General features: G+C 68.3%; 53 protein-coding genes, 1 tRNA gene and 1 pseudogene (1 of these 55 running past the window's edge). 25 read left to right on the top strand and 30 right to left on the bottom strand.

The features are described from left to right. Positions 1–393: 393 nt before the first annotated feature. Entirely contained in the window at positions 394–1,125 is a 732-nt protein-coding gene (locus ACFYRH_RS34350) for a hypothetical protein (protein WP_387783946.1), read from the top strand. On the opposite strand, the gene ACFYRH_RS34345 is transcribed toward ACFYRH_RS34350, so the two are convergent. The 7 genes from ACFYRH_RS34345 to ACFYRH_RS34315 all read right to left on the bottom strand — a co-directional run bounded on the left by ACFYRH_RS34345 (position 1,095) and on the right by ACFYRH_RS34315 (position 7,050). Further along, positions 1,095–1,685, bottom strand: a complete 591-nt coding sequence (locus ACFYRH_RS34345) for a GNAT family N-acetyltransferase (protein WP_387783944.1) — start codon at positions 1,683–1,685, stop codon at positions 1,095–1,097. The two genes, ACFYRH_RS34350 and ACFYRH_RS34345, sit on opposite strands and share 31 nt — an antisense overlap. A gap of 29 nt (positions 1,686–1,714) precedes the next feature. Continuing rightward, positions 1,715–2,116, bottom strand: a complete 402-nt coding sequence (locus ACFYRH_RS34340; RefSeq protein WP_387783942.1) for a DUF5130 family protein — start codon at positions 2,114–2,116, stop codon at positions 1,715–1,717. Further along, positions 2,103–2,393 carry a hypothetical protein gene (locus ACFYRH_RS34335; RefSeq protein ID WP_387783940.1) on the bottom strand — a complete coding sequence of 97 codons (291 nt, stop codon included), beginning with the start codon at positions 2,391–2,393 and terminating at the stop codon, positions 2,103–2,105. The genes ACFYRH_RS34340 and ACFYRH_RS34335 overlap by 14 nt, the downstream gene beginning before the upstream one ends. A gap of 158 nt (positions 2,394–2,551) precedes the next feature. Next, positions 2,552–3,055 carry a hypothetical protein gene (locus ACFYRH_RS34330; RefSeq protein WP_387783939.1) on the bottom strand — a complete coding sequence of 168 codons (504 nt, stop codon included), beginning with the start codon at positions 3,053–3,055 and terminating at the stop codon, positions 2,552–2,554. Between the two features lie 81 nt (positions 3,056–3,136). Next, positions 3,137–3,712, bottom strand: coding sequence for a lytic polysaccharide monooxygenase (locus ACFYRH_RS34325; protein WP_387783937.1), 576 nt, complete (start codon positions 3,710–3,712; stop codon positions 3,137–3,139). 151 nt (positions 3,713–3,863) lie between these two features. Beyond that, positions 3,864–5,981 (bottom strand): 4-alpha-glucanotransferase, encoded by a 2,118-nt coding sequence (malQ, locus tag ACFYRH_RS34320; protein WP_387783935.1) that lies wholly within the window; start codon positions 5,979–5,981, stop codon positions 3,864–3,866. A gap of 52 nt (positions 5,982–6,033) precedes the next feature. Continuing rightward, the gene (locus ACFYRH_RS34315; protein WP_387783933.1) at positions 6,034–7,050 is read right to left on the bottom strand and encodes a hypothetical protein; all 1,017 of its coding nucleotides are present in this window, start codon (positions 7,048–7,050) and stop codon (positions 6,034–6,036) included. A gap of 44 nt (positions 7,051–7,094) precedes the next feature. On the opposite strand from ACFYRH_RS34315, the gene ACFYRH_RS34310 reads away from it, so the two are divergent. Continuing rightward, positions 7,095–7,874, top strand: coding sequence for a mechanosensitive ion channel family protein (locus ACFYRH_RS34310; RefSeq protein WP_387783931.1), 780 nt, complete (start codon positions 7,095–7,097; stop codon positions 7,872–7,874). A gap of 175 nt (positions 7,875–8,049) precedes the next feature. Here ACFYRH_RS34310 and ACFYRH_RS34305 read toward each other — a convergent pair whose 3' ends face one another. Genes ACFYRH_RS34305 through ACFYRH_RS34290 form a run of 4 tightly spaced genes read right to left on the bottom strand, consistent with a single transcriptional unit; the run spans position 8,050 to position 9,776 of the window. Beyond that, on the bottom strand, positions 8,050–8,478 hold the full coding sequence (locus ACFYRH_RS34305; RefSeq protein ID WP_387783929.1) for an OsmC family protein: 429 nt from the start codon (positions 8,476–8,478) through the stop codon (positions 8,050–8,052). Positions 8,479–8,505: 27 nt separating this feature from the next. Further along, the gene (locus tag ACFYRH_RS34300; RefSeq protein ID WP_387783927.1) at positions 8,506–8,925 is read right to left on the bottom strand and encodes a globin; all 420 of its coding nucleotides are present in this window, start codon (positions 8,923–8,925) and stop codon (positions 8,506–8,508) included. A 15-nt stretch (positions 8,926–8,940) separates the two neighbouring features. Then, on the bottom strand, positions 8,941–9,342 hold the full coding sequence (locus ACFYRH_RS34295; protein ID WP_387783925.1) for an acyl-CoA thioesterase: 402 nt from the start codon (positions 9,340–9,342) through the stop codon (positions 8,941–8,943). Between the two features lie 14 nt (positions 9,343–9,356). Then, positions 9,357–9,776 carry an acyl-CoA thioesterase gene (locus tag ACFYRH_RS34290; RefSeq protein ID WP_387783923.1) on the bottom strand — a complete coding sequence of 140 codons (420 nt, stop codon included), beginning with the start codon at positions 9,774–9,776 and terminating at the stop codon, positions 9,357–9,359. 129 nt (positions 9,777–9,905) lie between these two features. Between ACFYRH_RS34290 and fabG the strand changes: the two genes are divergently transcribed. Both fabG and ACFYRH_RS34280 read left to right on the top strand, forming a co-directional pair. Beyond that, complete coding sequence (gene fabG / locus ACFYRH_RS34285; RefSeq protein WP_387783922.1) at positions 9,906–10,661, top strand: 3-oxoacyl-ACP reductase FabG; 756 nt, start codon at positions 9,906–9,908, stop codon at positions 10,659–10,661. A gap of 12 nt (positions 10,662–10,673) precedes the next feature. Further along, positions 10,674–11,129 (top strand): MaoC family dehydratase, encoded by a 456-nt coding sequence (locus ACFYRH_RS34280; protein ID WP_387783920.1) that lies wholly within the window; start codon positions 10,674–10,676, stop codon positions 11,127–11,129. Between the two features lie 7 nt (positions 11,130–11,136). On the opposite strand, the gene ACFYRH_RS34275 is transcribed toward ACFYRH_RS34280, so the two are convergent. Both ACFYRH_RS34275 and ACFYRH_RS34270 read right to left on the bottom strand, forming a co-directional pair. Further along, positions 11,137–12,021 (bottom strand): GNAT family N-acetyltransferase, encoded by an 885-nt coding sequence (locus tag ACFYRH_RS34275; RefSeq protein ID WP_387783918.1) that lies wholly within the window; start codon positions 12,019–12,021, stop codon positions 11,137–11,139. A gap of 92 nt (positions 12,022–12,113) precedes the next feature. Then, positions 12,114–13,016, bottom strand: coding sequence for a GNAT family N-acetyltransferase (locus ACFYRH_RS34270; RefSeq protein ID WP_387783917.1), 903 nt, complete (start codon positions 13,014–13,016; stop codon positions 12,114–12,116). Positions 13,017–13,264: 248 nt separating this feature from the next. Here ACFYRH_RS34270 and ACFYRH_RS34265 point away from each other — a divergent pair, with 248 nt between their 5' ends. Next, positions 13,265–13,795 (top strand): hypothetical protein, encoded by a 531-nt coding sequence (locus ACFYRH_RS34265; RefSeq protein ID WP_387783915.1) that lies wholly within the window; start codon positions 13,265–13,267, stop codon positions 13,793–13,795. On the opposite strand, the gene ACFYRH_RS34260 is transcribed toward ACFYRH_RS34265, so the two are convergent. Continuing rightward, positions 13,786–14,757 (bottom strand): helix-turn-helix transcriptional regulator, encoded by a 972-nt coding sequence (locus ACFYRH_RS34260; protein ID WP_387783913.1) that lies wholly within the window; start codon positions 14,755–14,757, stop codon positions 13,786–13,788. The genes ACFYRH_RS34265 and ACFYRH_RS34260 overlap by 10 nt on opposite strands. A gap of 54 nt (positions 14,758–14,811) precedes the next feature. Here ACFYRH_RS34260 and ACFYRH_RS34255 point away from each other — a divergent pair, with 54 nt between their 5' ends. Then, entirely contained in the window at positions 14,812–15,387 is a 576-nt protein-coding gene (locus ACFYRH_RS34255; RefSeq protein ID WP_387783912.1) for a TIGR03086 family metal-binding protein, read from the top strand. Here ACFYRH_RS34255 and ACFYRH_RS34250 read toward each other — a convergent pair. The 3 genes from ACFYRH_RS34250 to ACFYRH_RS34240 are packed head-to-tail and all read right to left on the bottom strand — an operon-like array spanning position 15,384 to position 18,508. Next, positions 15,384–16,130 (bottom strand): SDR family oxidoreductase, encoded by a 747-nt coding sequence (locus ACFYRH_RS34250; protein WP_387783910.1) that lies wholly within the window; start codon positions 16,128–16,130, stop codon positions 15,384–15,386. The two genes, ACFYRH_RS34255 and ACFYRH_RS34250, sit on opposite strands and share 4 nt — an antisense overlap. Further along, complete coding sequence (locus ACFYRH_RS34245; protein ID WP_387783909.1) at positions 16,130–17,350, bottom strand: acetyl-CoA C-acetyltransferase; 1,221 nt, start codon at positions 17,348–17,350, stop codon at positions 16,130–16,132. Before ACFYRH_RS34245 ends, ACFYRH_RS34250 begins: the two co-directional genes overlap by 1 nt. Before the next feature lie 12 nt (positions 17,351–17,362). Then, positions 17,363–18,508: an acyl-CoA dehydrogenase family protein gene (locus ACFYRH_RS34240; RefSeq protein WP_387783907.1), complete on the bottom strand. Its 1,146-nt coding sequence runs from the start codon at positions 18,506–18,508 to the stop codon at positions 17,363–17,365. 74 nt (positions 18,509–18,582) lie between these two features. Here ACFYRH_RS34240 and ACFYRH_RS34235 point away from each other — a divergent pair, with 74 nt between their 5' ends. Further along, a complete protein-coding gene (locus ACFYRH_RS34235) occupies positions 18,583–19,182 on the top strand; it encodes a TetR/AcrR family transcriptional regulator (RefSeq protein WP_387783905.1) in 600 nt (199 codons plus the stop codon). A gap of 57 nt (positions 19,183–19,239) precedes the next feature. On the opposite strand, the gene ACFYRH_RS34230 is transcribed toward ACFYRH_RS34235, so the two are convergent. After that, positions 19,240–19,809 carry a YceI family protein gene (locus tag ACFYRH_RS34230; protein WP_387783903.1) on the bottom strand — a complete coding sequence of 190 codons (570 nt, stop codon included), beginning with the start codon at positions 19,807–19,809 and terminating at the stop codon, positions 19,240–19,242. 152 nt (positions 19,810–19,961) lie between these two features. On the opposite strand from ACFYRH_RS34230, the gene ACFYRH_RS34225 reads away from it, so the two are divergent. Next, positions 19,962–20,420 (top strand): MarR family winged helix-turn-helix transcriptional regulator, encoded by a 459-nt coding sequence (locus tag ACFYRH_RS34225; RefSeq protein WP_387783975.1) that lies wholly within the window; start codon positions 19,962–19,964, stop codon positions 20,418–20,420. Position 20,421: 1 nt separating this feature from the next. On the opposite strand, the gene ACFYRH_RS34220 is transcribed toward ACFYRH_RS34225, so the two are convergent. Beyond that, positions 20,422–21,789 carry an FAD-dependent oxidoreductase gene (locus tag ACFYRH_RS34220; RefSeq protein ID WP_387783973.1) on the bottom strand — a complete coding sequence of 456 codons (1,368 nt, stop codon included), beginning with the start codon at positions 21,787–21,789 and terminating at the stop codon, positions 20,422–20,424. Positions 21,790–21,871: 82 nt separating this feature from the next. On the opposite strand from ACFYRH_RS34220, the gene ACFYRH_RS34215 reads away from it, so the two are divergent. Together ACFYRH_RS34215 and ACFYRH_RS34210 are read left to right on the top strand one after the other, a co-directional pair. Next, the gene (locus ACFYRH_RS34215) at positions 21,872–22,312 is read left to right on the top strand and encodes a MarR family winged helix-turn-helix transcriptional regulator (RefSeq protein WP_387783901.1); all 441 of its coding nucleotides are present in this window, start codon (positions 21,872–21,874) and stop codon (positions 22,310–22,312) included. A 41-nt stretch (positions 22,313–22,353) separates the two neighbouring features. Then, positions 22,354–23,208 carry an aminoglycoside phosphotransferase family protein gene (locus ACFYRH_RS34210; protein ID WP_387783899.1) on the top strand — a complete coding sequence of 285 codons (855 nt, stop codon included), beginning with the start codon at positions 22,354–22,356 and terminating at the stop codon, positions 23,206–23,208. On the opposite strand, the gene ACFYRH_RS34205 is transcribed toward ACFYRH_RS34210, so the two are convergent. The 4 genes from ACFYRH_RS34205 to ettA all read right to left on the bottom strand — a co-directional run bounded on the left by ACFYRH_RS34205 (position 23,183) and on the right by ettA (position 26,538). Continuing rightward, a complete protein-coding gene (locus ACFYRH_RS34205; protein WP_387783897.1) occupies positions 23,183–23,812 on the bottom strand; it encodes a dihydrofolate reductase family protein in 630 nt (209 codons plus the stop codon). The genes ACFYRH_RS34210 and ACFYRH_RS34205 overlap by 26 nt on opposite strands. Then, entirely contained in the window at positions 23,809–24,294 is a 486-nt protein-coding gene (locus ACFYRH_RS34200) for an SRPBCC domain-containing protein (RefSeq protein WP_387783895.1), read from the bottom strand. Before ACFYRH_RS34200 ends, ACFYRH_RS34205 begins: the two co-directional genes overlap by 4 nt. Further along, the gene (locus tag ACFYRH_RS34195) at positions 24,291–24,686 is read right to left on the bottom strand and encodes an ArsR/SmtB family transcription factor (RefSeq protein ID WP_387783893.1); all 396 of its coding nucleotides are present in this window, start codon (positions 24,684–24,686) and stop codon (positions 24,291–24,293) included. Before ACFYRH_RS34195 ends, ACFYRH_RS34200 begins: the two co-directional genes overlap by 4 nt. A gap of 169 nt (positions 24,687–24,855) precedes the next feature. After that, the gene (gene ettA / locus ACFYRH_RS34190; RefSeq protein ID WP_387783891.1) at positions 24,856–26,538 is read right to left on the bottom strand and encodes an energy-dependent translational throttle protein EttA; all 1,683 of its coding nucleotides are present in this window, start codon (positions 26,536–26,538) and stop codon (positions 24,856–24,858) included. Between the two features lie 150 nt (positions 26,539–26,688). Here ettA and ACFYRH_RS34185 point away from each other — a divergent pair, with 150 nt between their 5' ends. Further along, a complete protein-coding gene (locus ACFYRH_RS34185; protein WP_387783890.1) occupies positions 26,689–27,207 on the top strand; it encodes a single-stranded DNA-binding protein in 519 nt (172 codons plus the stop codon). Positions 27,208–27,288: 81 nt separating this feature from the next. Further along, positions 27,289–27,906, top strand: coding sequence for an SRPBCC family protein (locus ACFYRH_RS34180; RefSeq protein ID WP_387783888.1), 618 nt, complete (start codon positions 27,289–27,291; stop codon positions 27,904–27,906). 104 nt (positions 27,907–28,010) lie between these two features. Here ACFYRH_RS34180 and ACFYRH_RS34175 read toward each other — a convergent pair whose 3' ends face one another. Together ACFYRH_RS34175 and ACFYRH_RS34170 are read right to left on the bottom strand one after the other, a co-directional pair. After that, complete coding sequence (locus ACFYRH_RS34175) at positions 28,011–29,690, bottom strand: GTPase (RefSeq protein WP_387783886.1); 1,680 nt, start codon at positions 29,688–29,690, stop codon at positions 28,011–28,013. Continuing rightward, complete coding sequence (locus tag ACFYRH_RS34170) at positions 29,687–33,397, bottom strand: AAA family ATPase (protein WP_387783885.1); 3,711 nt, start codon at positions 33,395–33,397, stop codon at positions 29,687–29,689. Before ACFYRH_RS34170 ends, ACFYRH_RS34175 begins: the two co-directional genes overlap by 4 nt. Before the next feature lie 339 nt (positions 33,398–33,736). On the opposite strand from ACFYRH_RS34170, the pseudogene ACFYRH_RS34165 reads away from it, so the two are divergent. Further along, positions 33,737–33,895, top strand: a pseudogene (locus ACFYRH_RS34165) (hypothetical protein); the annotation flags it as partial. A 693-nt stretch (positions 33,896–34,588) separates the two neighbouring features. On the opposite strand, the gene ACFYRH_RS34160 reads toward ACFYRH_RS34165, so the two are convergent. Further along, complete coding sequence (locus ACFYRH_RS34160) at positions 34,589–36,250, bottom strand: PrsW family intramembrane metalloprotease (RefSeq protein ID WP_387783883.1); 1,662 nt, start codon at positions 36,248–36,250, stop codon at positions 34,589–34,591. A 160-nt stretch (positions 36,251–36,410) separates the two neighbouring features. On the opposite strand from ACFYRH_RS34160, the gene ACFYRH_RS34155 reads away from it, so the two are divergent. From ACFYRH_RS34155 to ACFYRH_RS34115, 9 genes are all read left to right on the top strand, one after another. Further along, positions 36,411–36,484, top strand: a tRNA-Arg gene (locus ACFYRH_RS34155). Positions 36,485–36,790: 306 nt separating this feature from the next. Next, on the top strand, positions 36,791–38,398 hold the full coding sequence (locus tag ACFYRH_RS34150) for an ABC-F family ATP-binding cassette domain-containing protein (RefSeq protein WP_387783882.1): 1,608 nt from the start codon (positions 36,791–36,793) through the stop codon (positions 38,396–38,398). A 121-nt stretch (positions 38,399–38,519) separates the two neighbouring features. Beyond that, complete coding sequence (locus tag ACFYRH_RS34145; RefSeq protein WP_387783880.1) at positions 38,520–39,008, top strand: DUF1269 domain-containing protein; 489 nt, start codon at positions 38,520–38,522, stop codon at positions 39,006–39,008. 163 nt (positions 39,009–39,171) lie between these two features. After that, complete coding sequence (locus tag ACFYRH_RS34140) at positions 39,172–39,753, top strand: AAA family ATPase (protein WP_387783878.1); 582 nt, start codon at positions 39,172–39,174, stop codon at positions 39,751–39,753. 54 nt (positions 39,754–39,807) lie between these two features. Next, positions 39,808–40,941 carry a DNA polymerase III subunit beta gene (gene dnaN, locus ACFYRH_RS34135; protein WP_387783876.1) on the top strand — a complete coding sequence of 378 codons (1,134 nt, stop codon included), beginning with the start codon at positions 39,808–39,810 and terminating at the stop codon, positions 40,939–40,941. 43 nt (positions 40,942–40,984) lie between these two features. Next, the gene (locus tag ACFYRH_RS34130; protein WP_387783874.1) at positions 40,985–41,644 is read left to right on the top strand and encodes a histidine phosphatase family protein; all 660 of its coding nucleotides are present in this window, start codon (positions 40,985–40,987) and stop codon (positions 41,642–41,644) included. A 4-nt stretch (positions 41,645–41,648) separates the two neighbouring features. Further along, positions 41,649–42,323, top strand: coding sequence for a YdcF family protein (locus ACFYRH_RS34125; RefSeq protein ID WP_387783872.1), 675 nt, complete (start codon positions 41,649–41,651; stop codon positions 42,321–42,323). Between the two features lie 109 nt (positions 42,324–42,432). Next, entirely contained in the window at positions 42,433–43,206 is a 774-nt protein-coding gene (locus ACFYRH_RS34120) for a maleylpyruvate isomerase family mycothiol-dependent enzyme (RefSeq protein ID WP_387783871.1), read from the top strand. A 131-nt stretch (positions 43,207–43,337) separates the two neighbouring features. Beyond that, on the top strand, positions 43,338–44,378 hold the full coding sequence (locus ACFYRH_RS34115) for an acyltransferase family protein (RefSeq protein WP_387783870.1): 1,041 nt from the start codon (positions 43,338–43,340) through the stop codon (positions 44,376–44,378). Here the strand turns inward: ACFYRH_RS34115 and ACFYRH_RS34110 are convergent. After that, entirely contained in the window at positions 44,360–45,136 is a 777-nt protein-coding gene (locus ACFYRH_RS34110) for an alpha/beta fold hydrolase (RefSeq protein ID WP_387783869.1), read from the bottom strand. The two genes, ACFYRH_RS34115 and ACFYRH_RS34110, sit on opposite strands and share 19 nt — an antisense overlap. Positions 45,137–45,307: 171 nt before the next feature. On the opposite strand from ACFYRH_RS34110, the gene ACFYRH_RS34105 reads away from it, so the two are divergent. From ACFYRH_RS34105 to ACFYRH_RS34095, 3 genes are all read left to right on the top strand, one after another. Then, positions 45,308–46,279 (top strand): LysR substrate-binding domain-containing protein, encoded by a 972-nt coding sequence (locus ACFYRH_RS34105; RefSeq protein ID WP_387783867.1) that lies wholly within the window; start codon positions 45,308–45,310, stop codon positions 46,277–46,279. Positions 46,280–46,408: 129 nt separating this feature from the next. Further along, positions 46,409–46,609, top strand: coding sequence for a hypothetical protein (locus ACFYRH_RS34100; protein ID WP_387783865.1), 201 nt, complete (start codon positions 46,409–46,411; stop codon positions 46,607–46,609). An 88-nt stretch (positions 46,610–46,697) separates the two neighbouring features. Next, complete coding sequence (locus tag ACFYRH_RS34095) at positions 46,698–47,450, top strand: GntR family transcriptional regulator (RefSeq protein WP_387783863.1); 753 nt, start codon at positions 46,698–46,700, stop codon at positions 47,448–47,450. Positions 47,451–47,708: 258 nt separating this feature from the next. Here the strand turns inward: ACFYRH_RS34095 and ACFYRH_RS34090 are convergent, their stop codons facing one another. From ACFYRH_RS34090 to ACFYRH_RS34080, 3 genes are all read right to left on the bottom strand, one after another. Then, complete coding sequence (locus ACFYRH_RS34090) at positions 47,709–48,224, bottom strand: hypothetical protein (RefSeq protein ID WP_387783862.1); 516 nt, start codon at positions 48,222–48,224, stop codon at positions 47,709–47,711. A gap of 1 nt (position 48,225) precedes the next feature. Beyond that, entirely contained in the window at positions 48,226–49,725 is a 1,500-nt protein-coding gene (locus ACFYRH_RS34085; RefSeq protein WP_387783861.1) for an Nramp family divalent metal transporter, read from the bottom strand. Positions 49,726–49,789: 64 nt separating this feature from the next. Next, positions 49,790–51,605, bottom strand: the 3' portion of a protein-coding gene (locus tag ACFYRH_RS34080; RefSeq protein ID WP_387783860.1) for an acetate--CoA ligase family protein. The gene runs 332 nt beyond the window's last position; 1,816 of the gene's 2,148 nt are visible here — the last part of the coding sequence; its start codon lies beyond the right edge, outside the window; its stop codon occupies positions 49,790–49,792.

Below are 51,605 nucleotides of genomic sequence, written 5' to 3'. Positions count from 1 at the left end.
CGGGGTGCCTGGCCGGGGTGCCTGGCCGGGGTGCCTGGCCGGGGTGCCTGGCCGGGGTGCCTGGCCGGGGTGCCTGGCCGGGGTGCCTGGCCGGGATGCTCATCGCTGTGTCGCGGGTCGCTCCACGCGCTGCTTCCACCACGACGGCGTCACGTCACACCGTCTAGGGCGCTGGCTAGGTCAAGACATTGCGGATCCGGGACCGTCTGACGCCGCTCGGTAGCGGTCAAACGATTGTTCGTCGGCACATCGTGAAGGGTCGTGTGCGGTGCGCGATTCCCTTGCGGGGAAGAGATTCTTGCCACCTGAGAGATGCTCACTTACCCGCCGGTTCGGTCTAAGCTGCATCGGACTTTGTACATCCAGGGGTTTTCCTGGGGAGGGGCCCTTGCCGTGACACCTGTCGATCACCGGAGGCCGCCCGCACGGGCCGCCCGGAGACAACAGCAGAGCAGTACCAGACGTGCCGCCCGGTCGCGACACACGCAGCGGTCGCACAGCACCATCGGCGCGGCGGTGGTCGCCGGCGCCGCGCTGGTCGCGGTGTTCGCCTTCATCCTGACCCGCGGGACGTCGGCGCAGTCGCCGGACGACGGGCTGCGGATGGGTTCGGGGACGGACAGCGGCGCCGCCGCACCGGCCGCTCCGACCGCGAGCGCGAGCGGTAGCGCGACCAAGGGGGACCGCAGCCCGCCGTCCTCCGCGGCAGCACCCAAGACCGCCCCGAAGACCACCGCGAAGACCATCCCGAAGACCACCCCGAAGATCACGCCGCCTCCGGTCAACACCGGGCCGACCTCGCCGGTGTTCAAGCGCGGTCAGTGGATCGCAGTGCTGGACAAGTACCCGACGGATGTCGGTCTCGACGCGGCGGAGGTCGCCAAGGCCAGCGCGACAGCCATCACCCGCGCCGGGATCCCGGCGAAGGCGATGCTCGTCAACGGCCAGTACCCGGGCCTGCGGAACAGCTCCCTGTCACCGGTGACCGACACCTGGGTCGTGTACCTCGGCCCCGGCACGTCCTCGGAGCAGATGCTCAACCTGTGCCTGGACCCGCGCACCCAGCGGGCTCACCCGAGCCCGGCCTGCCCGACCTACGAGCCGGCCGCCGGCCCAGCCAGCTGAGGTACGGCGTCAGTCGCGAGCCGAGCGTGCAGATGCGAGTCGTGCCGCCGCCCGGTCGCTTCGACGTAGTAGTCGCGCATCACGCCCTCGAGCTGGAACCCGGCGCGGAGCGCGACGTGGCACGACCCCTCGTTGACGAGGGCGTGGTCGAGTGAGATGCGGTGCAGGCCGAGCCCGTCATCCGCGAAACCCCAGCGCGCCGCAGCGTCCAGTGCCCGGGCACCCAGCCGCCGTCCCCGGGCCAACGGGCTGATCCAGTACGCCGCGACGGCCTGGTCCGGGATCCGGTGCACGTCCCGCAGCGACACGCTGCCGACCACCTCGTCGGTGCCGGCGTCGGCGATCGCGAAGATCGCATTGCCGTGCAACCAGCCCTGCAGCCGCGGCTCCAGCCAGCGACGGGCGCGGTGGTCGGCCGGTGAGCGAATGACCGCCGTACCAGCGGTCCAGCGGAGGATGCCGGGGTCCTGCAGGGCCAGAGCGACCGCAGCCTCGTCGGAGGCGACGAACGGGCGCAGTACGACGTCGCCCAGGTCGATCTGGCGTGGCTGCAGGGCCATTTGTGCCGGCATGGCCGTCGAACCGGTGCCTACAGCTTGTGAGGCTCGTTGTTGGCGTGCAGCAGCGTCGGCTGGTGCGCGTGCGCACCGAGCTGCTGGACGCCGGTGACCAGTCCGCCGGTGAGGTCACCGGTCGCGAACGAGGTCTGCATGGTCAGCGCGGCCAGGCCGGCGGCCGTGTCCGACAGCTGGCGCTTCGCCTGCTCGCCGGTGACGATCTCCAGCCGGCGACCGGCCGGGTCGACGTAGACCAGGACGGTCCTGTCCGGGTCGTCCAGCTCGTTCAGCAGCTCGATCGCGAACGGGCGGGTCTCCGAGTCGGCGCCACCGACGTACACCGAGAAGTGCAGACCGGAGACCTCTTCGGCGTGCCGGACGGCGCGCTCGATGTCGTGGAGCTGGTCGGGGGTGAATGCGTCACCAGCTGGCACTTGCGCCTCCGGTTGTGCGGGCGACGCCAGTGCCGGCGGTCGCGGTGCCGCCCGGCGCGCCGGTCAGCTCGGGCAGGTCGGGCAGGTTGGCCGGGTTCGGCTTGGTGGTCGTCGGTCCGTTGATCCAGACCGGCGGGGCCCACCACGACAGCCCCGGGCGGTACCGCGGGCCGTTCGCGATCGACGACGCGAACACCAGCAACGCCACCACGGCGACGACCAGCGCAGGAATCCCGACGAACACCAGCAAGGAGTGCCCGGACATCTCAACAATCACGTCCGAAGCCTAGTACGCCCGGCACGGGAGGAGCTCACGCCCCTCCCACACCAGCCTCCGACACGAAGGTCGTTCCCTCTCAGAAGCCGCCGCGGCTTTCTGTCAGCAGCCGCCGCAGTTTCACCTCCACCACCCGCGCGGAGCGCGGCTGCTCTTGTTCAGCAGCCGCCGCAGTTGTAGTACGTGATGTCCCAGTGGCTGCCTTCGTCCGCGTAGATGTTGCCGGCACCTGACTGCCACTGGAGCGCACCGTCGCCGCGGTTGGCGATCCGGGTGAAGGTGTTGTGAATGTAGTTGCCTACACACGTGTATTTCGAGATGTCGACCTTGTACCCGTTCCGGTGGCTGTAGGTCCCACTCGCGTGACCCACCTCGGTCCCACCGGTGATGTTCACAGCACACCCACTCGCCTGCTTCAGCGTACGAACGCCGTACACCGTCGAGTCGTTGATGTTCGTGAACGACGTACAGGTCGACACGTTCCAGTCGGAGCAGTTGCCGGTGGACGACCACGTGATGCCGGCGGCGCGGAAGATCGCGGCGGCCTGCGAGTGGGTCATCTTGGTCAGGGCCGACGCCTGCTCGACCGCCACCACTCCGGGCAGCAGGCCGACGAGGACGGCGACCAGCGGGACGACGACACGACGGAGCACAGACTTCATGGGGACACTCCTTGGAAAACGGGGCGGATATTCCAAGGAGTGAAATCCCCAAGAAAGTTATTGGCGAAACGTCAGGTTGAATCAGAAATTGACATCCGAGCACTGGTAGAAGGCGTTCCCGGTATCGGCGATGGTCCAGACCGCAAGGATCATGTGCCGCCCGGTCCGGCCGACCGGAATGGTGCCCGGATGCGACACGTCGGCCGCCGGCCGGGCACCGTTCATCGGCACCGTCAGGAACGGCGTCAGATCGAGCGCGGCCCGGGTCAGCGGCTGACTCGGATCCCAACCCTGCTTGGTCATGTAGTACTTGAAGTCGGTCGTCGAGTGTGCCGCGGTCAGATGCCAGCTGAACGTGAACCCCTGACCAGCCTGGAGCTGAGTGGCCGGCCACGAACCGCCGCGCTGATCGTCGAGTTCGGCGAATTGCCCGAGCCCCGCGGAACACAACCTCCCGTCCGCGGGACCACTTTGCGGGAATCCTTTGGGTCCCTCCACGCTCTGCGGCTCCCACTGGATCTGCCCGCAGCCGCTGACGACCCCGTCCTGGCAGTTCTTCGCCCGGCTGGTCGGGCCGGTCGTGTACCCGTGCGCGTAGGCGAGCGGTACCGACGTACACACCGTCAGCGCGAGCGCGCCGACGGCAATCCCGGCCATCCTGAACCTGCGACTGACAGTGCCTTTTCGCAGCATGAGATCTCCTTCAACTGTTGGGGCGGTGGACAGCGAAGGAAGGCGCCTCCTGCTCAATAGAAAACAACCGTTCAAATCTATTGTCAACGGCTGGTGAGCAGGTGAATACGGAAAGCTACATATTGAGCGCGCCGATGAGCCGGCGCAGGCGATGGTTGTTCGGCAGGTCCTCGACCAGGACCGGCTCACCGTCAGGCCCGCCGAGCGGCACCCGCCAGTTCGGGTACTCGTCCGTGGTTCCCGGCTGATTCTGGGTACGCCGCTCCCCGACCGCATCCGTCAGCGAGACACCGACCAGCTTCGCCGGCGTGTGAGCGACGTACCGATGCAGAGCCTCCACGATCCGCTCCACGTCGCCGTCGGTGTTGCTCAACAGATGCCGCTCGCGCAGCGCGTTGAGCCACGCGTCGCGGTCCGCCTCGTCCACAGCCAGCTCTTCGGCCACAGGTCGGGTCAGCAACCCCAGGCGGTTCCGCAGCTCCACGTGATCGCCGGCCAGATACCCAGCGGTCGGCGGCAGGTCATGAGTGGTCACGGTGGCCAGGCACAGCTCACGCCAGCGCTCCGGCGCCAGCGGCTTGCCCTTGGCGTCACGCTCGAACCACAGGACCGACGTACCCAGGATTCCGCGCTCGGTGAGGTAGTCGCGTACCCACGGCTCGACTGTCCCGAGGTCCTCACCGATGACGGTGACGCCGGCACGGTGGGCCTCCAGCACCAGGATGCCGACCAGCGCCTCGTGGTCGTACCGCACGTACGTCCCCTCGGTCGGTCGCTCCGGCGACGTGACCCACCACAGCCGGAACATCCCGAGGATGTGGTCGATCCGCAGCCCGCCTCCGTGCCGCATCACCGCCCGCACCAGGTCCCGCCAAGCGGCGTACCCAGTCTCTGCCAAGGCATTGGGGCGCCAGGGCGGCTGTGACCAGTCCTGCCCCTGCTGGTTGAAGGCATCCGGCGGCGCACCGACGTGGATGTTCGGCGCCAGCACCTGCTGCAGCGCCCACGCGTCGGCACCGTCCGGATGGACGCCGACGGCCAGGTCGTGCACCACACCCAGCGACATACCGGCCGCCTTCGCGCGGGCCTGCGTCCGGCCCAGCTGCTCGTCCAGCTGCCACTGCAGCCAGCAGTGGAACTCCACCGCATCCGGATTCTCGTTGCGGAAGGCCACAACCGCCGGTGTGGTCGGGTCCTGGAGCTCCTCCGGCCACTTGCTCCACTCCGGTCCGTACACGTCCGCGAGCGCGGCCCAGGTGGCGAAGTCGATCAGTCCCTGACTCTCGCGGTCGCAGTAGGCGCCGTACTCCGCGATGCGCCCTACCGAGGGCTGCACCCGGAACAGCACCTGCAGTGCCTCCCGCTTCGCCGCCCACACCGTGTCCCGGTCCAGCGCGGTCGAGTCCTCGCTCAGCGCCCGAGTCTGCAGCGCCAGCGCGCGTACCTGGTCGCGCTCCGCCGGCGCGAGGTCGCCGTACTCGTCGATGTCCTCTATCCGCAGGTAGATCGGGTTCCCGAACCGCCGCGACGCCGGCAGGTACGGCGAGGGCTCCATCCGGCCCGCCAGCTCGGCAGCGTGCAGCGGGTTGACCAGCACGAAGCCGGCACCCAGGTCATGGGCAGACCACGCGGCCAGGTCGCCCAGGTCGTGCAGGTCGCCGATACCCCAGGAGCGGCGCGAGCGAACGGAGTACAACTGCAGCACCCAACCCCAGGTGCGATGCAGCTTCTCCGGCTCCAGCTTCCGCGGCGTGACGATCAGCGTGCTGACCGAGATCTCCGGATTGCTTCCGATCCGCGCGCACAGCCGGTGGTACCCGATCGGCAGATCCCCAGGCAGCTGGAACGTCGCCTCGCCGACCTGTACGCCGTCGACCCACTCCGGCTCGACCCAGTGGTCCTGCTGGGGCAGATCCCGCCGCTGACCACCGTCCTCGAGGTCGACCCACACCTCAGCAGTCGACCCGTGCGGCAGGTGTACGGCGAACCAGGGCGTCCATCCCGACCGCATCACGACAGTGGCCGGCAGCGTGCGGCGCCAACGCGCCTGGTGGTGTTCGGCGAGCGCGAGCGCCGCCTTCTCCGGCGTCGACGCGTCAACACCGAGTGCCGCGAGTACGTCGGACACGACGGCACTGGGAACGATCACGTGCTCGCCTTGCCAGTTCCAGTACTCCGTCGCCACGCCATGGGCGACCGCGAGCTCGACAAGGGCCGGACTGGGAGCTGTCACCCCAGCGAGTTTGCCGTATCAACGCCACCAACGCGTAACGGCGCGCGTTGCGTTACTCGTTCGAGCGCCGACGACTCAGCATCAGTACGGCGAGCAGCAGCACCCCACTGGCCACGACCAGCCCGATCGCCACGCCACCCATGTTGTCGGTGAGTTGGTACAGCGCAGTCGGCCAGATGACCAGGAGGATGGCGCACCCCACCACGGCGTACGCCGAGCGTCGGGTCCGGCCGTAGGCGACGAGCAACGCGGCCGGCCCGGCCGTACCGACGGCGAGCGCCATGATCTCGCCGCGTTCCTGCACCAGCCAGCAGATCGACGAGCTGAACATCGCGGCTCCGGCGAGTGACCACGACGTCACCGGATCGCGGACCAGGCCGAGCATCGCGAACACGAACGCCACGATGATGAAACCGGTCCCGGCGATCCCGGCGCTGTTCGCGGCCGAACCTGCGTCCGGAGTGAGGACGTCCGCCGTGATCACCAACACACCGACGGCCAGGATCCCGAAAGTTGCCACGAGCAACGATGAGCCGGCCAACCACCACAGTCCGACGGAGACCAGCGCGAGCGCCACCACCACCCCAGCGACCCGTCCAGGCTCCCCTTCGACGGCGACGTACGTCGCGAAGCCGGCCACACAGCACCCCAGCGACGCAAGCGCCGAGCTGAGCTGCGCGCGCCGCCGCAGCAGCGCCAGGACGACGGCCGCGCCGAGCAGCACCACGGCCGCGGCCGTCCCGGTGGTGACCCGAGCGGCGCGCCCCATCTCACCCCAGTTCGCCAAGGTCAGGAGCGCGACGGCGCCGAGCAGCAGCGCGCCACCGATGTAGCCGAGCACCTCGACCAGAGCATTCGGATGGGTGACATCGAGCGGGCGGTCCGGTTTGTCCCGCTTGCCCTTCTTGGCCGGTTCGGGCTCCGCGGGTTCCGGCCGCGAGCGGCCCGGGTCTGCGAGGGCCGCATCGATCTCGGCGTCGGCGGCGTCGCGGATCGAATCGGCCTGGTACTGACGCAGCACACCTGCGCTCACGAGCCTGGAAAGCTCGTCGTCCAGCCGACTCGACATGCGATCGCTTCTCCTTGTCAGCCCTACTACCATCGGGCGGCGAGATGCCTATTCTGACCAGCTACCTTGTGTCCCTAGTCAGTCACCCCCTGTTTTCGCTCCCGGAGGGCTTCCCGACCTTCTTCCGGACGGGCAACGACGGCAAGCTCGAGGTGACCGACCAGATCGTCGTCGTCCCGGCCCGGATCGCCGGACTGATCGTCGGCTTCTTCGTGCTCCGCTGGCTGCTGCACAAGATCATCCGGCGGTTCGCGCGGCGTACCGGAAACGGTGCCGTCGCGGGCGTGCTGGCGAAGTCGAAGCGCGGCCAGGAGTTCGTCGAGAACACCCTCGCCAACGAACGCCGCACCCAGCGCGCGGAGACGATCGCCTCGCTGCTGACCAGCGCGGTGACGATCGTGCTCACCGCCGTCCTGGTGGTGATGGTGCTGGCCGAGCTCGGCTTCAACATCCTGCCGGTGATCGCGTCCGCGAGCATCATCGGCGTCGCGCTCGGCTTCGGCGCGCAGACGCTGGTCAAGGACTTCCTGGCCGGCGTGTTCATGATCTTCGAGGACCAGTACGGCGTCGGCGACCTGATCGACATGGAGAAGGCGACCGGTGTGGTGGTCTCGGTCGGCCTGCGGATCACCACGCTGCGCGGCGAGGACGGCACCACCTGGTACGTCCGCAACGGCGAGGTGCTCCGGGTCGGCAACATGACCACCCGCGACCCGAACAGCAGCGGCTCCTCCGGTGTCGGCTCCGGCACCGAGAAGGAAGAGGAAGCCGCCAAGACCGACGAGGGCGCGGCGAGCGGGACGCAGGACGATGCCCGGGGCTGACGCCCACCGAGCGCGATCGGTTGTTGACGCATCGCGATCGGCGACTCGTGCAGCGGGTGTTGCAGAGGGCGTACGGCTTCACCAAACGTGATCGCTTAATACCACGGCTGAATCTGTACCAAGGATGAAACAGCAACGGCGTCCGGCAGCCTGCCGGACGCCGTTGTGGTGTGACTCAGGCGGTGAAGGTGACGTCCAGCGTGATCGGGACGGCGGCCAGCGCCTGCGAGACCGGGCAGTTCTTCTTCGCGCCCTCGGCGAACTCGGCGAACTCGTCGGCGGTCAGGCCGGGGACGTTGCCGTTCACCGACAGCTTGATGCCGGTGATGCCCTCACCCGGCTGGAAGGTCACATCGGCCTGGGTGTCGATCGACGCCGGCGGCTTGCCCGCGCCGGCCAGCGCGTGCGACAGCGCCATCGAGAAGCAGGTGGAGTGCGCGGCCGCGATCAGCTCTTCCGGGCTGGTCTTGCCGTTGGCGTCGTTCGCGCGGGAGGCCCAGGTGACGTCGTAGGTGCCGACACCGGACGACTCCAGGGCGACCTTGCCGGCGCCCTCCATCAGCGAGCCTTCCCAGTGGGCCTTCGCCGTACGAGTGGTAGCCATGCTCGTGTTCTCTCCTTAGAAGAAGGTTCAGCGGCCGGTCACGTCGATCGCGCCCGGGTAGTTCGGTTCGTCGGTGTTCACCATGCTGTGCGCGGCCATCACCATGTAGGTCCAGATCTGCTCGTCCTGCTCCGGCGTCAGGCCGATCTCGTCCAGCGCGGCCCGCATGTGGCCCAGCCAGCGGTCCCGTTGGGTCGGGGTGACGGCGAACGGGGCGTGCCGCATCCGCAGCCGGGGGTGCCCGCGCTGCTCGGAGTACGTCTTCGGACCGCCCCAGTACTGCTCCAGGAACATCCGGAAGCGCACCTCGGCCGGACCGAGGTCCTCCTCCGGGTACAGGGCCCGCAGTTCCGGGTCGGCGGCAACACCCCGGTAGAACGCTGCCACCAACCGGTGGAAGGTGTCCGCCCCACCGACGGCGTCGTAGAAGCTCTGCTGCTCACTCATGTCGTGACTAGTCTCTCAAGCGCTCACAACGTGCTTCAGGAGGGCTGCCCGTTCAGCGTCCCCCAGCGGGCGCTTGGCGTGCGTCGCGCCGTCCACGGCGACGATGACCGACTCGGCCCTGGCGTAGACGTCGTCCGACGCACCACTGCGGTCGACGATGCGCGAGCCGAGTGTGTACGACGACGTACCGACGGAGGTGATCCACACGTCCACGTCGTACGGCGGGTGCCGCAGCAGTATCGGGCGCAGGTAGTCGACCGTCTGGCTGACCAGCACACACGGGTACTGCGCGAAGAAGTCGCCGGTCGTCTCCATCACCTGCCCGAGGAACGCGATCCGGGCCTCCTGCAGGTAGTCGAAGTACCGCACGTTGTTCACGTGGTCGTACGAGTCGATGTCCGACCATCGAACAAGCACAGGATGTGTGTACATCAGGAACCCACCAGTTTGGTCAGGGCTTCGCGTTCGACCGGGGTGATCCGGCGCAGCCGGTTGGCGGTGAAGTCGAACGGGACCAGCCGGGTCTTCGCCTCGACATAGGTACGGCGCTCCGGCTCGACGTCGAGGATCTCGTAGTCGACCGTGAACGACGCGGCCTTGATCTCGCTGATCCACAGCTCGATCCGCACCGGTTCGGGACGGAAGTGCAGTGGCGCCCGGTACTGCACCTCGTGCCGGGCCACCAGCAGCCCGGTCTCCAGGTTGTCGGCCCCGAGTTCCTTCGCGGTCCGGAACAGGAAATCGACGCGGGCGTCCTGGAGGTAGTCGACGTACCGGCCGTTGTTCACGTGACCCAGCGCGTCCATGTCGCCCCAGCGCAACGGGCAGTAATAGACGTGGCGGTTCCTCATACCTTCCCCGTCCCGCCACCCCGATCTGTGATGATCCACACGAGGATCATGTCATCCGGGGTACACCTGGGGTGACTGCACGTGGGTAATGTCATGCTCGGCAGACCAGTGGACCGATTGGAGTGGTCGATGACCGAGCAGCGGGTGGCGATCGTGACCGGGGCGGCGCGGGGAATCGGCGCAGCCGTCGCGCAGCGGCTCGCGAAGGACGGCAACGCGGTGGCCGTCATCGACCTCGACGAGGGCGCCTGCGAGGCGACCGTGCAGGCGATCACGGAAGCCGGCGGAAAGGCGATCGCAGTTGGTTGCGACGTCAGCAAGTCCGGCCAGGTCGCGGCTGCGATCGAGCGGGTGGTGGCCGAGCTCGGCGCCCCCACGATCCTGGTCAACAACGCCGGCGTACTCCGCGACAACCTGCTCTTCAAGATGTCCGAGGACGACTGGGACACCGTGATGTCGGTGCACCTCAAGGGCAGCTTCCTGATGTCGAAGGCCTGCCAGTCGCACATGGTCGACGCCAAGTACGGCCGGATCGTGTTCCTGTCCTCCACCTCCGCGCTGGGCAACCGCGGCCAGGCCAACTACGCCTCCGCGAAGGCCGGTCTGCAGGGCCTGGCGAAGACGCTGGCGATCGAGCTGGGCAAGTTCGGCGTCACCGCGAACGCGATCGCCCCGGGCTTCATCGAGACCGACATGACCGCTGCCACCGCGGCCCGGGTCGGTGTCGACTTCGAGGAGTTCAAGAAGGCGACCGCCGCGAGCATCCCGGTGCAGCGGACCGGCAAGCCGGAGGACATCGCCGCCGCGGCGTCGTTCTTCTGCAGCGAGGAGGCGGGCTTCGTCTCCGGCCAGGTCCTGTACGTCGCCGGCGGACCGCGGAACTGAGGGGCCGCGACCATGCCGCAGACCTTCAACGGTGTCGACGAGGTGGTGCACGCGGTCGGCACCCCACTGGGTGAGACCGCGTGGCTGGAGATCACCCAGGAGCAGGTGAACCAGTTCGCCGACGCCACCGGTGACCACCAGTGGATCCACGTCGACGTCGAGCGGGCGAGCAAGGGCCCGTACGGCGGGACGATCGCCCACGGTTACCTCACTCTGAGCCTGATCGCGCGCTTCGGCGACGAACTGTTCACGATCGAGGGCGTCACCGCCAAACTCAACTACGGCGTGAACAAGGTCCGCTTCCCCTCCCCCGTCCCGGTCGGCAGCCGGGTCCGCGCCGGCGCCTCGATCGCCAACGCCGTGCAGACCCCGGCCGGTGTCCAGGTCTCGCTGAACTGGGTCATCGAACTGGAGAACTCCACCAAGCCCGCCTGCGTCGCGGAGACCGTCGTACTGCTGGTTCCCTGAGAAGGACCTAGAGGGGGCAGATCAGTACGGCGTGGGTGGCGATCCGGTGGTAGCCGAGCCACTCGTTGACGGCGATCATCGGCGCGTTCCCGTCGTAGTTCGCGGTGAACGCGCCACGGACACCGGCTGCCGCGGCTTGTCGGAGCGCGGCGGTCTTGACCAGCTTGGCGAGCCCCCGCCCGCGGTACTCCGGCATCGTGGACGTCATCTTCGACCAGATCATCGTGTGATCGCCGAGCCCCAGCGTGAACGCGACGATCTCGTCCCGGTACAGCGCGGCCACGCTCAGGTCGAGGACCGTGTCGGGTGACTCCCAGACGGCGGCCCGCCACTCGTCGTACGGCCGTGAGGAGATCTTCGCGTCGCCCGGCTTGGTGCGCTGGGCAACCATGTCGGCCGCATACAGCGCCTCCGGGTCGAGCTCGGTCGCCGCGACCAGACGCACGCCGGACGGAGTGTCGGGCAACTCCGGCGCCTTCCGCGGATCGATGCCCGCGTAGTGCACCTGCCTGGTCTGCCGATACCCGAAACTCTTGGCCCACTCGACCGAGCTCGGGTCCGCGAACACCCGCGCCGTCGTCGCTCCTCCGGCCCGGAGGTTCTCGTGCATTGCCTCCAGCAACTGCTTTCCGATCCCGCGCCGCCGGTACTCCGGCCGCACCATCACGCGCAACTCGCCGTCCAGCGGGTCCGAGCCGCCGATCAGGCCGCCCGTCGCCCAGCCCACGAGCTCACCATCGTCGAACGCGGCGAACGTCGCACTTCCCGGCCGGTTCGGCCTTCCGAGTCGGCGGACCATCGAGGTCCGTGTGACCACCAAATACGGAACCAGTGCGTCGTGTATTGCCACCGCCGAGTCGACGTCCCCCGGTTCCGCCGGCCTGATCTCCATCCGAAACTCCTTGGGCACTCCAACAGCGAAGACCCACGGAACATAACGTCTTTTCAGGTCCGTACCGGAAGGTTCCGGATTACAGCTCTGTCTCAGAGGGTTTTCAGCAGCCCGAGTTCGGTCTGCACCCGGCGGTACCCGAGCCAGTTGTTGATGGCAAGCATCGGCCCGTTCTCGTCGTCGTTCGACGTGTACGCCGCGGTGATCCCGGCCGCCGCCGCACGACGCAGCGCGACCGACTTCACCAGCTTCGCCAGCCCCTGCCCGCGGTACTGCGGGATCGTGCCGGTCATGCCCGACCACATCCGGTCGCCGTCCGTCTCGACCACGGTGAACGCCGCCATCGTGTCGCCCGCCATCGCGCCGACACTCAGCGTCTTGTCCATCGACGGGCTGTTCCAGATCTCCTCGAGCCACTGGTCGTAGTCGACCGAGTCCATCGTCGAGTCACCCGGCTCGTCCAGCGACGCGATCGTGTCCGCCGTGTACGCCGTCCGCGGGTCGACCGCGTCGAACGTGACGAGCTCGATCCCGTCCGGTGTCTCCGGTTGCTCGGGCAACGAACCCAGTTCGACGCCGGAGAAGTGCATCTGCCGAGTCCCGTCGTACCCGAGGTTGCGCGCGAACTGGAGACCGTCAGGATGCACGAACGCGCGCACGCGGACCGCTCCGACCTCGGTCAGGTGCTGGTGCAGGCGGTCGGCGAGTTCGCTGCCGATGCCCTGCCGGCGGTGGTCGGGACGGACGAAGATCGTCACGCCGCTCTGGCCCGGGTCGCTGGTCCAGACGTTCAGGCCGGCCGACCCCCAGGCGACCACCTCACCGGAGCTCTCCGCGACCAGCGGCAGAAACCGCTCGCCCGGCGCCTGCACGGTGATCATGTGCCGCGTCGCCGCCGTCGACATCGCCTTGTACGGGTACACCGCCCGCCGGACCGCGGCCACCGCCTCGGCGTCGTCCGCTACCGCCTGCCGCACCACCGCCCGAGTCGTCATGCTCCCGGACCTTAGTCAGCGGGTCCCGCACACGCCACGCATTAACAACCAGCAACGCGATCGCAACAGCGGCGAGAATCACGCGATTCGGCGGTGTAGCTCTGACGTATTAGAGTGACGCGGTGCTGTCGGACTGATCGCCCCGACCGCCGGAAGTGCCATCGTGGTTGTACGCGACGGGGTCACCGGCGGCGGGGCGTCCCCGGGCAGCCTTGACCATGCGTCAACGCCGGGCGTAGACAGCAACCATGTCGATGACCGATGGCGCGGCCGCCGCGCGGAAGTTCGCCGAACTGATGGTGTCCGACGCACCGCGCCCGGAGTTCGCCGAGGCCCTGAGTCCGTTCGCCCCGCTGATCGGCAGCTGGGATCTCGACGTCGCCTGGTACGACGACAGCGGTGCGGTCACCCGCCGGACCAAGGGTGAGTGGCACTTCGCCTGGATCCTCGACGGTCGCGCGGTCGCCGACATCTGGATCACCCCGAGCCGCGCGGCGCGCGCCACCGACGGCGACGGCGAGTGGGGCCTGTCGGTGCGGATCTTCGATCCCGAACTGCAGGCGTTCCGCTCGACCTGGATGGGCCCGAACGCCGCGTTCGTGATGCCGTTCATCGCGCACGCCACCGACGGCACGATCACGCTCGAGTCGCAGACCGCCCGAACCCGGTGGGAGTTCACCGGCATCACCGCGACCGGTTTCCACTGGCGCAACGAGGACGAAGATGCCGACGGCAACGTCACGCTCCGCCAGACGTTCGTGGCGACGCGTCAGCCGTAGGTCGCCAGCGCCGCTCTGGCCAGCTCCAGCATCCGTGCCCGCAGGTCCGCCGGCTCCAGGACCTCCAGATCACCGGCGAACCCGAGCAGCACGCCACACGCCGCCTCGCGCACCCGGAAGTGCATCCGCAGATGCGGCCAGTCGTCGTCCGACGGCACGTCCCGCGCGATCTCACCCTTGGCCAGCATCGGCGTGGCGATCCGCCGAATCAGCTCCACCCGATCCGGCCGTACCCGAACCAGTACGTCGACCCCGACCGGCGCCTGCCGCTCCAGACCCGACCGCAGCCGTTCCCACTCGGCCCGCACGTCCAGCCCGTCGGGCCGTTCCGCCAGCTCGTCCAGGATGTCCACCTGCTCGACCCGAGACACCCGGTACATCCGCGACGCCCCTCGATGCGCCGCCACGAGGTACCAGCGGCCCGCCTGCTCCACGAGTCCCCAGGGGTCGACAGTCCGTTGCTGAACGCCCTCACTGGCCGACGCGTAGCGCAGTCGCACCCGACGTCGCGTGACGACTGCTTGTCGCAGTACCGGCAAGGCGCCGGTGTCCTCGGCCTCCGCGAACCACCGGCGCCGGTCGACCACGATCGCGCCGGACAGCGCGTCCGCGTCCCCCTGCAACTCCACAGGAAGCGTGGCCGAGAGTTTGCCCATCGCGGTGTGCAGAGCGTCCTGCAGGCCCAGTTCCTCCGACAGAGCGGCTCTCCCCGACCAGGCGAACAGCGCCTGCGCCTCCCGTGGCGTCAGCTCACTCACGTCGGCCCGATACCCCGGCAGCAGGACACATCCGCCGTTGCGGCCACGCTCGGAGTAGACAGGTACGCCGGCCGCGGACAGCGCCTCCATGTCGCGCATGACCGTCCGGGTGGACACCTCCAGCCGCTCGGCCAGCTGACGCGCACTCAGTCGCTCATGACGCTGTAGCAACAGAATGATCTGCAACAACCGGTCCGCTCGCACGTCTCCCACAATATGCGACAGAAGATGTCGCATATACCCCGCGAGGCTGTCTGTATGACGAACCTCGAGAACGACCCTCGCCCGCTGTTCATCCGCGCCCTGGACCAGGCGCAGGAGCTGATCACGACCACGGGACCCGACGACCTCGACCTCCCGACGCCGTGCACGGAGTACGACGTCCGCACCTTGCTCGGCCATCTCCTCACGGTTGCCGCCCGCATCGACCTCGCACTGAACGGCGGCGACCCGTTGGCCATCCCGGTCGTGACCACGGGCGTCGACGACGTGCCGGCTGCCTGGAAGGAGCGCCGCGTCGCGCTCGACACCACGCTGACGGACGACTCGGTGCTCGGACGGATCTGCAAGCTCCCGTGGGCCACCCTGCCGGGCGCGGCCGCAATCGGTGCGTACACGGGTGAGCTCGCGACGCATGCCTGGGACCTCGCTGCAGCCACGGGCCGCCGTGACGCTCTCGACGACAACCTGGCTTCGCGGGTACTCCCGATGGTTCGCCAGTTCGTGCCGGCCGACCAGCGCGGCGGACACATGCCGTTCGGTCCAGTCGTCGAGGTGGCCGCCGACGTGGCGCCGTACGAGCAGCTGGCGGCCTGGCAGGGTCGTCAGATCTAGGCGATCCCGCCGTTCAGCATCAGGCCGCCGTCGATGGTGACGGTCTGGCCGGTGATCCACGACGCCTCGTCGGACAGCAGGAACCAGACCAGCGAGGCGACGTCCTCCGGCCGGCCGAGCCGTCCCAACGGGTACGTCGACGCGACCTTGTCCTCACGTCCCTCGTAGAGCGCGCCGGCGAACTTCGTCTTCACCACCGCCGGCGCCACGGCGTTCACCCGGATCTCCGGAGCGAGCTCGACCGCCAGCTCCTGCGTCACCCGGGACACCATCGCCTTCGTGGCGCCGTACCACCCGATGCCGGGTGACGGCCCCAATCCGGCGACCGAGGACAGGTTCACGACGGCGCCGCCGTGCTCGCGCATCCACGCGTCCCGGCAGGCCTTCACCCAGGCGATCGCGGCGAGCACGTTCGTGTCGACCATCTTCGCCGCGACCGTCTGGTCGACATCGAGGAGCTTCCCGTAGACCGGGTTGATCCCGGCGTTGTTCACCAGCAGGTCCACCGAGCCGTACGTCGCGACGGCGGCCGCGACGACCTGGGACCGGTGCTCCGGATCGGCGGCCTTCCCGGCCACCGCGAGCGCGTGCTCCCGGCCGCCCAGGGTCTCGACCGCCTGGTCGAGAGTCTCCTGGGTCCGGCCGGTGATGACGACCCGGGCACCGTCGGCCACCAGGCGCTGCGCGATCGCCAACCCGATACCGCGGGACGCTCCGGTGATGATCGCCGTACGGCCGTGCATCAGCTGAGGCGCTCGAGGACGATCGCCATCCCCTGGCCACCACCGACGCACATCGTCTCGAGACCGAACTGCTTGTCCTCGAACTGCAGACCGTTCACCAGCGTGGTCATGATCCGCGCACCGGTCGAGCCGAACGGGTGGCCGAGCGCGATCGCGCCGCCGTGCACGTTCAGCTTGTCCTCGTCGATCCCGAGCTCCCGCGCCGAGCCGAGCACCTGGACCGCGAACGCCTCGTTGATCTCGACCAGGTCGATGTCGTTGATGCTCATCCCGGCCCGGGCCAGCGCCTGCTTCGACGCCTCGACCGGACCGAGGCCCATGATCTCCGGCGACAGACCACTGACACCGGTCGACACGATCCGCGCCAACGGCGTCAGCCCGAGCTCGCGCGCCTTGGTGTCGCTCATGATCACGACAGCCGCGGCGCCGTCGTTCAGCGGGCAGCAGTTGCCGGCCGTCACGGTGCCGTCCGGGCGGAACACCGGCTTCAGCTGGCTGACCTTCTCCAGCGTGGTCCCGGCCCGCGGCCCGTCGTCCTTGCTCACCACGGTGCCGTCCGGGAGCGTCACCGGCGTGATCTCGCGCTCGAAGAACCCGTTGTTGATCGCCTTCTCGGCCAGGTTCTGCGAGCGGACGCCGAACACGTCCTGGTCCGCCCGCGAGATGCCACGCAGCGTCGCGACGTTCTCCGCGGTCTGCCCCATCGCGATGTAGATGTCGGGGATCTGGCCGTCCTCGCGCGGGTCGTGCCAGGTGTCGTTCGTCTCGGCGTACTTCTCGGTCCGCGCCACCGCGTCGGTGAAGACCGGATTGAACGAGCTCGGGTCACCGACACCGGCGGACCCGAAGTTCTTGTACCGCGAGACGCACTCGACGCCGGCACTCACGAAGATGTCGCCCTCGCCGGCCTTGATCGCGTGGTACGCCATCCGCGCGGTCTGCGTCGACGACGCGCAGAACCGGTTCACCGTCGTCGCGGGCGTGTTGTCCCAGCCGAGCTGCACCGCGACCCGGCGGGCCATGTTGCCGCCGTGCTCGTCGTGCGGCTCGGCACACCCGAGCGCCAGGTCCTCGATCTGGTCCCCGGTCAGCCCGACCTTCTCGACCGCCGCCTTGATCATCTGTACGGCGAGGTCGTCCGGCCGGATCGTCGTCAACGACCCCTTGTTCGCGCGACCGATCGGCGAGCGCGCCGTGGACACGATCACTGCTTCAGGCATTTGTCTTCCCTCTCAGAGGCCGAGGTCGCGGCCGATCAGTTCCTTCATGATCTCGTTGGAGCCGGCCCAGATCTTGGTGACCCGGGCGTCCCGCCAGGCGCGCGCCACCCGGTACTCGTTCATGTAGCCGTAGCCGCCGTGCAGCTGGACACACGCGTCCAGGATCTCGTTCTGCACGCTCGCGCTCCACCACTTCGTCTTCGCCGCGTCGACCGCCGACAACCGGTCCTCGTCGTGCGCGACGATCGCGTTGTCGACGTACGCCTGGGTGACCTCGGCCTTGGTGACCAGTTCGGCGATCAGGAACTTGTTGTACTGGAACGAGCCGACCGGCTGACCGAAGGCCTTGCGCTGCTTCACGTAGTCGACGGTCTCCTCGAGGATCTGCGTCGCGTGCGCGATGTTCGACACCGCGGCGCCGACGCGCTCCTGCGCCAGTCGCTCCATCATGTGGATGAAGCCACGGTCGACCTCGCCGAGCACGTTGTCGTCGCCGACGAACAGGTCCTCGAAGAAGAGTTCCGACGTACCGGACTCGGTCTGACCGACCTTGTCGAGCTTCCGGCCGCGGGCGAAGCCCTCCATGCCTTCCTCGACGACGAACAGCGTGATGCCCTTCGCGCCCTTCGACGGGTCGGTGCGCGCGGCGACGATGACGAGATCGGCCATGTCGCCGTTGGTGATGAAGGTCTTCGAACCGTTCAGCACCCAGCCGCCGTCGGCCTTCTTCGCGGTCGTCTTCAGCGCGGCCAGATCCGACCCGCCCGAGGGCTCGGTCATCCCGATCGCGGCGACGTACTCACCCGAGCAGAACTTCGGCAGCCAGCGCTGCTTCTGCTCCTCGGTACCGAGGTCGACGAAGTACGGCGCGGCGCAGTCGTAGTGGATGCCGAAACAGCTCGACAGCGAGGCCGAGACCTTCGAGACCTCCTCGGCGAACACCGCGTTGAACCGGTAGTCGCCGACGCTCGAACCGCCGTACTCCTCCGGGACGTCGAGCCCGAGGAAGCCCTGCTTGCCGGCTTCCAGCCAGGCCGCGCGGTCGATCGTCTTCTCGTCGAGGAACTGCTCCATCCGGGGCACGAGCGAGCGGTCGCAGTACTCCTTCGCGCTGGCTCGGAATGCGTGATGGTCCTCGTTGAAGATGACGCGCTCCATCTGGGCCTCCCCAAGGTGTGAGATGGATGGCTAAGCGCTTGCTTAGCTTCACGCTTTCGGTGCAAGGTGTCAACGTGTCCGCAGTCACCAGCCCCTTGGTTTGGGAGCACGTCCAACCGGCCGCCGCGCGCCGGCTGCTGACCGGCGCGGTCGACGCGTTCGCCGAGCGCGGCTACCAGGCCACGACCACCCGCGACATCGCCTCCCGGGCCGGCATGAGCCCGGCGGCGCTCTACGTGCACTACCCGTCGAAGGAGCGCCTGCTCTTCGAGATCAGCCTGTACGGCCACAACGCAGCCCTCGAGGTACTGCGTTCCGCGGACACCGGCGCGACTCCGGCCGACCGCCTGCGCTCACTGGTCGCGGCGTTCACCGCCTGGCACGCCGAGCACCACACGATCGCCCGCGTCGTGCAGTACGAACTCGCCGCCCTCTCCCCCGAGCACCTGGCCGAGGTCGCGACCATCCGTCGCTCGATCTCCGCGCAGATCGAGCAGGTGCTCGCGGACGGGGTGAGCGCGGGCGAGTTCGAGGTGAGTGACCTGCCGGGCACGACTCTCGCCGTACTCTCGCTCTCGATCGACGTGGCCCGCTGGTACACGCCACACCGCGGGGACCCGGCGACCCTCGGCAAGCTGTACGCCGACCTCGCGCACCGAATGGTCCAGGCATAGCAAAGACCCCGCACCCACCTGGTGCGGGGTCTTTCGGTTGCTCGAGCTTGCTGGAGGTCAGGCCTGCAGCGCGGCCTGGACGTCGAGGTGGATGTCCACCTTGTCACCGATCAGCAGCTTGCCACCCTCGAGCGGCACGTTGAAGTCGATGCCCCACTCCTTGCGGCTGATCGACGCGGACGCCTCGAAACCGATGATGGTCTGGCCGTACGCGTTCTGGTCGACGCCGAGGAACTCGACCGCGAGCTCGATCGGCTTGGTGACGTCCTTGATGGTCAGCTCGCCGGCCAGGATGTAGTCGTCACCCTCAGGCTTGATCGCGGTGCTGACGAAGGTCATCTTCGGGCTCTTCTCGGCGTCGAAGAAGTCGCCGGAGCGCAGGTGCCCGTCGCGCTGCTCGTTGCGGGTGTGCACGGAGGCCAGCTCGACCGAGACGCTCGCCGCGGACTCCTCGATGGTGTCCTTGACGTTGATCTCGCCGCTGAACTCCTGGAAGGTGCCGCGGACCTTGGTCATCAGGTGGCGGACGGTGAAACCGATCTCGCTGTGCGCGGTGTCGAGGGTGTAGGTACCGGCGACCAGGCCGGGGATGGTGCTGATCACGGTGCCGGTGGTGGTGTCGCTCATGAGGTCCTCTCGGGAAATCTACTGGTACTGGGGGGTGCGGGGCGAAGTGGTCATTGTTAAAGTTTCAACCTGATGACCACGACAGTAGGCAGTAACGGTTTAAAAGTCAACTACATTCCCGGTACACTGTTCCCGTGACGATGGAGACTGAGATGGAGCAGGGGACTCGGTGGCTGAACGCCGAGCAGCAGGTGGCGTGGCGTGCGTACCTGCTGGGGACCGCACGCCTGATGGCCAAGCTCGACGACGACCTGCGGCGGTTCGGCCTGGGCATCAACGACTACGAGATCTTGGTCCGGCTCTCCGAGGCCCCCGACCGGCGGCTCCGGATGGCCGACCTGGCCGACCGGCTGCACCAGAGCCGGTCCCGGCTGACCCACACCGTCGGCCGCCTCGAGGCCGCCGACCTGGTCCGTCGCACCTCGTGCACGAGCGACAAGCGCGGCGTGTGGGCCGAGCTGACCGAGGCGGGCTTCGCACTGCTCGAGCAGGCCGCGCCGTTCCACGTGGAGGGCGTCCGGGAGAACCTGGTCGACCTCGCCAGCGCCGAGGACTTCGCCGCCGTCGGCCGCGTGTTCGACGCGGTGTCGGAGCACATCGGCCAGCGCTGACTCAACGCTCCACCGGTGACGGGTTGATCTCCAGAGTCAGCTCGTCCCGGTCGGCGCCGCGGTAGGCGAGCATCGAGTCCCGCATCCGCCGCTTCACCGGCGGCAGGTGGTTGACCGTGCGCATCGCCGTCCGCAGGCCGGCCAGCGCCATGCGTCCGATCACCGGCTTGTGCACCGGGTCGTCAGAGGTCATCTGCGCCCGCGACTTGATCACCGCGTCGAACCCGTAGTCGATCATCTTCACCTCGTAAGCGTGCACGGCCTGGACCAGCTCCTGGCAACCGTCCCGTACGTCGATCAGCGCACGGCACAGGTTGACGGCATCACGGAGCGCAGTGTTCGCCCCGACGCCACGGCCGGGCGTCATGGTGTGAATCGCGTCACCCAGCAGTGTGACGTTGCTCGACTCCCAGGGCTCGAGCGGGACCGAGGTCCAGATGTTCACCGGGAAGCAGGTGCCCGGATCGGTGAGCTCGAACAGCCGCCGCAGATTCGGGTGCCAGCCGGGCGTCAATTCCAGTGCGACCCTGATCAGCTCCTCGCCGCGGAGTTCCATGATGTCGGCCGGCAGTTTGTCCCTGGCTGCAGACAGACCCCAGTTGATGTAGTCCCGGGTGTTGTCGAACTGCAGGCCAGGCCAGCGCCTGATCAGCTCCTCGGTATTGCCGCCGATCCCGCTCTTCACCTGCCCGTCGCGGTCCCACTGGAACTCCATGACATGCAGGATGCAGAACAGTCCCCGCGGCGCATTGATCATCGAGATGCCCTCGAACACCTTCGGCGGGACGAGCTGCGCGCTCTCGGCGGTGATCGGCAACTTGCCTGCGATCGCCACGATCCCGGTCTCCTCGGTCTTCGCCTGCGGCAGGTACTGACGGCGTACCCGCGAGCCGGATCCGTCGGCAGCGACGAGCACGTCCCCGGTGGCCTCGGTCCCGTCGGCGAAGTACGCCGTGACCTGGCTCCCGTGCTGTTCGAATCGGGTGAACTCCTTGCCGAACTCGACGACGTCCTCCAGACCGGTCAGCAGCACCTGACGGAGCGTCATCCGGCTGATCGACTTCTCGCTCTCCACCGGGTCCGTCGACGCGGGGATCTCCATCGACAGGACCTCCTTGAGGTCCTCGGTGAGCATGTTGAAGTACTTCGGATCGCGCGCCTTGGTGGCCACGAACGTGTCGTACAGCTCAGTCGGCAGCAACGCGTGCAGCGCCCGGCTGCCGTCCGGGTCGATCCCGACGCGGTACCCGTGCAGGCCGTCGGTCCGCAGCGTGTCGCGCTCGAACACCGCTACGTCGATCCCGGCCCGCACCAGGCCGTGCGCCAGCGCGAGCCCGCCGGTTCCGCCACCGATCACCAGCACCTTCATCTCTCTCACTCCCTCAAGTATCTTGGAGTTCCGAGTATCTTGGGAATCCGAGAGAAATGCAAGCCCTATGCTGAGGCGGACCATGACCAGTGCACGCGAAGAGCTCACCGGCGAGATCCAGCAACGGCTGATCCGATTCATCGCCGAGGTGGTGCTGTACAACCACGCGGTCTCGGCCAAGGTCGGACTCGGCGCGAGCGACTCCCAGTTCATGACGTTGCTGCAGACGTACGGCCCACTGACGCCGCGGCAACTCGCCGAGTACACCGGGCTCACTTCCGGCACCGTCACCGGCGTCATCGACCGGCTCGAGTCCCACGGCTTCGTCACTCGCCGGCCCGATCCCCGCGATCGCCGCAAGGTGGTGGTCACGCCGTCGCTCGAGGCGATCCAGGAGAAGCTGGTCCCGCTGTACGCCGACCAGGGCGAGCGGATGCACGCCGTCCTGGCGAGCCGGAGCGTCGAGGAACTCAAGACGATCTCCGCGTTCCTCGGCGACTCGGTCACTGAAGCCACCAGCTAAACCGTTTGAGGCCGCACGCAGGGTTCGAGAACCTTCTCGGCGTGACGGACTTTCACCAGGACGGCCGCGCCGGCATCGACGCGGCCCTCGTACGGCGCCTGATCGCGCAGCAGTTCCCGCAATGGGCCGATCTGCCGGTCACGCCGGTCAAGATCGACGGCTGGGACAACCGGACGTACCGGCTGGGCAAGGACCTGACCGCGCGGCTACCGACACACTCGAGCTATGTGGCCGCCGTCGACAAGGAACACCGGTGGCTGCCGATCCTCGCGCCGCATCTGCCGGTCGAGATCCCCGAGGCGGTGGCGAAGGGCGCACCTGGTGAGGGATATCCACACCCGTGGGCGATCCGGCGCTGGATCTCGGGCGAGACCGCGTCGACCGGGACGGTCGCCGACCTGGACGAGTTCGCGCGGGCGATCGCGGGCTTCATCCTGGCCCTGCAGAACGTGGACGCATCCGACGGGCCGCTCGCCGGAGCGCACAGCTTCTACCGCGGCACCCCTCCGGAGCACTACCACGACGAGACACTCGAGGCGCTCGCCGCATTGAAGGGCCGCATCGACACGGATCAGGCCCGCGAGGTGTGGGACGCCGCGCTGGCCGCGACCTGGGACCGGTCCCCGGTGTGGTTCCACGGCGACATCGCGAGCGGCAACCTCCTGGTCCGCGACGGCCGCCTGTCCGCCGTCATCGACTTCGGTACGTCGGGAGTCGGCGATCCCGCCTGCGATCTGGTGATCGCCTACACGTTCTTCACCGGCTCGTCCCGGTCCGTGTTCCGGGACGCCGTACGGCAGGACGACGCGATGTGGGCGCGCGCTCGCGGGTGGGCGCTGTGGAAGGCGCTGATCACCGAGGATCTGACGGTCATCGAGCGCGTTCTCTCGGAGTAACACCGGCGTACTCACCCATCACGGCGGCGCCAACCACGTCGTACTCCAGCAGCAGGAGTCCGGCGGGCGTCGCCTCGTGGGCGGTGAGCTCGAGACCCGCGGTGTCGCTCGGATGCTCGAACAGCCGCCGTCCGGCGCCGATCACGGCCGGCGCCACGACCAGTCGGACGACATCCACCAGACCTTGGCCCACCAGCACGGCGCCGAGGCGGGCGCTTCCGTGGATCTGGAGCTCGTTGCCTGATTGCTGCTTGAGCTCGGCGACGGAGTCAATGGTGGTCAGGATCGTCGTCGGGTTCCAGCTCGCTTCGGTCAGGGTGGTGCTCACGACGTACTTCGGGAGCGAGTTCATCAGCTCGGTGAACGGGTCGTCGGGGTCGGTGATCTGCGGCCAGTCGCGCGCGAAGGCGTCGTACGTACGTCGCCCGAGCAGCAGAGCGTCGGCGCGATGCAGCCACTCGGCGGCCCGGCGTACGAACAGGTCGTCCATGAACGGCACCAACCAGCCGCCCCGGGTGAAGCCGTCGCTCGTGTCCTCGGTCGGCGATCCCGGCCCCTGACTCACGCCGTCGAGCGTGACGAACTCCGTCAGTACGAGCTTCATCGCGCGCCCTCCACCAGGGCGGCGAGTTGTTTGGTGACGGTGCCCCACCCGTCGGCGAATCCGAGCTCCGCGTGGCGCGAACGGCTGGCCGGGTCGCCGTGCCGGGCGATCATCCGGTAGTCGGTGCCGTCCGGATGATCGGCGAGGACCACCTCCGCCGTCACCGCGATCGGCTGCGGATTCGCGGGCCGCCAGGTGCTGTCGATCGCGGTCGTGAAGGCGATCCGCTCGAGCTCGTCCGCAACCAGGATCACCGCGTCCAAGTGTGGGCCCCACTGCGCGCCGTCCTCGCTGAGCCGCGTCACCAGTGCGCCACCCGGGCGGACCTCCAGACGATCGACCCGGCACAGCGCCGGCGCCGGAACCCACCACTGCTCGAACCGCACGGGATCCGTCCACGCCCGCCACACTGCCGCCCGCGGAGCCCGAATCACCCGCTCCACCATCAGGTCCAACGCAGGATTGAACTCTCCCCGACTCACAACCCCTCCTCAGTAGTCACCACTTGCCCTGGCTGCGCGGTCGGCTTCGGCCGCTCGGCCGGCTCCTGCTGCTCCGCAGTGACCAAGCGCTCCAAGCGGTCGGTGCGGTCTTCCCAGATCCGCCGCTGCTCGGCCAGCCAGTCGTCGACCAGCGCCAACCGCTCGCGATTCAGCACGCAGGTCCGCACCCGCCCGGTCTTCACCGTGCGGATCAGCCCGTTCGACTCCAGCGTCCGGACATGCTTCATGAACGACGGCAAGGTGATCGGGAACTCGGCCGCCAACTCTCCGACACTCGTCGGCCCCCGCCCCAGCCGCCGGATCACCCTCCGCCGCGTCGGATCGGCCAACGCGACGAACACCCCGTCAACCTCCGCCGAATACTGTGCCATGAGGCTAAGTATTGCCTCATGGCAATACTTAGCGCAAGAGCTAACTGTTTTCCTACACAAGAGCCCCGCCTCCACAACGGGAGACGGGGCTCTGTACGGGTTCTTGGTACGGGTTCTTGGTACGGGTTCTTGGTACGGGTTCTTGGTACGGGTTCTTGCTACGCGAAGCTCAGTCGCGCGTCAGCTTCCGGTGCGTGACGCGGTGCGGCCGCGCCGCCTCCGGACCGAGCCGCTCGATCTTGTTCGCCTCGTACGACGCGAAGTTGCCCTCGAACCAGAACCAGTCGGCCGGCTTCTCGTCGGTGCCCTCCCAGGCCAGGATGTGGGTCGCGACGCGGTCCAGGAACCACCGGTCGTGGGACACGACCACCGCACACCCCGGGAACTCCAGCAGCGCATCCTCCAGCGACTGCAGGGTCTCGACGTCCAGGTCGTTGGTCGGCTCGTCGAGGAGCAGCAGGTTGCCGCCCATCTTCAGCGTCAGCGCCAGGTTCAGCCGGTTGCGCTCACCACCGGAGAGCACGCCGGTCGGCTTCTGCTGGTCCGGCCCCTTGAAGCCGAACGAGGCGACGTACGCCCGGCTCGGCATCTCGAAGTTCGCGACCTTGATGTAGTCGAGGCCGTCCGAGATCTGCTCCCAGACGGTCTTCTTCGGGTCCAGACCGCCACGCGACTGGTCGACGTACGAGATCTTGACCGTCTCGCCGAGCTTCAGCGTGCCCGCGTCGGGCTGCTCCTCGCCGACGATCATCCGGAACAGGGTCGACTTACCGACGCCGTTCGGGCCGACGACGCCGACGATGCCGGCGCGCGGAAGGCTGAAGCTCAGGCCGTCGATCAGCTTGCGGTCGCCGAAGCCCTTGACCAGCTTCGAGACCTCCAGCACCGTGCTGCCCAGCCGCGGGCCGGCCGGGATGTTGATCTCGTCGATGTCGAGCTTCCGGGCCCGCTCGGCCTCGGCCGCGAGCTCCTCGTACCGCGCCAGGCGGGCCTTGCTCTTGGTCTGCCGGGCCTTCGCGTTCGAGCGGACCCACTCGAGCTCGCGCTCCAGGATCTTCTGCCGCTTGGCATCCTTCTGCCCCTCGACGACCAGACGGGCCTGCTTGGTCTCCAGGTACTTCGAGTAGTTGCCCTCGTAGCCGTACGTGCGGCCGCGGTCGAGCTCGAGGATCCACTCGGCGACGTTGTCCAGGAAGTACCGGTCGTGGGTGATCGCCATGACGGCGCCCGGGTACTTCTGCAGGTGCTGCTCCAGCCACAGCACGGACTCGGCGTCCAGGTGGTTGGTGGGCTCGTCGAGGAGCAGCAGGTCGGGCTGCTGCAGCAGCAGCTTGCACAGCGCGACCCGTCGGCGCTCACCACCCGAGAGCTTGTCGACGATCGCGTCCGGCGGCGGGCAGCGCAGCGCGTCCATCGCCTGCTCGAGCTGGGCGTCGATGTCCCAGGCGTTGCGGTGGTCGAGCTCGGTCTGCAGATCACCCATCTCGGCCAGCAGCGTGTCGTAGTCCGCGTCTGGGTCGGCCAGCTCGGCGGAGATCTCGTTGAAGCGGTCGAGCTTCTGCTTGGTGTCGCCGACCCCTTCCTGAACGTTCTCCAGCACGGTCTTGCCCTCGGTCAGCGGCGGCTCCTGCAGCAGGATCCCGACCGTCGCGTCGTCAGCCAGCCGTGCCTCGCCGTTGTTGGGCTGCTCGAGCCCGGCCATGATCTTGAACAACGAGGACTTACCGGTGCCGTTCGGGCCGACGACGCCGATCTTCGCCCCGATCAGAAAGTTCAGCGTGACGTTGTCGAGAACGACCTTGTCGCCGTACGCCTTCCGGACGTTGCGAAGCGTGTAGATGAATTCCGCCATGCCCTAGAGCCTATGTGCTCCCCCGGGCGGTTTCCCAACCAGCCCTGAGGTTGTCCACAGCCGCGAAGATCACAGGACCGCGCGCCGCCCGGCCGGTGCATCTTCTCCGGTGACAGCGCATCCCGCGATCCACCGGAAGGCGGCCACATCATGAGCACCGGCGAGACCTACGTGACAGTTCTGGGCTGGGTCGGCAGCGACCCCGAGTTCAAGGAGGTCGGACAGAGCCCGCAGGCGTCGTTCCGGCTCGGCTCGACACCACGCCAGTTCGATCGCACCCTTGGCACGTTCGTCGACAAACCCACAACCTGGTTCACCGTGCAGTGCTGGCGAGCCCTCGCCCAGAACGCCTTCGAGTCGGTCCATGTCGGCCAGCCGGTCATCGTCACCGGCCGGTTGCGCACCCACGAGTGGACCAACGACACCGGCGAGCAGTTCAGCCGGGTGATCCTCGAAGCCTTCTCCATCGGCCACGACCTCAACCGCGGTACGACGTCCTTCAGCAAGAACCCGCCACGCGCCGACCCGACCCGCCTCTCCACTCCGGCGGTCGTGCCCGCGTCCGACCCGGCCGAGGCGACCACATCGCCGTACCCACCCGACGAGTACTCCGCGACACCTCTGCCGCTGACCGCGTCCGCGGAGCCTGCGGAAGCGGAGGCGGCATGATTATCTCAGCATTGACTTATATAAGCCCTGAACGGCATTCTGGGGACCGTCCCAGCAGCCGAGCAGAAGAGGGAACGACCCGTGATCGACATCCTCGAGCACATCAACGCGGTCCAGCGCGAGGTCAGCCGCACCGGCGAGACCGTGACTGTGCTGATGCGCCGCACGTACCAGGCGGAGCCGGAGGAGCTGTGGGACGCCCTCACGGACCCGGAGCGGATGCGCCGCTGGTTCTGGCCGGTCACCGGCGACTTCAAGGTCGGCGGAATCTTCCAGTTGGAGCAGAACGCGGGCGGCGAGATCCTCGAGTGCGAGCCGCCGAAGCGGTTCAAGGTGACCTTCGGCGGCCCGACCAGCCTGCTGGAGCTCCGGCTGTCGCCCGCCTCGGGCTCGTCGACCGAGCTCGAGCTCGAGCACTCGATGGGCGAAGCCCCCGCCCCCGGCGGTTCCGGCGCACTGTGGGTCGGACCCGGCTGGGACGGCGGACTGCTCGGCCTGGCGCTCTACGTAGACGGCGACCTGCCCGCGGACAACAACCCCGTCGAGCTCGCCGAGTCCCCGGAAGTCCTCCAGTTCAACGAGAAGTCCGTCCGCGCCTGGATCGAGTCGATCCGCTCGTCCGGCACAACCAGCGAAACCGACCTGGCCGAAGCCGCCAAAATCTCCATGGCCCAATTCGCCCCCGGCACCGACCTCTAACCGCCGCCAGGCCCACGCCGGCTTACGCACCACTGCGCGCGCCGGACACCTACCAGGTCGACGACACGCCCGCCGCTCCAGCGGCGGGCGGCCGTCCAGTGCGGCTAGTGACGAGCGATGGCGAGGCTGTCGCGGCAAGTGCTGTACGCGTTGAGCTCCTCGCGCGCCGGCGTCACAACGTGGCTTTCGGCAACCTTCTCGAGCTCGTCCCGGAGCGCCTTCGCCACCTGGCGAGACCGACGAATCGCTCCGTTGGTCGCGAAGAGCCGGCACATAACGGACAGGCCCAGCCCGAGGACGGCACCACCGACCAGCATGATCCACGCGTAAGGAATGCCATTCCACTCCGGCAGCGGCGGATCATCGAGCTTGCCGATCCGCGTCACCACCAACGCGACCAACCAAGCCGCTCCACCCAGCATCACCAGGAACAGCAACCACTGAACAATCCGGGCAAATCCCCACCAGCCGGGATTGTTGGTGACGCCAAGGTCCGTCCGCGCAACCGCCTGGTCGAGCTCATCCCCCAACGACTCCTCGCGCCGCCGGATCGTCGACCGCACCGAATCCGCCCACGGCCGCGAAAGACCATCCGCCGCCTTGGTCGTGATCGTGCGAACAGCCGCATCCATCCGAGCCCGCTGCACCGGCGTTGCCGCAGGCAACGAGGACCGAGCGATCGCAACCTCGTTGGACGCAGACTTCCGCAACGCCTTGCCCTGCTCACGCGACACCTGGTCGCCGTGCAACCGCCGCAACGGATCGGGGCGGAATCGCCCAACCCACTTGGTCAACGGCCACCCGGTCGCAGCACGAGCCCGCTGCAGATAGGAGCGCCGTACGGCGTCGGACACCACCGACAGACCACTCGCGTCGGACAGCGCGTCGACAAGCTCTGTCACATCGGCCGAATCGATCTCCGGCGTCTTGGCGGTGCCGCACTGGCTCGCCATCCGGTCCGCGACCCGATCGACGTCCGCGGACAGACGTTCCCGCGCGGAGCGCTTGTTGCTGACCCGCTTGACGAGTAGCGACCGCACCTCTTCCAACCCGTCACCACTGACCGCCGACGTCGCGACGACCGTCGGAGACTTGAGGCCGTCGGACTTGAGCAACCGTTCCAGGTCCTCGAGGCAGCTCTTCCGCTGGTCCGGTGTCAGCTTGTCCATGTGGTTCAGCGCGAACACCATCACCCCGGAATGCGAGGCGAACGGCTTGATGTACCGGTTGTGCAGCGCCGCATCGGCGTACTTCTGCGGATCCACCACCCACACGAGCATGTCGACCAGCTCCACGAGCCGGTCGACGATCAGCCGGTGCTCGACCTCGGTCGAGTCATGGTCGGGGAGGTCCAGCAGGACCAGTCCGTCCAGGTCCTCGGACTGCGCTTCCTCGAGCGAGCTCCGGTGCTGCACCTGGTGCCGGCGCGGGATGCCCAGCCAGCTCAGTACTTCACCGGCCGGTTCGTCACCCCAGACACAGGCGAGCGGCATCGAACTCGTCGGCCGGCGCGTTCCGATCGCGGCCAGGTCGAGCCCGGTCAGCGCGTTGAACAACGACGACTTCCCCGAGCCGGTCGCGCCCGCGAGTGCCACCACCGTCAGGTCCCCGGACATCCGGAGTCGCTGCCCGGCCCGGTCGACGATCTGGGTGGCCTCGGTGAGCACCACCGGGTCCAGGCGCCCGTCGCCGGCCTTCGCGGCCGACTCGAGCGCGTCGATCTTCTTCAGGACATCGGTCTCGGCCCGGGCCGGGGTCTCGACCGTATCCACTGTTTCCGTCACGTGCAGTCCTCCACCGCGCGCGCGGCCTCCGTCAGTTGCCTGGCCGTCTCGGCATCGACCGGATGCTGGTCAAGGACAGCCAGATAGCGGGCGAATTCGGCATCCATCAGGGCATGAACCTTACCGTCAAGGTCTTCCCGAGCCTTATCGACCATGCCCTGAACTGCCTTGTCGCCGAAAACAGCCTCCAGCAGCCGCTGCCCGACGACCGCGCTCCCCGCGCCGACACTGGCTTGCGCACCCTTCGGGATGCCTGCGCCACTGGCGAACACCACCACCATGAGCGAGAGGCCGATCCCGTTGACGCCGTACTCCAGGATGCGCGCGGTCGACTTCTTGTCGGCGCCTTCCTTACGGACCAGATCCAGCACGAACTCCTGCCAGTCCCGGACCGCACGACTCGCCGCCGCTGGGAACTGCTCCGACATCGCACCGAGCGACGGACCACCGTCGCCCGCACTGTTGCCCGCACTGTTGCCGCCCGCACCGTTCCCCGCGCCGCCGTTACTCCGGCTGCTGGTGCTCCCACGACCGCCGGAGCCGCTCCGGCTCCCAGTGCCGCTTCCAGTCCTGCTGCTGGTGGTGGCAGTACCGCCAGTCGCCTCGGCGCTGCTGTCTCTGGCGAGGTTCGCCTCGGCGGCCGTCAGGAGCTGCCGGCCGGGGGCTGATGCCTGCCACGTCTTCTCGGCCCGCTCGGCGGCAGCCGTGGCGTGTTCGCGCAGCAGCGACTCGAGTCCGGACTGGATCGCGTGGCTGACGTCACGAGTCTCAGCCGGCTTGTTGCCGAGCGAACTCTTCAGCCGGTCGCGCAGTCGGCCCGCGTTCGACTGCAGACCCTTCAGGAGTTCGCCGGTGCCAACGAACTCCTGCCACCGGGCCAGTACCTCGCCCCGTAGCAGCGTCCCGTCCTGGCACGCCTTCGCGATGTCCTTCACGCCCTGGTCGTACGCCGCCTCCACCGACGATCGCAGTTCGATGGCGGTCTCGGCCTGCGCCTTCACGGCGGCCGCGAACGGCGGTGCCTTCTTCACCATCGCGCTGACCGCACCCTGCAGCGTTCGCCGTACGACGGCGGCGCGCGCCTCGGCATCGGCGGCCAGGTCGATCAGCCAGTCCTTGATCGAGGCAACCGACGGCTGCGGCAGCATCCCGTTGCCGTCGACAACTGTCTCCTGGATGGAGAACAGCGGCGAGTCGCCGAGGCCGCGTTCGAGCAGCATCTGCGCAAGGTGGCCGGTGATGTCGTCGATGGTCTCGCGCGGAGCCCGGTCGAGTACCACCGCGACCGCCGTACTACGGTCCGACGCGCTCTGCAGGAACTCCCACGGGACAGCATCGGAGTACCGAGCGGCGGTGGTGACGAACAGCCACAGGTCGGCCGCCGCGAGCAGCTGGGTCGCAAGGTCGCGGTTGGCCTCGACCACCGAGTCGATGTCCGGTGCGTCCAGAATCGCGAGCCCCCGCGGAACGGTGTCAGCGGCAACCAACCGCAGTTGCCCCGCGTCCTCCATGCCGCCCGGCTCGTCCGAATTCGTCCGCACCATCCCCGGCAGCACCCGGTCCCCGACGAACCAGTCCGCATCCGCCGGGTGGTGAATCAGCACCGGCGACCGAGTCGTCGGCCGCAATACACCCGGCTCGCTGACAACCTTGCCGATCACGGTGTTCACCAGAGTCGACTTGCCGGCGCCGGTAGACCCGCCAACCACAGCCAGAATCGGCGCCTCGAGCTGCACCAGCCGAGGCAGCAGGTAGTCATCCAGCTGATCCAGCATCGCCTTCTGCTGCTGCCGAGCCTCGTCAGCCCCCACAACCTCCAACGGCAGCCGGCTCCCCGCCAACACACCGCGCAACTTCATCAAAGCCGTAATCAAAGCCATAGCAGCCTGCTCAGCCGCCAACTTCTCCGCCAACTGCGCCCCAGTCAGCTCCGGCTCTTGCCCACCCCCGCCGTCCTCATCCCCCACAACATCACTCACCGCAGCATCACTCACCACGGCTTCGTCGCCCGCAGCCTCGTCCGTCGCAGCCTCGTCGCCCGCAGCCTCGTCGCCCGCAGACTCGTCCGTCGCAGCTTCCTCCGTCGCGGCGTCGTCCGCAGAACGCCCAGCTACGTCGTCGGCAGACTCGCCGGACACCTCATCCGCGGATTCACCCGAGGCGTCATCACCCGCGCTGGCAGCAACCTCATCCGCCGCACCAGCCTCAACCGCCGCATCCGCACCAGCCGAACCGTCCACCGACTCCTCTGACTCGCCGGCCGCACCAACCGCCGAGGCTTCTGACCCGTCGGCGGCATCAACCTCCGAGTCGCCTGCCGCATCTGCGCCGTCAGCCGTCTCACCCGCTGCCTCAGTCGCCGCGTCGCCAGCAGACTCACCCACAGCATCAGCCGCCGCGTCGTCAGCAGACTCACCCGCAGCGTCAGTCACCGCGTCGCCAGCGGACAGACTCTCGGAGTCACCCGCGGTGTCAGCCGCCGTGCCATCGGCGGACTGCGTAGACGCGTTGTCTGCCGAGTCGGCGGCCGGTTCTCCCGCCGAAGTATCCGCAGCCTTGTCCGCAGAATCACCGGCGGCATGCCCCGCCGACGCCACAGCCAGACCACCTGCAGCCGCACCGACGAGCTCACCTGCGGTGTCAGCCACATCGCCCGCCGACTCGCCACCGCCCGCGAATCCGTCGCCCTCGTTCGAGTCGTTGCCCTCGTTGGACTCATGTACGACGTCGGACGCAGCGCCCGCGTCGCTGGACTCGTGAGCTGCCTCTGACGTCACCACAGCATCGCCGGGCTCACCGACCGCTTCGGCAGTCGCCGTCGTGTCGCCGGACCCGTCGACCGCGTCCGAGGCAGACGCTGCGTCACTCGACTCATGTACGACGTCAGGCGCAGCGCCCGCGTCACTGGACTCGTGAACGGCCTCGGCCGTGGCCGAGGCGTCGGCGGACTCCTCGACCGCCTCGCGAGCAGCTGACACGTCGCCGGACCCGTCGACCGCGTCAGAAGCGGACGCCGCGTCACCGGACTCGTCAACTGCCTCGGACGTCACCGCAGCGTCGGCGGACTCCTCGACCGCCTCGCGAGCAGCTGACACGTCGCCGGACCCGTCGACCGCGTCAGAAGCCGACGCCGCGTCGCCGGAGTCGTCAACTGCCTCGGACGTCACCGCGGCGTCAGCGGACTCCTCGACCGCCTCGCGAGCAGCTGACACGTCGCCGGACCCGTCGACCGCGTCAGAAGCGGACGCCGCGTCGCCGGACTTGGCGACCGCCTCGGACGTCACCGCGGCAGCGCCGGGCTCGGCGACCGCCTCGGAAGTAGCCGCCGCGTCGCTGGACCCGTCAACGGCCTCGGCCGTGGCTGCGGCGTCGCCGGGCTCGGCTGGCGGCTCGGGAGTGGCCGATGCGTCGATGGGCTCGTGGAGCGCGTCGGTCGCGGATGCCGCGTCCTGGGGCTCGTGGGGTGCCTCGGAGGTCGTCCCCGCGTCGCCGGGCTCGTGGGCCGTGGCGGAGGTGGATGCCTCCGGGTTGACGTCGGAGGTCGACGGGGAGCCGGCTGCCGAAGCGCTGGGGCCGGTGGGCTCGGCGGTGGACGGCTGGTCATCCGCCGCGGGCTTGCTCGGGTTCGCCTGGTCCTTGGGGAGGCCGACGATGATGTTGCCGTACTCGAGGGGGAAACCGTCTGGCGACTCATCGGGCTCGTACACGACACCGACGGTCGGGCGAATGCGCCCGGTGGAAGGCGTCGGTTGTACGGCGGTTGGCTCGGCGACGCGCACGTATTGTCCGTCGGTCGAGTCGGTCGAGTCGGTCGAGTCGGTCGAGGGCTCTGCGTCGGTCGGCTCGGTCGCGGGCTTCGCGGCGCTCGGCTCGGTGGCGGACTTGGCCTCGCCTGCCTTGGAGGCGGGCTGTGCCGTGGCGGGCTCATCCGTGGGATCTGCGGCGCTTGGCTCGGGTGAGGACGCCGTTGGCGATCCGTTCGAGTCGGCGGCCGACGCCGAGCCGTTCGCGGCAGGCGCCGAGTCGTTCGCGGGGAGAGCCGAGTCGTTCCTGGCCGACGCCGAGTCGTTCCCGGCCGACGCCGAGGTGTTCGCGGCAGGCGCCGACGTGTTCGCGGCCGACCCCGAGTCGTTCGCGGCCGACGCCGAGTCGTTCGCGGTGGAGGCCGAGGTGTTCGCGGCGTGAGCCGCGTCAGTCGCGGCTGATGCCGGGGAGCTCGCGGCGTGAGCTGAGGCGTTTTCAGTGGGGGACGAGGCGTTTTCGGCGGGTGCTGCGTTGGTTGTCGACGCGGTTGGTTGCGTCTCTGCAGTCTCTGCAGTCGCGGACGCGTCTGGCTCAGGTGCGGAGGTGGTCGTCGTACCGGTCGACTCTGCGGTGGCGGATGGCGTGGGCGTCGTACCTGGTGACTCTTCAGGGGTGGCCGGCTTGGATGCTGCGGGTGAGTCCATCGTTGCAGCGGTTTTGGGGGCCGCGGCGTCGTCCGAGGTGGGGGTGGTGCTGGAGGCTTCCTCGGTGCTGCCGTCGGCTGGGGTGGCCGCGGGAGCTTCGGTCGGGGTTACGGGCGCGTCCGAGGTGGCTGCGGTGGGGTCGGAGGGGGCCGCCGTGGGAGAGGGGTCTGGCTCGGCCGGGGTTGAGTCCGCCGGTGAGTCTGGCGGGGTGGGGTCGGACTTTCGGCGGCGGCGGCGCCAGAAGCCTCGGGGTTTGGGGGTGGACTGGGCGATGAGGTTCGCCAGCTCCTGGGCAGACTGATCCTGGCCCGGAACCCGCGGTTCCGGACCTTCACCAGCTGCTGACCTGATGTCAGCCACGGTGTCCGCCCACGGACACAGGGTGCCCGGTCGGACAGCGCAGAAGCAAAGTCATCGTCATCCCCGTTTGGCGGCGTGGACGGGTGGCAGTCACTGCGATGGTGGATACGGACCGTATCCTCCCGGCGGTCCTTGTTGACCAGGGGGTCCCGGTGGGTAACCGGGCTGGCTCGCTGGGTGACCGGCCTGACCCGGCTGATACCCCGGCTGGGCCGGCGGATAACCGCCCGGTCCGCGCGGCACATCCTGCGGCCGGGACCCGTCGGCACCCGGGTACGGCGCCGGGCCGCCAGGCGGCACCGGCGCACCCGGAACTGAGCTTCCAGGCCCAGGAACTCCAGCACCAGGAACACCGGCACCAGGAACACCGCCGGGCCCACCAGCACCAGGCCCACCGGGCCCACCAGGCAGGGACCCGCCAGGCAGGGGCCCACCGGGAACGGGCCCGCCAGGAACAGGTCCGCCGGGCATCGGCCCCGGAGGCATGCCGCGGTAGCCGGGTGCGGCCTGGGCGAAGGCCGGCATCGGAGGGAACGGCACGCTCGCGCGCCGGGCACGTAGTTCGTCGAGGAGCGACTTCTCGGTCTCCAGGGCGTCCGGCCCGATCACCTGACGGACGATCTTGTCTCGCAGGTACGCCAGCTCGGTGGCGTTGTGCTGGAACGCCTTCGCGGCCGCTTCCGCCTGGGGACCGTACCGCCGCGCGTTCTGCCGCAGCGCCTTGCGCCCGCGCAGCGTCGCGATCAGCGGCACATCCTGAGGTATCAGCCATCCGAAGCGGACATAGTCGTACAGCCGGGACGCGATCATCTGCCCCTCCCGGGACCGCATCACCAGCGCGAAGATCACCAGGCAGATGAACAGCGGGACCATCAGACAGAGGTACGCGAGGATGAAGCCGCCGCCACCGGCCCAGCTCGCCGACGCGTTCCACGCCGCGTGCGCGAGGACCGCCGCGAGGTACCCGACGACCGGGGCCAGGAACCGTACGACGGTACTTCGGTGCCGGATCGCGACGCCGATGCCGATCGCGGTGAACGACGTGAAGAGTGGATGGGCGAACGGCGAGATCACGCCGCGGATGATGAACAGTGCGAACGCCCCGCGCAGACCCGCGTCGCTGCCGGCCTCTTCGGACAGCGTGTTGAACACGCGGCCGTAGTACAGGATGTTCTCGGTGAAGGCGAAGCCGACGCCGACCATTCCGGCGTACACCAGGCCGTCGATGATGCCGTCGAACTCCTTGCGGCGGACGAGCGCCAGCAGCAGGATCACGGAGCCCTTCGCGAACTCCTCGACCGGGGGCGCGACGAAGACCGCGGACCGGTCGCCGCCGACGCCGGTCTCGGCCAGCCGGTGCGACACCTCGGTGTTGATGAAGATCGCGACCAGGGTCGCGATGAAGGCACCCCAGCAGAGGGCGAAGACGATGTACTTCGTCGGCTCGGGCTCGTACCGGTCCAGCCAGAGGTAGAGCGCGATCACCGGGATGACCGGGACGAACGCGAACACCAGGCCCCAGGTGAAGCCGCCGGCGCCGGTCGACTTGGCTACGATGCCGAAGATCACCAGACCCGCGATCGCGAACACCACCGCGATCACGATGCCGATCAGCACGCCCTGGTTGCGGCGCTGGCCGGGGACCGGGTGGTTCCCGAGCACGTTGGGCTGCGGGTACGGTCCGCCCGGCGAGTACGCCGAGCCCGCCGCGGGTTGCGGCGAGCCGGCCGGGCCTGGTGAGGGGTAACTCATGACCGCAGCCTAGTTGGGCGCCCGACCATGCGGCAGAACCACCCACTCAGCGTTACCGGGATGGAACGACAACCCTGTACTTCGTCCCGCCCGCGAGCACCGGGATCGGGAACCCAGAGGCGCGATCACCCGGGGATCTGAGAGACTCTCCCTGCCATACGCCCCCGTAGCTCAGCTGGATAGAGCGTCGGACTTCTAATCCGTTGGTCGCAGGTTCGAGTCCTGCCGGGGGCGCTCGGCCGATCCGGAGGCCGGTCCGCGGATCGGAACACGCGATTCCTTGCCTTGCGCAACAGCTCGGTGCCGGCCGGTCACAGACCGCTTTGTGATCGCGGTCACATGTTAAACTGGCCTCGTGGAGATCGAGGTCGACAGAATCTAGCCGCCGAACTGCCGGTGGCCTGTCCGCTTCTCCCGCGTCCGCCTGTTCGAGGCGTTGACCGCGGTACCGGCACGTTCGCATCGGACCCGTCGTACTCCGTCCGTGCCTGTGCGCGGCTTCACTCCCCCGGCATCGACTGCCGGGAAGAAAGCAGATGCATGTCTCCGAAATCCGCAATCACCCTCCGCGAGCTGACCTTCGAGTGGCCGGACGGCGCTGTCGCGCTGGCCGGTGTGAACGGCACCATCAACGCCGGCCGGACCGGTCTGGTCGGTCGCAACGGAGCCGGGAAGTCGACACTGCTGCGCCTGATCGCCGGCGTCCTGCAGCCGACTTCCGGACAGATCGACGCCGTCGGCGAGGTCGGGTACCTGCCGCAGACGCTCACCCTGCGCCAGGACGCGACGATCGCCGAGCTGCTCGGGATCGACGCGATCGTGGCCGCGATCCGGGCTATTGAGGCCGGTGACGCCGACGAGCGCCACTTCGACACCATCGGCGACGACTGGGACATCGAGTCCCGCGCCGGCGAGGCCCTCGACCAGCTGGGGTTCTCGGCTAGCGACCTGGACCGCCGGGTCGCCGAGGTGTCCGGTGGCGAGGCGATGCTGATCGCCATTACGGGCCTGCGTGTCCGCCGTACGCCGATCACGCTGCTCGACGAGCCGACCAACAACCTGGACCGGCCGACCCGCGCCAAACTGGCCGAGTTCGTCGACCAGTGGCCCGGGACGCTCGTCGTGGTCAGCCACGACGTCGAGCTGCTCGAACACATGGACAACACCACCGAGCTGTACGGCGGGATGCTCAGCACGTACGGCGGTCCGTACAGCGCGTGGAAGGAACACCAGGAACAAGAACAAGCAGCCGCCCTCCAGGCCGCACGGTCGGCGCAGCAGGCTCTCAAGGTCGAGAAGCGGCAGCGGGTCGAGGCGGAGACCAAGTTGGCGCGCCGGGAACGCACCGCGAAGAAGACACAGCAGCAGGGCGGTATCCCGAAGATCCTGGCGGGCAACCGCGCGAGCAAGGCCCAGGCGTCAGCCGGTGCGATGCGCTCGACACTGGACGACAAGGTGCAGTCGGCGCAGGCCGCTGTCGACGCCGCGGACGCCCGGGTACGTCAGGAGGAGCACATCCACCTGGTACTCCCCGACCCCGATGTCCCCCGCGGGCGCCGTCTCGCCGAGTTGTACGACGAGGAACGCACCATCGTGATCCAGGGTCCCGAGCGAATCGCTCTGGTCGGCGCTAACGGCAGTGGGAAATCGACGCTGATCAACCACCTCGTCAATGGGACCGCTGCCACACCCGGACGACCGCATGGCAAGCTCCTGACCAATCTGGTCGGGTACCTCCCGCAGCGCCTCGACGGCCTCGACGACGACCGGAGTGCATTGGCAAACGTCCAGTCCGTCGCTCCGGAGACGCCTGCCGGCACGATTCGCAACCAGCTGGCCCGTCTGCTGCTGCGGGGAGACAGTCCGGACCGTCTGGTGCGCACGCTGTCCGGCGGGGAACGCTTTCGGGTCTCGCTCGCCAGATTGCTGCTCTCGGAGCCGCCGGCGCAGCTCCTCGTACTGGACGAGCCCACCAACAATCTGGACATCACCAGCGTCGAGCAGCTCGCGGAGGCGCTCGATGCGTACCGCGGCGCGCTGCTTGTCGTCAGCCACGATTTCGCGTTCCTGGAGCGGATCGGCGTCGACACGGTCATCGAGCTCGACGGCGACGGGCGGATGCACCAGCGACGCGATCTGCACCTCTGACCGGAAAGTCGCAGGTCAGCGTGCTCTTCAGAGGCGCCCCGGCGGCGGTCTACGCTCGGATCAGGGCGTGGCCCCGGGGGCACGTGGGTTGCGCCGGACCTTCGAGGGGAGGAGCGGTGGCATGACCACGTTCACGGTGTGGAAGTTCGATGATCCGGACGGCGCCGACCGGGCGGTCCGGATCCTGAAAGGGGCCAGCGCCGACGGGCTGGTGAAGATCCTCGACCACGCGGTGGTCACCTGGCCGAAGGGCAAGTCGAAGCCGACGACGCACCAGAGCCACGAGGAGACCTGGCGAGGGACCGGGTGGGGCGCGTTCTGGGGTCTGCTGCTCGGCGCATTGTTCTTCGTCCCGCTGATCGGTGGTGCGGTCGGAGCCGCCATCGGTGCGATCAGCAAGGCGACGGAGGACGTCGGCATCACGAAGGAGCAGCTGGCGAAGATCCGCACCGAAGTGACGGAGGGGACCTCGGCCTTGTTCGTCGTCACCGACGAGGGCGACCTCGACCGTCTGGGCGAACGGTTCCATGGCATGGGCAGCAAGCTGGTCGACACCAACCTCACTGAGGCGGAGCGCCAGACCCTTCTGGAGACCTTCGGCACGCACTGATCCGATCCACGCCCGCCGCGACCTGCTGAACGGTCGCGGCGGGCGCTGTGCTCTCAGGGAGTTCCTACCGAGTTCTCAGCGTTCTTTGGGGGCCACCGGCAGATGCTGTTCGTCCTACTTGTACTTGGCCGGGTACCAGGCGAGTGCGGGAAGGACGTGCGAGGTGCATTCGGGACTTGTCGAAGGAGTACTCCGAGGACGCGAGCTGCGGTACGCGATCGATGCCGTAGTACTGCTGGCGGGGATACCTGGCGCCGGTAAGAGCACGTTTCTGCGGCGGGTGTTCACCGGTGCCGATCAGGTCCGGGTCTACGACTCGGAGCGGATCCGCAATCGGTGGGCGCCGACGCTGGGGTTCATGCCGTACGCGTGGTGGCGGCCGTTCGTGCATCTCGTGTACTACGTCACCGTGCTGAGCGGCATGCGTCGCGGCACCGGGCCGATGGTGGTGCACGACTGCGCTACCCGCCCGTGGGTGCGTCAACTGCTCGGTCGCCGAGCTCGACGGGCCGGACGGCCGGTGCATCTGATTCTGCTCGACGTACCGGACGAGGTGGCTCGCGACGGTCAGTGGGCGCGGGGGCGGGTGGTGCGATCCGGCAGCATGGCGACGCACTGCCGACGATGGCCGGAGGTCCTCGCGAGAGCGGCCGAGGATCCGGGGTACGTCGTTCCCGGGGCCGCGTCGGCGCTGACTTTGACCCGTGGTGAGGCCGATCGGATCACGCGGATCCAGTTCGGCTGAAGAATTGTCGGTGGCGCCTGATTGAGTCGGACCTCTCGATGGGGAGGAGATGGAATGAAGGTTCGAGTCGGGCGTGACGTGCTCGCCGAGGCAGTGGGATGGGTGGCGCGCGGGCTGCCCGGTCGGCCGAGTGTGCCGATCCTGGCCGGGATGGTGGTCGACGCGGCGGACGGTCAGGTGACGGTGTCCGGGTTCGACTACGAGAGCTCGGCGCAGGTCAGCGTGCCTGCGGAGGTGGCCGACGCGGGGCGGGTGCTGGTGTCGGGGCGGTTGCTGTCCGACATCTGCCGGAGCATGCCGCGGGACTCGGTGGATCTGAGCGGCGAGGCTGCCCGGGTCCAGGTGAGTAGTGGCTCCGCGCGCTTCGTCCTTCATACCCTGCCGCTCGACGAGTATCCGCCGCTGCCGGAGATGCCTGCGGCGAGCGGAGTGGTCGAGGGTGACGTGTTCGCGCGTGCCGTCGCACAGGTGGTGAGCGCGGCCGGTCGGGACGACACGCTTCCGGTCTTCACCGGGATCCGGCTGGAGATCCGCGGCTCGTCGATCTCGCTGCTCGCCACCGACCGGTATCGCCTGGCCGTCCGGACGTTCCCGTGGCAGCCGATCGACGCCGGCATCGAGGCGAACGCATTGGTCCCGGCGAAGCTGCTCTCGGACGTGGCCAAGGTGATGTCCGGTGACGAGTTGACGCTCGCGCTCGGTTCGACCCGCACAGGGGACGGGTTGATCGGGTTCGAGGGCGGCGGGCGGCACTCGACCAGCCGGCTGATCGACGGCGAGTTCCCGAAGGTGCGCAGCCTGATCCCGACCGAGAGTGCGATCACCAGCACGGTCACCGTGGAGACCGCCGCGCTCGTCGAGGCGGTCAAACGGGTCGCGCTGGTGGCCGAGCGGTCGGCGCCGGTGCGACTGACATTCACGGACGGTACGGCGACACTCGACGCTGGCAACGGAGAGGAGGCGCAGGCCTCGGAGGCCGTCGCGGTGACGCTGACCGGCGATCCGGTGGTGGCCGGGTTCAACGCGGGCTATCTCCTCGACGGGCTGGCCTCCCTGGGTACGCCGCTGGCGCATTTCGCGTTCACGCAGCCGACCAGACCCACCAATCTGACCGGTCTCCGATCGGCCGAGGACGCTCCGACGAGCGACTCGGCGTACATCCTGATGCCGATGCGCCTGCCGACCTGATCTCATAGCCCGGCCGGATGGATCCGAACGTCGGAGGAGGGATATGCGGCACATCTATCTCGTCACGCATCCGGAGGCGCAGCATCATGTCGACGGTCTCGTCGGTGGGTGGCACGACTCCGAGCTGACGGCCCGTGGACGTCTGCAGGCGGAGCGCATCGCCGACGTCCTGGCGAGCAGGATCGAGTCGGAGCCGGTCGAGGTGTACTCCTCTGATCTCAAGCGAGCCAGTGCGGCGGCAGAGCGGATCGCCCGGAGGTTCTCGGTCGAGGTTCGGACAGACGCGCGGCTGCGTGAACGGTCCAACGGTGAGGCCGACGGGCGTCCCCAAGCGTGGCTCAACGAGCGCCGCATCCCGCTTCCTGAGTACGGCGATCGGCTCGGACACCACGACGGACCGGCCGGCGCGGAAACCCGGATGGAACTCGTCGAACGCCTGTATCCCGCTCTCGACGACATCGTGAAGCAACCGGTCTCGAACCAGGTCGTCGTGTCGCACGGCTCCGCCTCGAGCTATTTGATCGCCGCCTGGATCGGGATGCCGATGATGTCGACCGACCGAGTCTTCTTCCCGCTGACGTCAGGCGGTATCACCACCCTCGTCCGCAACGACTCCCACTTCAGCCATCAGGTCGTGTCGCTCAACGACACGCGGCACCTGCAGGATCTCCCCGAAGAGCCGAGGGCCGTCAGCGTTGGATGAGGACGTGATCGCGCGCTACCTCGCGCGACGGGATCCGGTCGAGCAGCCGGTCGACCTGATCGTGCTGATGGGCTCCGCCGTACTGGAGTCGGTCGACGTCGCCGCACAGGCCCATCGCAGGTACGACGCACCGGTTCTCGTCAGCGGAGGCGTCGGCCATTCGACGAGCCACCTCGAAGAGGCGCTGCGCCGGCGGGGACTCGACGCGGAGGTCGGTCGACCGGAGTCGCATGTCTTCCAGGATCTGCTGATCGACGCCGGGATCAGCGCAACAGTCGAGGACCAATCGACGAACTGTGGTGAGAACGCCGAGTTCACCCGCCGGCTGATCAACACGCCGCAGACATTGCTCCTCATCCAGGACCCGACGATGCAGCGCCGTACGCATGCTTGCTTCCAGCGTTCCTTCGCCGACCTCCCCGGTACGACGCTGATCAGCCACGCGCCCCTCATCCCCTGGGTCGGCCCCGACCACGTGAGCGCCGGACCGGGCGAACCCGAGATCTGGAGCCTCGAACGCTTCCGGTCACTCCTGCTCGGAGAGATCCACCGACTCGAGATCTACGGCCCGAGCGGCCGCAACTTCATCGACCACGTCGAGGTCCCCACCGAGGTACTTGCCGCCTACAACAAGCTCGCGGCCCGTCACCCTCAGCTCGTCCGCGCCCCCGGCGCCTGAGCGCGATCCACAGCGGTCGGCATCACCTCCAACTGTCGCTGACCGGAACTGATGTCAAGGCGCCGGCGTCGGCTCCGACCAGTGGGCAACAACCGAGATGGAGGAGCAGATGGAGTTCGAGCGGCACTGTGCTCTGATCGTCGAGCAGGCCCAGCTACTGGCGGGCCACCTGACCACCGGCGCGGACCTGGGCACACCGGTCCCGTCGTGTCCCGGGTGGAACGTTGGCCAGCTCGTCCGTCATGTCGGCGGTGCGCACCGCGAGGCGATCGTCGTCGCGCGGACCGGCGAGGCACCACCGGAGGACGAGTTCCGCGACCCGACCCACTGGTACGCCGGTCCGGCCGATCGCACCGACACGGAAGTCCACGAGCTCGCTGGGTGGATCGTCACTGGTGCCCGGGACCTGGCGGAAACCCTCCGTACGGCGGGTCCCGACGTACCGATCGCGATGCCCGTCGACGAGCCGACGACGCGGTTCACGGCTCGGCGGATGGCGCACGAGACCGTGATGCACCGAGCGGATGCGGCGCTGGCGCTCGGGGTCGCGTACGAGCTGGAGCCGGAGGTGGCGGCGGACGGGATCGACGAGTGGATGGAGCTCGGCGCGCTGCCGTTCCACTTCGAGGTGCACCCGTGGATGCGTGAGCTGCTCGGCCCAGGGCGGACACTGAAGTACGCCGCGCCGGAGCAGTCGTGGGTCGTCGACCTGACCGGTGAGGTGATCCGCTGGCGGCGCAGTGACGAGCCGGCCGCGGTGACGGTCCGCGGGCCCATCACCGACCTGTTGCTGCATCTGTACAAGCGCCGGGACGACCAGGTCGAGGTGAACGGCGACAAGGATCTGCTCGAGTTCTACCGGGAGCGCGTCAGCTTCGGCTGAGGACGTCATCCGTGAGTCGGACGAGGGATCGTGCTGTGGGCTGACGTTTGTGCGGGTCGTCCGCAGCAGACTGGGGCGCGTTCGGCGAGGAGAGGACGGCTGTGGAACCCTCACGGGGACGGCTCCACGAAGTGGATCTGCTGCGTATCGTGGCGGCGGTTTCGGTGATGGCGTATCACTACCTGTTCTCGGCGTACGCCGGCGGGCTCGGCGGATTGGCCTTCCCGCACGTGGACGTGGTCGCGCGGTACGGGTATCTCGGCGTCGATCTGTTCTTCGTGATCAGCGGGTTCGTCGTCCTGCTCAGTGCGTGGGACCGTAGCCCACGGTCGTTCGTGGTGTCGCGGGCGGTGCGGCTCTATCCGGCGTACTGGGTTGCGGTCACGCTCACCGCGATCGTCTCGGTCGTGTTCGGCGCGGGACGGTTCCCGGTGTCGTTGCCGCAGTACCTGGCGAATCTGACCATGTTCAACTCGCTGCCGAACATCGAGAACGTCGACGTCGTCTACTGGACGCTTTGGGCCGAGGTCCGGTTCTACGTGATGATCCTGGTCCTGATCTGGATCGGCATCACCGCGCGGCGGGTGACGATCTTCTGCTGGGCGTGGCTGGCCGCGACCTTCGTGTTCCAGGCCGGCCTGTTGCCGCAGGCAACCGATCTGGTGCTGAACACGCAGTTCTCGCACTACTTCATCGCCGGTACGGCGCTTTGCCTGATCCACCGGTACGGCGCCACGCCGCAGCGGCTCGCCATCGTCGCGATCTCGCTCGGGAACGCGATCTACCGCGGGATCGGGTTCGCCGACCGGGTCGGGATCAGGTACCACACGGAGATCCACCGAACCGCTGTGGTGATGATCATCATCGCGATCTTCGCGATCATGCTCGCGATCGCGCTCAAGCTGACGCATCGCTTCGGCCGACCATGGTTCGCAGCACTCGGGGCGCTCACCTACCCCCTGTATCTCGTGCATGCACACGTCGGCTTCATCATCTTCGAGCGGCTCGGCGACCAGGCGAACCACGTCCTCCTGGTCGCCACCACGATGGCGCTGATGGTCGGCGTCGCGGCCACCCTGCACTACGGCGTCGAGCGACCGCTGGCGCCACGCCTCAAGCGTCTACTCGACCGGAGTCTGCCCGGCCGACCAGTTCACGCACTGCGGAAGTAGCCGGTCAGCACCTCAGCCAGCGTCTCGGGCGGAAGCGTATGGAACGTCCCGTCACGCCCCTCCACGGTCCTCTGCGGAAGTGCTGCGGCCATCTCGCGCACAGAACGCTGCAACCACTCCGGACTGGCATTGCTGTAAAGCCCCAGCGTCGGCCGGTCGACAGAAGCCAGCAACTCCACCGGTACGGCGCTGTCGCGCATCTGCAACGCGTCGTAGACCAGCGTGGGCGCCATGGCCTCGAAGCCGGCCCACATCGGCGACTGCCGCATCTGCTCGACCATCTCCCGGGGCTGACCAACCGCCTCGACCATGAAGAGCTCGGCGGCCCCACCCGGGTTTCCGGCGGCGACGAACTCCTGCAGCCGCTCCAGATACCGCTCCGGGGCCGGCGGGGCGCCCTCCACCCGGAACGGCGGCTCGACGACCGCCTGCTTCTCGAACGGCAGACCGGCCTGCAACAACACCATCGACCCCGAAGAGAACGCACAGGCGTACCGAGCGTCCGTCGCCGACCGGACCGCCTCCAGGTCCTCCCACTCCCGCTCCACGGCGTAAGACCCAGAGTCACTGGCGTCGCCGGAGTCACCACGCCCTCGCCGGTCGTAGTTGACCACTGTGAACGCCGACGACAGCGCCTCGGCGTACTCGCCGAAGTACGACCGGCCGGTGAATGCGCCGGCGATCAGCACCAGACCGGGCCCGCTGCCGGTCACGTCGTACGCGATCGTGGTGCCGTCCTGCGAAACGACCTTGTCCATCACACAACTCCTTCTGACAGAAATACCTCTGCCAGACCGTCGAACAGGCCCCGGCGCGACAGACACCGTGTGATCCAGTTCACACTGGCGTCGGGATCTTCCCGGTCTCAGCACGGCTCACTACAGTTGGATTATGTATACAGGCGACTGCACACCGTACCGGGCTCGTTGATGCTGCTCCGCCAGCTGGAGTACCTCGTCGCCCTCGCCCGGGAGAAGCATTTCGCCCGCGCGGCGGACGCCTGCTACGTCTCGCAGCCGTCACTGTCCGCCGCGATCCGTAAGCTCGAGCAGGAGCTCGACGTACCGATCGTGCGTCGCGGCCGGCGCTTCGAGGGACTGACCCCCGAGGGCGAGCGGGTGCTGCTCTGGGCGCAGCGAATCCTCGCCGAGCAGGACGCGCTCCGCCACGAGCTGTCGATGATGCGCGGCGGCCTGACCGGCACGCTCCGGATCGGCGCGATCCCGACCGCGATGCCGGTCGTCTCACTGCTGACCACACCGTTCTGCGAACGCCACCCGAACGCACGGGTCACCCTGGAGTCGCTGTCGTCGCGGGACATCACCCAGAAGCTCGCCGAGTTCGACCTGGACGTCGCGATGACCTACCTCGACGACGACACGCTCGGGCAGGTCCGCAAGACCCCGCTGTACGAGGAGCGCTACCTGCTGCTGACGCCGAAGCACTCGAAGTCGGCCGACCAGCAGGTCGCCACCTGGGCGGAGGTCGCGGAGCTGCCGCTCTGCCTGCTCTCCCCCGACATGCGCAACCGCAGGATCATGAACGGCTACTTCACCGACGACGGCGTGACCGCGACCCCCGCGATCGAGAGCGACACCGTCTCCGGGCTGTACAGCCACTTGCACGGCAGCCACTGGTCGACGGTCATCTCGCACGCCTGGCTGCATATGTTCGGCGTACCCGACGGAATGCGCGTCGTACCGCTGAAGCGTCCCGCCCGCGGCCCGCGGGTCGGACTGGTGATCGCGGCACGCAGCCCGGAGCCGGTGCTCGCGCGCGCAGTGCTCGACGTCGCGCGCCAGGCCGGCGTCCACAAAGCTCTCGACGATCTACTCGACGTGCACTTGATGGATTCCGGCCATCTCGACAGCGCGAGCAGGACTCTGACCGCCCGGCCCTGACGGCCGGCCGGCACGGGCGCGCACACGTACTCGACCCGGGTGTAAGCGGGATCACGTGAGATGCGGGCAGAACCAGCCCGTACGCCTGGTTCAATGTATACAGAAGCCAGAATTCAAGGAAGGGTAGCAATGATCTTCACACGTAGGTTCGGTGCTCTGGCGGCGCGCCCGCAGTTCCCGGATGCCCCGGAGCTGCAGCAGGAGCTGGACAACCCCGTCGACCTGGACGCCGAGCTCGCCCGCCTGACCGGCGCCATCCCGCCGGCCGGCGACGAGCGTCGTACCGCCGGCGAATCAGTCGGCGAATCCGCCGACGAGCCCGCCGCCTGACACGATCGGCGGCGAACCCGGAGACGCGCCACGGCACTTGGTAGACTGTCTACCAAGTGCCGTGGCTGTAGGACCGAAAGGGACCTCGATGACGACGATCAGTGCAGGGCCAGGGGCCGGTGCGGAACCGGCCGGGGTGCGGCACGTCAAACGGCCGACACCGTTGCGGGAGTCGGTCTACGAGGCGCTCACCGAGATGATCATCGACGGTACTCTCGAGCGCGGCCGGCACCTCGTCGAGGTCGAGCTGGCCGGTCTGCTCGGCGTCTCCCGGCAGCCGGTGCGGGAAGCCCTGCAGCGGCTGAACAACGAGGGCTGGGTGGACCTGCGGCCCGGGTTCGGCGCGATGGTGCACGTTCCGGCGGAGGACGAGGTCGACCAGTTGCTGGCGGCCCGCGCCGCGCTGGAGTCGGAGTCCGCGCGGCTCGCGGCCCGGCACGCCACCAAGGAGGACGTGGCCAAGCTGCGCGAGCTCTGCAAGGTGGGGACGGGGTTCCAGGAAGCCGGAGACATCGACGGCACCGTGCGGACGAACGCCGAGCTGCACAGCCTGATCACCCAGATGTCCGGGAACCGTTTCCTCGTTGACTTCGCCGCCCAGGTCGACCGCCGCGTCCGCTGGTACTACACGCCCGTCGCGCCGGTCCGCGGCGCCGCCTCCTGGCGTGAGCACAACCGCCTGGTGAAGGCGATCAGTGACGGCGACGAGGACAAGGCCGCGCAGATCATGCGCGAACACACCGAGCACACCCGCAAGGCCTACCACGACCTCCAGGCAAGCACCGAGCCCACCGAAACCCCCGAACCCGAGACCCCGAAACGCCGGCGCCGTACCAGCTGACAGCGCGGACGCAGTCCACCCGCCGACGTTCAGGCGAGCTCGGCGGGTCCACCTGCGGGGGGCGCGCACACCCTCTGGGGACTGTGCACAGGTAATTGCCTGTGCACAGTCACCGGCAGGCATCCACAGTCCCGAACCTGGCGCCGATCGCAGTCCCCGGCATCACGAGACGCGCACCCGCCGAAGGCGGCAAGAAGGCTGCCACCGCGGACGGTGACCTTTGCGTGGTCGCCCGCATCCAGCGGATGCGGGCGACCTTCACTTGCGGCCAGCAGCTGCCTTGCGGGCTTGCAGGGCGGTTGCCAGGTGGGCGTACTGCTCGACCGTGCGGCGGGCGTACTGGTTGTGGTCGAGGATGTGCGGCCACCAGAAGCGGCCGATCTGTTCGTGCATCCAGAGGAAGCCGATCGCGAATCCCATGCTCACCAGGGCACGGAAGGCGAGGAACTTCCACGGATCCGGGGGCAACCCCGGCGTACCGGCGACGACCCATTCGGTGACGACCGCGTGCGCCATCAGCGCCAGCGGGAACGCGATCACCCAGTAGACCGCCGCCGGCGCGAATACCCCGGCGGGGACCTTCCCGAGCGCCACGAGAACGGCGTACCCCGCCCCGAACAGGATCAGCGGTACGCCGAGCCCGAGGCCCGAGAGGACTGCCCAGCCGGCGGGCTGGCCCACGAACGCGGCCAGTCCACCGGCGATCAGTCCGCCCGCCGCGCCCACCGACGCGGCCGGGACGGTGAACTCCGCCAACTGCTTCAGCGACGCCATCTCAGCCGACCGCCACACCGAAGCGGAACAGGCAGTAGAACAGCATCCCGAGGTAGAACACCGCTCCGAACCCGATGATCACGTTCCGCACCGGTCCGGGGCGGATCGGTTTCGGCAGCAGTTTGTTGTTCGTCAGCAGCAGCACGATGCAGTACGCGCCCATCGCGAACGTGGACAGGAACGCGAGGGTGTCCAGGATCCCCGCCGGACCGTCGGCCGGACCGAACAGCAGGATCAGGATCCCGAACAGGATCACGCCCCACAAGAACCCGGCGTACAGCCGCGACATCGAGAACCGTTTGGCGCCCGGCACGAAGTAGTACGTCATGTCCGCCTGGCCGCGGGAGAACGAGTCGAACAGACCGAGGGTCGCGTTCAGCCCGATCAGCGCGATGAAGGCGAAGAACAGCGTGCCGAGGACCGACGAGCCGGCCGACGCGAACGCGTCCGACATCGCCTTCAGCGCCGCCTCCCGGTCGCCGCCCTCGATCAGCGAGGCCACGTTCGGGTTCTCCCGCGCCGCCGACATCGCCAGCACCGTGAACGAGATCGTGACCAGCATCGTGATTCCCCAGAACAGCAGGATCGCGTCGAACGTGACCCACTTCCGCCAGCCCTTCCACTTCGCCAGCTCGGCCGGGTCCTCGGTGTCGAACATGAACCCGCGCGACGGCATCGACTCCGCCTCGCCAGCGGCCCGCAGCCCGCGGATCTTCGGGATGTGCGCGCCCATGCCGGCGCCGCTGTCCCGCAACTGCAGCGTGTACCACATCTGCTGCATGCCGGACGGCCCGGCGAACGCGATCGAGCCGACCACCACCGGGAACCAGGCCGACGTCATCGCCTCGTGCGGGAAGTACCCGAACGCGAACATCCCGGCCAGCGTCCGGCCGAGGTCGTCCCAGCTGCCGACGATCGCCGCGATCACCGACGTACCGACGACCAGCAGGCCGATCAGCAGTCCGAGTAGTTTCTCGAGGAAGTTGTAGATCACCGAGAGCAGGCTGAACAGCACACCGACGAACACCAGAGCCACGCACGCGGTGACCTGCCAGGGGATGCCGGTGATCTCCTCGAACGCGGCCGCGCCGGCGGACAGGTGCCCCGGCCACATGTAGATCAGGATGGCCGCCGCGTAGAAGAACCACATCAGCGGTTTGAAGATCCGGGCCGCGCCGAAGAAGATGCTCTCCCCGGTGGCCATCGCGTACCGCGCCATCTCCAGCAGCACGAACGCCTGCAGCGTGACACCGACCATGAACAACCAGCGGATGTCCGGCCCGAACACCAGGACGAGCCGGGGCCACATGTACGACTCCCCCATCCCCACCCCCAGCGCGACCAGGAAGACGGTCGGACCGAGGATGTGCAAGGAGGGCGGTGCGTCCGGGAGTTTCCGGATCGGCATCGGTTCGAGCCTGCCCGCTTTCCAGACCTTCTCGGTCGCGACTGCCGCGGACGGCTCTTCAGGCACTTCTGAGGTCTTGCTCGTGACGTCCAAGGCGGACTCCTAAGATTGACGCCAACTAGCTGACTACCACACCCCCGCGGACTGCTTCCTCCAATCAACTGCGGCCGAGCGGCCCGGCGTTGCGGGCCCAGCGATACTTGGCACCGAGCACCTGGACGGGGGTCTCGGTCGTGTACGGGTACGCGACCACACCGTGGTCGAACAGGTACCGGCTGGCTTCCTCCACCTCGACGTCACCGGACAGCGAGGCGACCACCGGCTTGTCGATGCCCTTGGCCCGGAACTCCTCGACGACCTCGGCAACGAGCTTCGCGAACACCATCGGCGGCGTCACGATCGTGTGCCAGTAGCCCAGGATCAGGGAGTGGATCCGCTCGTCGGACAGCCCGAGCGCGATCGTGTTCCGGTACGTCGCCGGCGGTTCGCCACCCGTGATGTCGACCGGGTTGCCGGCCGCCCCGAACGGCGGGATGAACGTCCGGAACGCCGCGTCCAGGTCGTCCGGGATGTCCATCAGCGTCAGCCCGGCGTCCACACAGGCATCCGACAGCAGTACGCCGGACCCGCCCGCGCCGGTGATGATCACGACGTTCTCGCCCTGCGGCGTCGGTAGCAGCGGGATGCCACGGGCGTACTGGAGCATCTCGTTCAGTCCCGGCGCCCGGACCACACCGCTCTGCCGGAGGATGTCGTCGTACACCTTGTCGTTGCCGGCCAGGGCGCCGGTGTGCGAGCTGGCGGCCCGCGCGCCCAGGGAGGTACGACCGGCCTTCAGTACGACGACCGGCTTCTTCTTCGACACCCGGGCCGCCGTCTCGGCGAACGCCCGGCCGTCCTTCAGGTCCTCGAGGTGCATGGCGATCAGGTTGGTGTTGTCGTCGTTCTCGAAGAAGGTCAGGAGGTCATCCTCGTCGATGTCGGCCTTGTTGCCTACTCCAACGATCGCGGAGACGCCCATCCGGCTGGACCGGCTGAACCCGAGGATCGCCATCCCGATGCCTCCGCTCTGTGACGAGAGCGCGACACTGCCCTTGACGTCGTACGGCGTACAGAACGTCGCGCAGAGGCTCTCGGGCAGGTAGTAGTACCCGTAGATGTTCGGCCCGAGGATGCGCACGTTGTGCTTGCGGGCGATCGCGACGACCTCGTCCTGCAACGCCTGCTCACCGGTCTCGGCGAACCCCGACGGGATCAGGATCGCGCCCGCGACGCCCTTCTCCCCGCACTGCTCGAGCGCCCCGGCGACGAACTTGGCCGGTACGGCGAACACCGCCACGTCGACCGCACCCGGTACGTCGAGGACGGACGCGTACGCCGTGCGCCCGAGGACCTCGCCGCCCTTCGGGTTGATCGGGTAGATGTCACCGGCGTACCCGCCGTTGACCAGGTTCTTCATCACCGAGTTGCCGATCTTGCCGTCCTCGTTGGACGCCCCGATCACGGCGACCGCGTGGGGCCGCATGATCCGAGTCATCGCGGCCAGGATCTCCTCGGAGCTATACCGCTCGACCGGTTTGCCGGCCTCGGCGTCGACGATGATCCGCAAGTCCACCGCGGTCGCGCCGTCCGGCCCGGCGAGCACCGGGTTCAGATCCACTTCGGCGAACTCCGGGAAATCGGTGACGAGGTCCGACAACCGGCGTACGAGGTCTCCGAGCGCGTTCTTGTCGACCGGCTGCGCACCGCGGACACCCTCGAGCATCTCGCGGGCGCCGATCGCGTCGATCATCGCCCGCGCCTCGGCGTCACCGAGCGGAGCCAACCGGAAGGTGACGTCCTTCAGCACCTCGACGAGTACGCCGCCCAGCCCGAACGCCACGACCTTGCCGAACGTCGGGTCGGTGACCGCGCCGACGATGACCTCCTGCACGTCACCGCCCGTCACCAGCATCTTCTGCACCTGGACGCCG

It is taken from the genome of Kribbella sp. NPDC004875, assembly GCF_042873375.1.
In the GTDB taxonomy this organism is placed as follows: Bacteria; Actinomycetota; Actinomycetes; order Propionibacteriales; family Kribbellaceae; genus Kribbella.
Note: the sequence above shows the minus strand (reverse complement) of the source record. Positions and strands in the feature narration are given on the sequence as shown.

Bases quoted from the DNA above. Each gene is read 5' to 3' on its own strand.
- ACFYRH_RS34345 (WP_387783944.1), bottom strand. From the start codon at position 1,685: ATGGCCCTGCAGCCACGCCAGATCGACCTGGGCGACGTCGTACTGCGC.
- ACFYRH_RS34330 (WP_387783939.1), bottom strand. From the start codon at position 3,055: ATGAAGTCTGTGCTCCGTCGTGTCGTCGTCCCGCTGGTCGCCGTCCTC.
- ACFYRH_RS34325 (WP_387783937.1), bottom strand. From the start codon at position 3,712: ATGGCCGGGATTGCCGTCGGCGCGCTCGCGCTGACGGTGTGTACGTCG.
- ACFYRH_RS34315 (WP_387783933.1), bottom strand. From the start codon at position 7,050: ATGTCGAGTCGGCTGGACGACGAGCTTTCCAGGCTCGTGAGCGCAGGT.
- ACFYRH_RS34310 (WP_387783931.1), top strand. From the start codon at position 7,095: ATGCCTATTCTGACCAGCTACCTTGTGTCCCTAGTCAGTCACCCCCTG.
- ACFYRH_RS34305 (WP_387783929.1), bottom strand. From the start codon at position 8,478: ATGGCTACCACTCGTACGGCGAAGGCCCACTGGGAAGGCTCGCTGATG.
- ACFYRH_RS34300 (WP_387783927.1), bottom strand. From the start codon at position 8,925: ATGAGTGAGCAGCAGAGCTTCTACGACGCCGTCGGTGGGGCGGACACC.
- ACFYRH_RS34290 (WP_387783923.1), bottom strand. From the start codon at position 9,776: ATGAGGAACCGCCACGTCTATTACTGCCCGTTGCGCTGGGGCGACATG.
- fabG (WP_387783922.1), top strand. From the start codon at position 9,906: ATGACCGAGCAGCGGGTGGCGATCGTGACCGGGGCGGCGCGGGGAATC.
- ACFYRH_RS34280 (WP_387783920.1), top strand. From the start codon at position 10,674: ATGCCGCAGACCTTCAACGGTGTCGACGAGGTGGTGCACGCGGTCGGC.
- ACFYRH_RS34275 (WP_387783918.1), bottom strand. From the start codon at position 12,021: ATGGAGATCAGGCCGGCGGAACCGGGGGACGTCGACTCGGCGGTGGCA.
- ACFYRH_RS34270 (WP_387783917.1), bottom strand. From the start codon at position 13,016: ATGACGACTCGGGCGGTGGTGCGGCAGGCGGTAGCGGACGACGCCGAG.
- ACFYRH_RS34265 (WP_387783915.1), top strand. From the start codon at position 13,265: ATGTCGATGACCGATGGCGCGGCCGCCGCGCGGAAGTTCGCCGAACTG.
- ACFYRH_RS34255 (WP_387783912.1), top strand. From the start codon at position 14,812: ATGACGAACCTCGAGAACGACCCTCGCCCGCTGTTCATCCGCGCCCTG.
- ACFYRH_RS34250 (WP_387783910.1), bottom strand. From the start codon at position 16,130: ATGCACGGCCGTACGGCGATCATCACCGGAGCGTCCCGCGGTATCGGG.
- ACFYRH_RS34245 (WP_387783909.1), bottom strand. From the start codon at position 17,350: ATGCCTGAAGCAGTGATCGTGTCCACGGCGCGCTCGCCGATCGGTCGC.
- ACFYRH_RS34240 (WP_387783907.1), bottom strand. From the start codon at position 18,508: ATGGAGCGCGTCATCTTCAACGAGGACCATCACGCATTCCGAGCCAGC.
- ACFYRH_RS34230 (WP_387783903.1), bottom strand. From the start codon at position 19,809: ATGAGCGACACCACCACCGGCACCGTGATCAGCACCATCCCCGGCCTG.
- ACFYRH_RS34225 (WP_387783975.1), top strand. From the start codon at position 19,962: ATGGAGCAGGGGACTCGGTGGCTGAACGCCGAGCAGCAGGTGGCGTGG.
- ACFYRH_RS34220 (WP_387783973.1), bottom strand. From the start codon at position 21,789: ATGAAGGTGCTGGTGATCGGTGGCGGAACCGGCGGGCTCGCGCTGGCG.
- ACFYRH_RS34215 (WP_387783901.1), top strand. From the start codon at position 21,872: ATGACCAGTGCACGCGAAGAGCTCACCGGCGAGATCCAGCAACGGCTG.
- ACFYRH_RS34205 (WP_387783897.1), bottom strand. From the start codon at position 23,812: ATGAAGCTCGTACTGACGGAGTTCGTCACGCTCGACGGCGTGAGTCAG.
- ACFYRH_RS34195 (WP_387783893.1), bottom strand. From the start codon at position 24,686: ATGGCACAGTATTCGGCGGAGGTTGACGGGGTGTTCGTCGCGTTGGCC.
- ettA (WP_387783891.1), bottom strand. From the start codon at position 26,538: ATGGCGGAATTCATCTACACGCTTCGCAACGTCCGGAAGGCGTACGGC.
- ACFYRH_RS34185 (WP_387783890.1), top strand. From the start codon at position 26,689: ATGAGCACCGGCGAGACCTACGTGACAGTTCTGGGCTGGGTCGGCAGC.
- ACFYRH_RS34160 (WP_387783883.1), bottom strand. From the start codon at position 36,250: ATGAGTTACCCCTCACCAGGCCCGGCCGGCTCGCCGCAACCCGCGGCG.
- ACFYRH_RS34150 (WP_387783882.1), top strand. From the start codon at position 36,791: ATGTCTCCGAAATCCGCAATCACCCTCCGCGAGCTGACCTTCGAGTGG.
- ACFYRH_RS34145 (WP_387783880.1), top strand. From the start codon at position 38,520: ATGACCACGTTCACGGTGTGGAAGTTCGATGATCCGGACGGCGCCGAC.
- dnaN (WP_387783876.1), top strand. From the start codon at position 39,808: ATGAAGGTTCGAGTCGGGCGTGACGTGCTCGCCGAGGCAGTGGGATGG.
- ACFYRH_RS34130 (WP_387783874.1), top strand. From the start codon at position 40,985: ATGCGGCACATCTATCTCGTCACGCATCCGGAGGCGCAGCATCATGTC.
- ACFYRH_RS34120 (WP_387783871.1), top strand. From the start codon at position 42,433: ATGGAGTTCGAGCGGCACTGTGCTCTGATCGTCGAGCAGGCCCAGCTA.
- ACFYRH_RS34110 (WP_387783869.1), bottom strand. From the start codon at position 45,136: ATGGACAAGGTCGTTTCGCAGGACGGCACCACGATCGCGTACGACGTG.
- ACFYRH_RS34105 (WP_387783867.1), top strand. From the start codon at position 45,308: ATGCTGCTCCGCCAGCTGGAGTACCTCGTCGCCCTCGCCCGGGAGAAG.
- ACFYRH_RS34100 (WP_387783865.1), top strand. From the start codon at position 46,409: ATGATCTTCACACGTAGGTTCGGTGCTCTGGCGGCGCGCCCGCAGTTC.
- ACFYRH_RS34095 (WP_387783863.1), top strand. From the start codon at position 46,698: ATGACGACGATCAGTGCAGGGCCAGGGGCCGGTGCGGAACCGGCCGGG.
- ACFYRH_RS34090 (WP_387783862.1), bottom strand. From the start codon at position 48,224: ATGGCGTCGCTGAAGCAGTTGGCGGAGTTCACCGTCCCGGCCGCGTCG.